52 protein-coding genes and 2 tRNA genes (2 of these 54 cut by a window edge) are annotated in these 55771 nt (G+C 69.2%); 26 read left to right on the forward strand and 28 right to left on the reverse strand.

The window, feature by feature from the left end; translation table 11 throughout:
* The 3 genes from ACX12L_RS00775 to ACX12L_RS00785 all read right to left on the reverse strand — a co-directional run.
* Window positions 1–635 carry the 5' portion of a Bug family tripartite tricarboxylate transporter substrate binding protein gene (locus ACX12L_RS00775; protein ID WP_459260851.1) on the reverse strand. It extends 367 nt beyond the left edge of the window, so only the first 635 of its 1002 coding nucleotides appear in the window; the start codon lies at window positions 633–635; the stop codon falls past the left edge of the window.
* A gap of 225 nt (window positions 636–860) precedes the next feature.
* Complete coding sequence (locus ACX12L_RS00780) at window positions 861–1838, reverse strand: NAD(P)H-dependent flavin oxidoreductase (protein ID WP_459260852.1); 978 nt, start codon at window positions 1836–1838, stop codon at window positions 861–863.
* A 14-nt stretch (window positions 1839–1852) separates the two neighbouring features.
* Window positions 1853–2824, reverse strand: a complete 972-nt coding sequence (locus ACX12L_RS00785; RefSeq protein ID WP_459260854.1) for a tripartite tricarboxylate transporter substrate binding protein — start codon at window positions 2822–2824, stop codon at window positions 1853–1855.
* A gap of 422 nt (window positions 2825–3246) precedes the next feature.
* Here ACX12L_RS00785 and ACX12L_RS00790 point away from each other — a divergent pair, with 422 nt between their 5' ends.
* Complete coding sequence (locus ACX12L_RS00790) at window positions 3247–4050, forward strand: crotonase/enoyl-CoA hydratase family protein (protein WP_459260855.1); 804 nt, start codon at window positions 3247–3249, stop codon at window positions 4048–4050.
* Window positions 4051–4068: 18 nt separating this feature from the next.
* On the opposite strand, the gene ACX12L_RS00795 is transcribed toward ACX12L_RS00790, so the two are convergent.
* From ACX12L_RS00795 to ACX12L_RS00830, 8 genes are all read right to left on the reverse strand, one after another.
* Window positions 4069–4302: a MaoC/PaaZ C-terminal domain-containing protein gene (locus tag ACX12L_RS00795; RefSeq protein WP_459260856.1), complete on the reverse strand. Its 234-nt coding sequence runs from the start codon at window positions 4300–4302 to the stop codon at window positions 4069–4071.
* A 27-nt stretch (window positions 4303–4329) separates the two neighbouring features.
* Window positions 4330–5322 carry a Bug family tripartite tricarboxylate transporter substrate binding protein gene (locus ACX12L_RS00800; protein ID WP_459260857.1) on the reverse strand — a complete coding sequence of 331 codons (993 nt, stop codon included), beginning with the start codon at window positions 5320–5322 and terminating at the stop codon, window positions 4330–4332.
* Window positions 5323–5415: 93 nt separating this feature from the next.
* Window positions 5416–6180 carry an SDR family NAD(P)-dependent oxidoreductase gene (locus tag ACX12L_RS00805; protein ID WP_459260858.1) on the reverse strand — a complete coding sequence of 255 codons (765 nt, stop codon included), beginning with the start codon at window positions 6178–6180 and terminating at the stop codon, window positions 5416–5418.
* Window positions 6181–6203: 23 nt separating this feature from the next.
* Window positions 6204–6395 (reverse strand): hypothetical protein, encoded by a 192-nt coding sequence (locus ACX12L_RS00810; RefSeq protein ID WP_459260859.1) that lies wholly within the window; start codon window positions 6393–6395, stop codon window positions 6204–6206.
* The gene (locus ACX12L_RS00815) at window positions 6395–7525 is read right to left on the reverse strand and encodes an acyl-CoA dehydrogenase family protein (protein ID WP_459260860.1); all 1131 of its coding nucleotides are present in this window, start codon (window positions 7523–7525) and stop codon (window positions 6395–6397) included. Before ACX12L_RS00815 ends, ACX12L_RS00810 begins: the two co-directional genes overlap by 1 nt.
* A 45-nt stretch (window positions 7526–7570) precedes the next feature.
* Window positions 7571–9136: an AMP-binding protein gene (locus tag ACX12L_RS00820; RefSeq protein WP_459260861.1), complete on the reverse strand. Its 1566-nt coding sequence runs from the start codon at window positions 9134–9136 to the stop codon at window positions 7571–7573.
* Window positions 9137–9160: 24 nt separating this feature from the next.
* Window positions 9161–10327 (reverse strand): acyl-CoA dehydrogenase family protein, encoded by a 1167-nt coding sequence (locus ACX12L_RS00825; protein ID WP_459260862.1) that lies wholly within the window; start codon window positions 10325–10327, stop codon window positions 9161–9163.
* Between the two features lie 31 nt (window positions 10328–10358).
* A complete protein-coding gene (locus ACX12L_RS00830) occupies window positions 10359–11192 on the reverse strand; it encodes an IclR family transcriptional regulator (RefSeq protein WP_459260863.1) in 834 nt (277 codons plus the stop codon).
* An 88-nt stretch (window positions 11193–11280) separates the two neighbouring features.
* Between ACX12L_RS00830 and ACX12L_RS00835 the strand changes: the two genes are divergently transcribed.
* The 4 genes from ACX12L_RS00835 to ACX12L_RS00850 all read left to right on the forward strand — a co-directional run bounded on the left by ACX12L_RS00835 (window position 11281) and on the right by ACX12L_RS00850 (window position 16153).
* Complete coding sequence (locus ACX12L_RS00835) at window positions 11281–12486, forward strand: acetyl-CoA C-acetyltransferase (RefSeq protein WP_459260864.1); 1206 nt, start codon at window positions 11281–11283, stop codon at window positions 12484–12486.
* 20 nt (window positions 12487–12506) lie between these two features.
* On the forward strand, window positions 12507–14651 hold the full coding sequence (locus tag ACX12L_RS00840; protein ID WP_459260865.1) for a 3-hydroxyacyl-CoA dehydrogenase NAD-binding domain-containing protein: 2145 nt from the start codon (window positions 12507–12509) through the stop codon (window positions 14649–14651).
* Between the two features lie 33 nt (window positions 14652–14684).
* Window positions 14685–15665, forward strand: a complete 981-nt coding sequence (locus ACX12L_RS00845; RefSeq protein ID WP_459260866.1) for a Bug family tripartite tricarboxylate transporter substrate binding protein — start codon at window positions 14685–14687, stop codon at window positions 15663–15665.
* 335 nt (window positions 15666–16000) lie between these two features.
* Window positions 16001–16153 (forward strand): hypothetical protein, encoded by a 153-nt coding sequence (locus ACX12L_RS00850; RefSeq protein ID WP_459260867.1) that lies wholly within the window; start codon window positions 16001–16003, stop codon window positions 16151–16153.
* Between the two features lie 78 nt (window positions 16154–16231).
* On the opposite strand, the gene ACX12L_RS00855 is transcribed toward ACX12L_RS00850, so the two are convergent.
* The 3 genes from ACX12L_RS00855 to ACX12L_RS00865 all read right to left on the reverse strand — a co-directional run bounded on the left by ACX12L_RS00855 (window position 16232) and on the right by ACX12L_RS00865 (window position 20084).
* Window positions 16232–16308, reverse strand: a tRNA-Arg gene (locus ACX12L_RS00855).
* 104 nt (window positions 16309–16412) lie between these two features.
* Window positions 16413–18257: a M14 family metallopeptidase gene (locus ACX12L_RS00860; protein ID WP_459260868.1), complete on the reverse strand. Its 1845-nt coding sequence runs from the start codon at window positions 18255–18257 to the stop codon at window positions 16413–16415.
* A 99-nt stretch (window positions 18258–18356) separates the two neighbouring features.
* Window positions 18357–20084 (reverse strand): DEAD/DEAH box helicase, encoded by a 1728-nt coding sequence (locus ACX12L_RS00865; protein ID WP_459260869.1) that lies wholly within the window; start codon window positions 20082–20084, stop codon window positions 18357–18359.
* A 255-nt stretch (window positions 20085–20339) separates the two neighbouring features.
* Here ACX12L_RS00865 and ettA point away from each other — a divergent pair, with 255 nt between their 5' ends.
* On the forward strand, window positions 20340–22001 hold the full coding sequence (gene ettA, locus ACX12L_RS00870) for an energy-dependent translational throttle protein EttA (protein ID WP_459260870.1): 1662 nt from the start codon (window positions 20340–20342) through the stop codon (window positions 21999–22001).
* Window positions 22002–22007: 6 nt separating this feature from the next.
* Here ettA and ACX12L_RS00875 read toward each other — a convergent pair whose 3' ends face one another.
* The 7 genes from ACX12L_RS00875 to ACX12L_RS00905 form a co-directional block, all read right to left on the reverse strand.
* Window positions 22008–23339 carry a TAXI family TRAP transporter solute-binding subunit gene (locus ACX12L_RS00875; protein WP_459260871.1) on the reverse strand — a complete coding sequence of 444 codons (1332 nt, stop codon included), beginning with the start codon at window positions 23337–23339 and terminating at the stop codon, window positions 22008–22010.
* Between the two features lie 3 nt (window positions 23340–23342).
* Window positions 23343–24356, reverse strand: a complete 1014-nt coding sequence (locus tag ACX12L_RS00880; protein ID WP_459260872.1) for a P1 family peptidase — start codon at window positions 24354–24356, stop codon at window positions 23343–23345.
* 38 nt (window positions 24357–24394) lie between these two features.
* A complete protein-coding gene (locus tag ACX12L_RS00885) occupies window positions 24395–24874 on the reverse strand; it encodes a DUF411 domain-containing protein (protein WP_459260873.1) in 480 nt (159 codons plus the stop codon).
* 25 nt (window positions 24875–24899) lie between these two features.
* Entirely contained in the window at window positions 24900–25385 is a 486-nt protein-coding gene (locus tag ACX12L_RS00890) for a cupredoxin domain-containing protein (protein WP_459260874.1), read from the reverse strand.
* 100 nt (window positions 25386–25485) lie between these two features.
* Window positions 25486–25839, reverse strand: a complete 354-nt coding sequence (locus ACX12L_RS00895) for a hypothetical protein (RefSeq protein ID WP_459260875.1) — start codon at window positions 25837–25839, stop codon at window positions 25486–25488.
* 17 nt (window positions 25840–25856) lie between these two features.
* Entirely contained in the window at window positions 25857–26483 is a 627-nt protein-coding gene (locus ACX12L_RS00900; RefSeq protein WP_459260876.1) for a YitT family protein, read from the reverse strand.
* A 144-nt stretch (window positions 26484–26627) separates the two neighbouring features.
* On the reverse strand, window positions 26628–28649 hold the full coding sequence (locus tag ACX12L_RS00905) for a heavy metal translocating P-type ATPase (RefSeq protein ID WP_459260877.1): 2022 nt from the start codon (window positions 28647–28649) through the stop codon (window positions 26628–26630).
* A 40-nt stretch (window positions 28650–28689) separates the two neighbouring features.
* On the opposite strand from ACX12L_RS00905, the gene ACX12L_RS00910 reads away from it, so the two are divergent.
* The 4 genes from ACX12L_RS00910 to ACX12L_RS00925 all read left to right on the forward strand — a co-directional run bounded on the left by ACX12L_RS00910 (window position 28690) and on the right by ACX12L_RS00925 (window position 31854).
* The gene (locus ACX12L_RS00910; RefSeq protein WP_459260878.1) at window positions 28690–29148 is read left to right on the forward strand and encodes a Cd(II)/Pb(II)-responsive transcriptional regulator; all 459 of its coding nucleotides are present in this window, start codon (window positions 28690–28692) and stop codon (window positions 29146–29148) included.
* A gap of 79 nt (window positions 29149–29227) precedes the next feature.
* Window positions 29228–30061 (forward strand): MlaE family ABC transporter permease, encoded by an 834-nt coding sequence (locus ACX12L_RS00915; RefSeq protein WP_459260879.1) that lies wholly within the window; start codon window positions 29228–29230, stop codon window positions 30059–30061.
* Window positions 30062–30079: 18 nt separating this feature from the next.
* A complete protein-coding gene (locus ACX12L_RS00920) occupies window positions 30080–31063 on the forward strand; it encodes an MlaD family protein (RefSeq protein WP_459260880.1) in 984 nt (327 codons plus the stop codon).
* Between the two features lie 131 nt (window positions 31064–31194).
* Complete coding sequence (locus ACX12L_RS00925) at window positions 31195–31854, forward strand: hypothetical protein (RefSeq protein WP_459260881.1); 660 nt, start codon at window positions 31195–31197, stop codon at window positions 31852–31854.
* Here the strand turns inward: ACX12L_RS00925 and ACX12L_RS00930 are convergent.
* From ACX12L_RS00930 to ACX12L_RS00945, 4 genes are read right to left on the reverse strand one after another with little or no spacing between them, the layout of a single operon-like run.
* Complete coding sequence (locus ACX12L_RS00930; protein WP_459260990.1) at window positions 31836–32669, reverse strand: isocitrate lyase/PEP mutase family protein; 834 nt, start codon at window positions 32667–32669, stop codon at window positions 31836–31838. The two genes, ACX12L_RS00925 and ACX12L_RS00930, sit on opposite strands and share 19 nt — an antisense overlap.
* A 23-nt stretch (window positions 32670–32692) precedes the next feature.
* On the reverse strand, window positions 32693–34213 hold the full coding sequence (locus tag ACX12L_RS00935; RefSeq protein ID WP_459260882.1) for an NAD(P)H-hydrate dehydratase: 1521 nt from the start codon (window positions 34211–34213) through the stop codon (window positions 32693–32695).
* A gap of 36 nt (window positions 34214–34249) precedes the next feature.
* Entirely contained in the window at window positions 34250–35500 is a 1251-nt protein-coding gene (locus tag ACX12L_RS00940) for an FAD-dependent oxidoreductase (RefSeq protein WP_459260883.1), read from the reverse strand.
* 52 nt (window positions 35501–35552) lie between these two features.
* Window positions 35553–36899, reverse strand: a complete 1347-nt coding sequence (locus ACX12L_RS00945) for an amidase (RefSeq protein ID WP_459260884.1) — start codon at window positions 36897–36899, stop codon at window positions 35553–35555.
* A 219-nt stretch (window positions 36900–37118) separates the two neighbouring features.
* Between ACX12L_RS00945 and rpsB the strand changes: the two genes are divergently transcribed.
* The 16 genes from rpsB to ACX12L_RS01025 all read left to right on the forward strand — a co-directional run bounded on the left by rpsB (window position 37119) and on the right by ACX12L_RS01025 (window position 52215).
* The gene (gene rpsB / locus ACX12L_RS00950; protein WP_459260885.1) at window positions 37119–37871 is read left to right on the forward strand and encodes a 30S ribosomal protein S2; all 753 of its coding nucleotides are present in this window, start codon (window positions 37119–37121) and stop codon (window positions 37869–37871) included.
* A 111-nt stretch (window positions 37872–37982) separates the two neighbouring features.
* Window positions 37983–38879 carry a translation elongation factor Ts gene (gene tsf / locus ACX12L_RS00955; protein ID WP_459260886.1) on the forward strand — a complete coding sequence of 299 codons (897 nt, stop codon included), beginning with the start codon at window positions 37983–37985 and terminating at the stop codon, window positions 38877–38879.
* 53 nt (window positions 38880–38932) lie between these two features.
* On the forward strand, window positions 38933–39655 hold the full coding sequence (pyrH, locus tag ACX12L_RS00960; protein ID WP_459260887.1) for a UMP kinase: 723 nt from the start codon (window positions 38933–38935) through the stop codon (window positions 39653–39655).
* Window positions 39656–39695: 40 nt separating this feature from the next.
* On the forward strand, window positions 39696–40259 hold the full coding sequence (frr, locus tag ACX12L_RS00965; protein ID WP_459260888.1) for a ribosome recycling factor: 564 nt from the start codon (window positions 39696–39698) through the stop codon (window positions 40257–40259).
* 11 nt (window positions 40260–40270) lie between these two features.
* The gene (gene uppS, locus ACX12L_RS00970) at window positions 40271–41008 is read left to right on the forward strand and encodes a polyprenyl diphosphate synthase (RefSeq protein WP_459260889.1); all 738 of its coding nucleotides are present in this window, start codon (window positions 40271–40273) and stop codon (window positions 41006–41008) included.
* Window positions 41009–41046: 38 nt separating this feature from the next.
* Window positions 41047–41895, forward strand: coding sequence for a phosphatidate cytidylyltransferase (locus tag ACX12L_RS00975; protein WP_459260890.1), 849 nt, complete (start codon window positions 41047–41049; stop codon window positions 41893–41895).
* A gap of 3 nt (window positions 41896–41898) precedes the next feature.
* Window positions 41899–43074 carry a 1-deoxy-D-xylulose-5-phosphate reductoisomerase gene (gene ispC / locus ACX12L_RS00980; protein WP_459260891.1) on the forward strand — a complete coding sequence of 392 codons (1176 nt, stop codon included), beginning with the start codon at window positions 41899–41901 and terminating at the stop codon, window positions 43072–43074.
* A 102-nt stretch (window positions 43075–43176) separates the two neighbouring features.
* A complete protein-coding gene (gene rseP, locus ACX12L_RS00985; RefSeq protein WP_459260892.1) occupies window positions 43177–44538 on the forward strand; it encodes an RIP metalloprotease RseP in 1362 nt (453 codons plus the stop codon).
* 45 nt (window positions 44539–44583) lie between these two features.
* Window positions 44584–46881 (forward strand): outer membrane protein assembly factor BamA, encoded by a 2298-nt coding sequence (gene bamA / locus ACX12L_RS00990; protein ID WP_459260893.1) that lies wholly within the window; start codon window positions 44584–44586, stop codon window positions 46879–46881.
* Window positions 46881–47405, forward strand: coding sequence for an OmpH/Skp family outer membrane protein (locus ACX12L_RS00995; protein ID WP_459260894.1), 525 nt, complete (start codon window positions 46881–46883; stop codon window positions 47403–47405). The genes bamA and ACX12L_RS00995 overlap by 1 nt, the downstream gene beginning before the upstream one ends.
* A 29-nt stretch (window positions 47406–47434) precedes the next feature.
* Complete coding sequence (lpxD, locus tag ACX12L_RS01000; RefSeq protein WP_459260895.1) at window positions 47435–48433, forward strand: UDP-3-O-(3-hydroxymyristoyl)glucosamine N-acyltransferase; 999 nt, start codon at window positions 47435–47437, stop codon at window positions 48431–48433.
* The gene (gene fabZ / locus ACX12L_RS01005) at window positions 48430–48870 is read left to right on the forward strand and encodes a 3-hydroxyacyl-ACP dehydratase FabZ (RefSeq protein ID WP_459260896.1); all 441 of its coding nucleotides are present in this window, start codon (window positions 48430–48432) and stop codon (window positions 48868–48870) included. Before lpxD ends, fabZ begins: the two co-directional genes overlap by 4 nt.
* 22 nt (window positions 48871–48892) lie before the next feature.
* Entirely contained in the window at window positions 48893–49681 is a 789-nt protein-coding gene (gene lpxA / locus ACX12L_RS01010; protein ID WP_459260897.1) for an acyl-ACP--UDP-N-acetylglucosamine O-acyltransferase, read from the forward strand.
* 11 nt (window positions 49682–49692) lie between these two features.
* Window positions 49693–50847: a lipid-A-disaccharide synthase gene (gene lpxB, locus ACX12L_RS01015; protein ID WP_459260898.1), complete on the forward strand. Its 1155-nt coding sequence runs from the start codon at window positions 49693–49695 to the stop codon at window positions 50845–50847.
* The gene (gene rnhB / locus ACX12L_RS01020; protein WP_459260899.1) at window positions 50822–51442 is read left to right on the forward strand and encodes a ribonuclease HII; all 621 of its coding nucleotides are present in this window, start codon (window positions 50822–50824) and stop codon (window positions 51440–51442) included. The genes lpxB and rnhB overlap by 26 nt, the downstream gene beginning before the upstream one ends.
* Window positions 51439–52215 (forward strand): TrmH family RNA methyltransferase, encoded by a 777-nt coding sequence (locus ACX12L_RS01025; protein WP_459260900.1) that lies wholly within the window; start codon window positions 51439–51441, stop codon window positions 52213–52215. The genes rnhB and ACX12L_RS01025 overlap by 4 nt, the downstream gene beginning before the upstream one ends.
* Before the next feature lie 63 nt (window positions 52216–52278).
* On the opposite strand, the gene ACX12L_RS01030 is transcribed toward ACX12L_RS01025, so the two are convergent.
* From ACX12L_RS01030 to pepN, 3 genes are all read right to left on the reverse strand, one after another.
* Window positions 52279–52354: transfer RNA gene (locus tag ACX12L_RS01030), tRNA-Thr, on the reverse strand.
* An 11-nt stretch (window positions 52355–52365) separates the two neighbouring features.
* A complete protein-coding gene (locus ACX12L_RS01035; protein WP_459260902.1) occupies window positions 52366–53373 on the reverse strand; it encodes a class 1 fructose-bisphosphatase in 1008 nt (335 codons plus the stop codon).
* 21 nt (window positions 53374–53394) lie between these two features.
* Window positions 53395–55771, reverse strand: partial view of an aminopeptidase N gene (pepN, locus tag ACX12L_RS01040; protein WP_459260903.1) — the 3' portion only. Its footprint extends 332 nt past the window's final position; only the last 2377 of its 2709 coding nucleotides appear in the window; its start codon lies beyond the right edge, outside the window; its stop codon occupies window positions 53395–53397.

Here is a 55771-nt window from a genome sequence, read left to right on the forward strand (position 1 = left end):
AGGGAGGGAATGTGTCCGCCTATCACTTCGGTGATGGCGGGCGCCTCCCCTTTGTAAGGCACGTGGATCAAGTCGATTCCCGCGGCGTCCTTGAACATTTCCATCAACACGTGCCCCGTGGACCCGCTGCCGAAGGAGGCATAGGCATACTTGCCGGGTGAGGACTTGGCCAGCGCAACGAACTCGGCCAGGTTCTTGGCGGGTACCGTGGGGCCGACAGCGAACACGAAACCGAGCGTGCCCACCTCGGATACCGGAGTGAAACTCTTGATGGGATCGAAGCTCGCCTTGGAGCCATACAGCGCCGGCACCAGCATCAGCGCATTCGTGCCCATGAGGATGGTGTAACCGTCGGGCTCGGACTTGGCCACTGCTTCGGCCGCGATCATCCCCGCGGCACCGGTCTTGTTCTCGACGACGACAGGCTGATGCCAGAGCTTGCTGAGCTGCTCGGCGATTTGCCGGGTCATCGCGTCGGATGAGCCGCCGGCGGCGTACGGCGTCACGATCTTGATGGTCTTGTGTGGAAACTCCTGTGCGTGGGCCGCGCCCCCCAGTACGCCGGCGATCAGCAAGGTTGCGCTTGCCGTGGCGAATTGCAGTTTGCCGAAGCGCCGGATGAAGCTAAATGTCATGACAGTCTCCTAGTTTGTAGTGGTTAAGCAAAAGTGGCGTCGCCCGACGCGTCCACGATGGCGATTGGCCCCGGATTGAGGCCTCTTTCAAACCGGCGCTCGGCTTCGGGCATGGTGTCTCTGATTCATGAATCGCAAGGCAAGCCAGTTTGTTGGCAGCTGGCGGCGGCAGCAACGCAAATTCACGGTCTTGTCCATGACATGGACAAAACGAAAACCGAGGAATCAGCGGCCTTGCGCCCACCAGCCAGCCTGGGCCAGTTGCTCGCGGCATTGCGCGACCATGCGCTCGATCAGCTCCGCGCAGCTGGGCACATCGTCGATCAGGCCGACCACCACGCCGGTGGAAATCGCACCGCCATGCACGTCCCCCGAAGCCAGCGCCTCGCGGCCGCGTGCGCCGGCCACGAGATGCCGTACCTCTTCGAACTTGCAGCCGCCCGGGCGGCGCTCCATGGCGACCACCTCCTCGGAGACGGCATTGCGAAGTACGCGCGAGGTGTTGCGCATGGTGCGGAACATCAGTCGCGTGTCGCGCTCACTGGCCTCGACCAGCGCCTGCTTGATGTTCGCGTGAATCGGCGACTCGCGCGTGGCGAGGAAGCGGGTGCCCATGTTCACCCCCTCGGCGCCCAAGGCGAGCGCTGCGGCCATGCCACGCCCATCGGCGATGCCGCCCGAGGCGATCACCGGCACCGACAGCGCACGCACCGCCAGCGGAATCAGCACCAAGCCCGGGATGTCGTCCTCGCCCGGGTGTCCCGCGCACTCGAATCCGTCGATGCTCACCATGTCCACGCCATTGCGCTGTGCCGACAACGCATGGCGAACCGCTGTGCATTTGTGGATGATGGTGATGTCCTTGTCCTTCATGCGGCCGATGAATTCGCTCGGGCTGTTGCCGGCCGTCTCCACCACCTTGACGCCGCCGTCGATGATGGCCTGCAGGTAGTCGGCATACGGCGGCGGGTTGATCGTGGGAAGGATCGTCAAGTTGACGCCGAACGGTTGTTCGGTCATGTCCCGGGTCCGCACGATTTCCCGCGCAAGGTCGTCGGGCGTCGGCTGGGTCAGTGCTGTGACGATGCCCAGGCCGCCTGCGTTTGATACTGCGGCGGCCATCTCCGCCTTGCCTACCCATTGCATGCCGCCCTGCAGGATGGGGTAGCGGATGCCGAGTTTTTCGGTGACGCGAGTTTGCATGTCCTGAACTCCTCTTACGAACCCTGGCGCAACCCCAGCTTCTCGATCAGCTTGCGCTGGTGTTCGTAGTGCTCGTGGGCGAAGCTGGTGTACTCGGCGCTGTCAAGGTAGGCACTCTCGATTTCGAACCGCTCCATCGCGGCTCGTCCTTCGGGCTCTTCGAGCGCCTTCTTGAAGGCATCGTGCAGCGTCTTCACCACCGCTGGATTCATGCCTTTGGGACCCACCACGCCGAGCGGCGCCGTCGACACCATGTCGTAGCCCGCTTCGCGCATCGTCGGCACATTCGGATAGCGTTTGACGCGGTTGGCCGTCCACATCAGCAAGGGACGCACCTTGCCGGAGGCGACATGAGGAGTGAGCGTGCCGCTTGCAATGGCAATGTCCACGTGCCCACCGAGCAGTGCCGTGACGCTGTCCATCTCGCCTTTGTAGGGAACGTTGTTGAGCTTGACGCCGGCCTTCTGCATCAGCTCTTCCATCGTGTACTGCACGGTGTTGCCCGCCGACCCGAAGCTGATCTGGCCGGGACGCTTCTTGGCATCGGCCACCAGGTCGGCCCAGGTTTTCCACGGCGAGTCGGCACGCACCCCGACAGCGAAGGCGAATCCGATCAGGTGGGCGATGTAGGTGAAATCCTTGAGCGGATCAAAAGGCATCTTTTGCAGGTGGGGGATGCGGAAAGCCGACTCGGGCAGGAGCGTCAGCGTGTGGCCGTCCGGCGGCGCCTGCACTATCTGGATGGCTCCGAGCAGCGCGCTGGCTCCCGGCTTGTTCTCGAGTACCAGCGCCTGCCCAAGCGACTTGGCGATCGAAGGCTGTATCGCGCGTACGAAGCTGTCGCTTGCGCCGCCCGGGGGATACGGCAAGATCAGCGTGACCGCCTTCGTCGGAAAGGCGGCTGCCTGCGCGCTACCGGCCCAGGCCAGTCCGGCGTAAGCCGCCGCGCCACCCATCAGGCGCCTGCGTTGAATCGATGTCTTCATGAGTATCTCCTTCTCTCTCATTTGGTTGATGAGCCCTGAGGCGGACAGTCGGTAAGGCCGCAGCTATCAAGGCCGGGGAAGCCATTCCCCTGGCGCGCGATGTGCGGCCGGTGCTCGAAGCCGTATTTGCTGGTCATTTGCGCTCCTTGGGGTTATTCGGTTCAAGTCGTCAGCGAGTCTTGGTGGAAGATCTCATATGTGAACTAAGTTCGTATATTGGTACTAACCATGTTTTTGTTAGAATATTAGAATATTTTTCGTGTATTCGAACATTCGTGGTGCGTACATGTACATGACTGGACCGTTGTCCCGGGTGGCCGGCGAGACATGCGGTTCCACCCGACCATGAGGAGGCATGACGTGAGTGACTACACAGACATCCCGAACAAGATCTGCCAACGACAAACCCAAGGAGTCCGCAAATGAGCGCCAACAGCAATCAGAGAATTACCGTGAGCATCGAGGGGGGCATCGCCGACGTCCGTCTGAACCGTCCCGACAAGATGAACGCGCTCGACCAGGCGATGGTCGATGCCCTGATCGAGAACGGCGAGCAGCTCGCGCGTATGCCTGATCTGCGTGCCGTGGTGCTGTCAGGCGAAGGCCGCGCATTCTGCGCAGGTTTGGATATGGGCCGCATGACCAGCATGCCGGCCGGCAGTGGCCACCGAGGCGCGCGTACGCATGGCATCTCCAACCGCTCGCAGTACGCCTGCATGGTGTGGCGCGAGCTGCCGGTGCCTGTGTTCGCCGCGGTGCACGGCGTTGCCTTCGGCGGCGGCCTGCAGGTGGCGCTCGGAGCCGACGTGCGCTACGTCGCGCCTACCGCCAAGCTGTCGGTGATGGAGATGAAATGGGGCCTTGTGACTGACATGGCCTGCATGGTGCTGACGCGCGGGCTGGTACGCCCCGATGTGCTGCGCGAACTGATCTACAGCGCGCGCGTGCTCAGCGGCACCGAGGCCTGCGCACTGGGCCTGGCCACTTACGTCGCGGACGACCCCCGCGCAGCGGCGCTGGAAGCTGCGCATCAGGTCGCGCAGAAGAGTCCCGATGCGATCCGCGCTGCCAAGCGGCTCATGGCAGTGGCCGAAGGCGGTGACAACGCCGCTATCCTGCAGGCCGAGGCGGATGAGCAAGACCGCCTGGTGGGCACGCCCAACCAGCGTGAGGCAGTGCTGGCCAATATGGAGAAACGCGCGCCTCGCTTCGTCCCGGCGCGCTGAAGCCGTGGGGCTCCCTGGCTAAACACTCGCGAAAGAACCGGTATCGAAGACGAGCCCGATCGTGAAGGTGCTGTTCACGATCCGTTGGCCAAACTCGGTGTGCTTGCGGCAGTACTCCTCATCGATGTGGAGCGCTGCCGGGTTGTGCGTCAGCGCCGAGTACAAGACGTTGTCCATTTCGGTGAGGGTGCGCCGGATCTCGTGCCGATGGATCCCCCCGACTTCCAGTTGCTCGTAGTACTTGCCAGCCATGCAAACGTCCTTCCGATCCTTAGGTGCCTAGTCGAGACTCAGATTCGAATTGCGGATGATCTCGCCCCAGAGACGCGTCTCGCTATTGACGAAGGCAGCGAACTGTTCCTGAGGGCGGCCGCCGGGGAGGCTCCCCATGTCAGTGATCTTGGCTACCACTTCTGGGTCGTGCATGGCCTTGATGACGGCGGCCTGCAGCTTGGCAAGGACGGCCGACGGGGTCTTTGCCGCGACGAAGAATCCGGCCCAGCCGCTCACCACGAAGTTGTCGACGCCGGCCTGCGCCATGGTCGGAACGTCGGGCAGGCTGCTCATGCGCTCGGGGCTGGTGACCGCCAGTGCACGCAATTTGCCCGAGCGGATGTGCGGCAGCGCCTGCGACATGTTGTCGAACATGAAGTTGGTCTCGCCGGCCAGCAGCGAGGTGGTCGCCGGGCTCGAGCCGCGATACGGCACGTGAATGGCCTGGGTGCCCGTGCGCATGCGCAGCATTTCACCGCTCAGGTGGGTGGTCTGGCCGATGCCCGCGGAGGGGAAGCTGAGCTGTCCCGGCCGCTCCTTGAGTTGCGCCACCAGGTCCGCCACCGTCTTGATCGAAGACTGTGCGTTGACCACCAGTACGTTCGGGAACACGATCATGTCGGTGATCGCAACGAAGTCCGTCGGGCGATAAGGCAGTTGCTTGTAGGCGCTGTAGTTGATGGCGTGCGAACCGGTGTTGCCCATGAGCAGGGTGTAGCCGTCGGCTGGCGCGCGGAGCAGGGCCTGGGCGCCAAGGATGCCGCCGCTGCCCGGGCGGTTCTCGACGATAACCGGCTGGCCCAGTAGACCGGTGAGCTTCTGCGCCACCAAGCGGGCGGGAGTGTCGATGGTGCCCCCCGGCGCGCCCGGAACGATGATGGTGATCGGTCGCTCCGGCCAGCTCGAATTCGCATGCGAAAGCGGGAACAAGCCTGCCAGCAGCAATGCAAGCGCCGCCTTGATCCATGTGCCAAACAGATTGAAATGATTGAAATGCATGATCGTCTCCTTCGCGTGGCCCCTGCCGGGGGCCAACGCATGAATTTTTTTGGGTGGTCGTCTTAACCGGTGGTCTCGACGAGGTCGCGGCCTTCAGCGCGCCGACATCCGGATGGCGCCGTCAACGCGAATGGTTTCGCCGTTGATCATGGCGTTCTCGAGCATGTGGAGGGCCGTCAAGGCGAACTCGTCGGGCCGGCCCAGGCGTGCCGGGTGCGGCACATTGGCATAGAGAGCGGCTTTCTGTTCTGGCGAAAAACGGTCCAGGATGGGGGTGTCGAACACGCCCGGTGCGATGGTGTTCACGCGAATCAGATGTCGGGCCAGGTCGCGCGCGGCGACGATCGTCATGCCCACCACGCCGGCCTTGGCCGAGGCATAGGGGATCTGGCCGATCTGGCCTTCGAAGGCCGCCACCGAGGCGGTCAGCACGCAGGCGCCGCGCTCGCCGTCGACGGGTTCGTTCCTGGCCATGCGTGCCGCCGCCAAGCGCAGCACGTTGAAGGTGCCGATCAGGTTGATGCGCACGATCGATTCGTACTTCTCCAGCGAGCCCGGCGTCCCATCTCTTTCGACCAGCCGCACGGTGCCGCCCAGGCCCGCGCAATGGACCAGCGCGCGCAGGGTACCGAGCGATTCGGCCGTGTCGAAGACGCGGCCCATCTGCTCGGGGTCGCAGACGTCTGCCTGCACGAACCTGGCCTTGCCGCTCAGCACCTCCATGGCGGCGGCGCCGCGCTCCGCCGACAGGTCGGCGATAACCACGCCGAGGCCCCGCTCGGCCAGGCGGCGGGCCGTGGCCAGCCCCAGGCCCGAAGCGCCCCCGGTCACCACGGCAGACATGTTTTCAAGCTTCATACGGATCTCCTATCCAAAAAAATTCAGTGTTGCCATCCGGTCTTGTGACCGTTCTCTTCATGCTTGCCAGCAACAGGGAGGCCCTGCTGTTCCCTTACGACCTCGCCGGCCAGGCACGCAGCGATCTCGCCCTCCGAGTCCCCCGCTTCGGTCACGGTGACCCGCGGCATCAGAGCCATCGCACCATGGGAGGAGGAGATGTCGATGAGGCGCATCACAACCCCCGGGAGATGATCTCTTTCATGATCTCCGACGTGCCGCCGTAGATGCGCTGCACACGGCTGTCGACGAAGGCACGTGCGATCGGGTACTCGCGCATGAAGCCATAGCCGCCATACAACTGCAGCAGTTCGTCGACGACCTGGCCCTGCATCTCGGTGGCGTAGAGCTTGGCCATGGCGGCCATCTCGCCGGTGAGCTTCTTCTCGAAATGCAGCGCGATGCAATGGTCGATGAAGACGCGGCAGGCCGTGGTCTTGGCCTTGATCTCGGCCAGCTTGAAGCGGGTGTTCTGATGCTCGAAGATGGGCACGCCAAAGGCCTTGCGGCTCTTGGTGTACGTGATGGTTTCTTCGAGCATGGCTTCCATCACGGCGGGGCTGCGCACCGAGACCATCAGGCGCTCCTGTGCCAGCTGGTGCATCAGGTAGCCGAAGCCCTTGCCTTCCTCTCCCAGCAGGTTGGCTACGGGTACGCGCACGCTGTCGAAGAAAAGCTCGCAGGTGTCCTGTGCCTTGAGGCCGATCTTTTCCAGCAGCGGCCCCTTGGTGAAGCCGGGCGTTCCGGCTTCGACCACGATCAGGCTGATGCCCCGCGTGCCGGCCGCGGCATCGGTCTTGCAGGCGACGATCACGAGGTCGGAGTTCGCGCCGTTGGTGATGAAGGTCTTGGCGCCGTCGATCACGTAGTGCTCGCCGTCGCGGCGCGCGGTGGTGCGCAGGGCCTTCAGGTCGCTGCCGATGCCGGGCTCGGTCATGGCAATTGCGCCGATCTTCTCGCCGCGCGCCATCGGCGGCAGCCAGGCCTGCTTCTGCGCCTCGGTGCCGTAGGCCAGCATGTAGGGAGCCACGATGTCGGAGTGCAGCGGGAAGCCGGGGCCAGAGGCGAGCACGCGCATCAATTCCTCGATCACCACGATGGAGTGGCCGAAGTCGCCGCCGCCGCCGCCGTACTCTTCGGGAATGGCCGGCAGCAGCAGGCCCTCGCGGCCGGCCTTGAGCCAGGTCTCGCGCGGCACGCTCCCGGCTTTCTCCCATTCGTGGTGGTGGGGCGCGATCTCGCGCTGAGCAAACTTGCGAACTTGGTCGCGGAACTGCTCGTGGTCTTCACGAAGTGCGGTACGCATGGTGAGGTTTCCTGGAAAAAGGGGGATGGGTAGTGGGGGCGAGGCTCAGCGCCCGGACTCAGCGGCCTTGGCGTACTGGTCCATCAGCAAGCGCTTGTAGAGCTTGCCGTTCTCCAGCCGGGGCAAGGTAGGCACGAAGTCCACGCTGCGCGGGCACTTCAGGTGCGCAATGTGCTGTCGGCAGTGGGCGATCAGCGCCTCGGCGAGCGCGGGGCCCGCTTGCGCCGGGTCTCTGAGCTCGACGACGGCCTTCACCTCTTCGCCGAACTCGGGGTGCGGCACGCCGATAACCGCCACGTCCGCCACGCCCGGGTAGGTGGCGAGCAGGTTCTCGATCTCTTGCGGATAGATGTTCACCCCGCCCGAAAGGATCAGGTCGGTACGCCGGCCCGAGATGAAGAGATAGCCGTCCTCGTTCACGTGGCCGATGTCGCCGAAGGTCGCGCAGCCCTGCGCATCGTAGGCGGCCGCGGTCTTCGCTGGATCGTTGTGATAAGCAAAGCGCGGACAGCCCGAGAACCAGATGCGGCCCTGCTGTCCGGCCGGCAGATCGTGCCCTTCGTCGTCCTTGATGTGGACCGTGCCCAGTTTCGTCCGCCCGACGGAGCCGGGCTTGCGCAGCCATTCGTGGCTGTCGATGGCAGTGATCCCGATGCCTTCCGAACCGCCGTAGTACTCGACCCAGACCGGGCCCCACCATTCGATCATGCGGCGCTTCACGTCGGGCGGGCAGGGCGCGGCTGCATGGATGGCCGAGCGCATGCTGCTCAGGTCGGCGGCCTGGCGCACTGCCTCGGGCAACGCGAGCATGCGCACCATCATGGTCGGCACCCACTGGCTGACCGTCACCCGGTACTCGGCGATCAGGCGTAGTGCCTGCTCGGCGTCGAAGCGGCTCGCGACGACCGTGCTGCCGCCCCAGTCGATGTTGCGCATCGCGCTGCGGATCGGCGCGGCGTGATACAGCGGTGCCATGGTGAGATAGATGCTGTCGTGGCCAAGGCCGAGGACCTCCCGCCACAGCACGGCGTCGTAGGAATCCTTCAAGCGGTCTGCGTAAGGGGTCAGCGGCCGCTTGATGCCCTTGGGCCTGCCGGTCGTGCCGGACGAATACAGGAAGTCGCGCCCCACCATGCGCTCGGGCAGCGCGGCGCCGGGAGCATAGTTGGCCAGCACAGGGGCGAGTGCCTCGAAGCCCTCGGCGCTGCCGTCGAGCAGGTAGCAGTCGCCGCTCCAGGTGCTGTCGCGTGGCACCAGCGGCGCCGTCTTGCGCGTCGCCACGAGGAGCCGTGCGTCGCAGTCCTGCAGGATGTAGCTCACCTCGGCGGGGTTCAGGTGCGTGCTCACCGGCGTGTAGTACAGGCCGGCGCGGCGCGCGCCCCACGCAAGCGCAAAGATGTCCGGGTGGTTCTCCATCAGCAGCGCGATGCCATCGCCCTGCTGCAGTCCCGTCTCGATCAGCCATTGCGCCATCACGTTCGCTCGCGCGTCGAGCTCGCGGTAGGCAAGGCTCGTGACGGCGTCGCCATTGACAAGGCGCACGGCGATCTTGTCAGGGCAGATGCGCCCCCAGTGGGCGAGGCGGTCGATGGCGTCGGGGTTTATCTCCATGACGTCTCCGGTCTTCTCTTGTGATCAGTAGGACTTGGGCAGCCCCAGCACCTTCTCGGCGATGAAGCAGAGAATCAGCTGCGGGCTGATGGGCGCGAGGCGCGGGATCAGGCTTTCACGCAGATAGCGCTCGACGTGGTATTCCTTGGCATAGCCATAGCCGCCATGGGTCATCACCGCCTGCAGGCAGGCCTGGTAGCCGGCCTCGGCGCCCAGGAACTTGGCGCTGTTGGCCTCGGCGCCGCAGGGCAGGCCGCGGTCGAACAGGCTGGCGGCTTTGAGCATCATCAGGTGAGCCGCCTCCAGGTGCATCCAGCGCTCGGCCAGCGGGTGCTGGATTGCCTGGTTCTTGCCGATGGGGCGGTCGAACACCACGCGCTCGTTGGCGTACTGCGTGGCGCGCCGCAGCGCCGCCTTGCCCAGTCCGATGGCCTCCGAGGCGATCAGGATGCGCTCGGGGTTCATGCCGTGCAGGATGTAGTTAAAACCCTTGCCTTCCTCGCCGATGCGGTCTTCCACCGGCACCTTCAGGCCATCGATGAACAGCTGGTTCGTGTCCACCGCCTTGCGCCCCATCTTGTCGATCACGTGCGCTTCGACGAAGCGGCGGTCGATGTCCGTGTAGAACAGGCTCAGGCCGTCGGTCGGCTTCTTCACCTGGTCGAGCGGCGTGGTGCGGGTCAGGATGAGCATCTTCTCGGCGACCTGCGCCGTGGAGATGAAAACCTTGGAGCCGCTGACCACGTAATGGTCGCCCTGGCGTACGGCCTGCGTTTTCAGGCGCGTGGTGTTCAGGCCCGCGTCCGGCTCGGTCACGGCGAAGCAGGCCTTCTCCTTGCCTGCCACCAGCGGCGGCAGCATGCGGCGCTTCTGTTCGTCATCGGCGAAGAGCACCACGGGTTCCAGGCCGAAGATGTTCATGTGCACGGCCGACGCGCCCGACATGCCCGCGCCCGATGCGCTGATGGTCTGCATCATCAGCGCGGCCTCGGTGATGCCCAGGCCCGATCCGCCATATTCCTCGGGGATGCAGATGCCCAGCCAGCCGGACTCGGCCAGGGCCTGGTGCAGTTCGAAGGGGAAGCCGCCCTCCTGATCTTTTTTGAGCCAGTACTCTTCGTCGAAACGTTCGCAGATGCGCGCGACGGCGTCGCACAGGGCTTGCTGTTCGGGAGAAAGGTCGAAGTTCATGTGAGGAGGCGGTCGGCGAGTGGTGGAGGGGTCAAAAGTTGGATGCGTTATGCGCTTGCGGCGCGCCAAGCGTGGCTTCGATGCTGCGGGCCAGCGTCACCAGGCGCGGGCCCACTTCGTTCATGAGCTGGCCGGGCTGGAGTTCGAAGCTCGGAACGGTGCAGGCGAACACATAGATCTCATCGCTGCCGCGTGCCGCGCGCAGCGGCACGGCCACAGCTTCGAGTTGGCGTTGCAGGTCACCGTAGTTCACGCAGAAGCCCCGTTCGGCCAGGTCCTTGCGGGCCTCCTGCAGACGCTCGGCAAGCCATGCGGCGTGCTCAGGGTTGGCGGCTTTCAGCCGGTTCAGGTAGTTGTCGCATTGCTCCTGCGGTAGCGCCGCCAGGTAAGCCCGGCCTGACGCCGTGCGCGACAGCGAGATATGGCTCCCCATTGCGGGCCGCACGGCGACGTAGTCCTTCGACTGCGCGAGCTCGATGAACACCAGGTCCATGCCCATGCCCAGGCCGAGCGAGACCTGCGCGCAGACCCGATCGGCCAGCGCCTGCATCGGGCCGAAGGCCAACTGCCGGATGTGGATGCGAGCCAGCATGGGTGCCGCGAGCCGGGCCAGCCCCGGCGCGGGCATGAAGCGGCCGTCGTTCTCCTTGTGGAGCAGCAGCCCGGCCTCGCACAGCGTGGTCACCAGGCGGAACAGCGTGGGCTTTGGCAGGCCGGTGATGTCCATCAATTCGCGTGCGCTTAGCGCCGGTCTCTCGCCGCTGAACGCCTGGAGGATGCCGATGCCACGCGCCAGGGCGCTGCCGCCTGCCTTTGCGGCATCAGGTTGTGCCAAATCATCAATTAATTGAGACTTAATGTTCATTTTTAAGGTCGTTCGAAGAAATTATGGTGGATTGTGTTGACTGGATCAAGTGTTTTCGAGACAATTTTTCCAATTTCAAGGAGATTGAATGACTGATGCATATATTTTCGATACGGTGCGTACGCCGAGGGGCAGGGGTAAGCCCGGCGCCGGGGCACTTTATGAGACGAAGCCCATCGATTTGATCGTGACGCTTCTTGATGCCCTGCGCCAGCGCAATCAACTCGACCCGACGCGGGTGGACGACCTGGTCATGGGCATCAGCTCGGCGCTCGGCGACCAGGGCTCCAACCTGCCCCGCATCGCGGCACTTGCGGGCGGCTGGCCGGACGTGCCGGGCATGGCTCTGCAGCGCTTCTGCGGCGCCGGCCTGGAGGCAGTGAACATCGCCGCGGAGAAGGTGCGCTCCGGCTGGAACGACCTGGTCGCCGCGGGCGGCTGCGAGTCGATGTCGCGCATCGGGCTGGGCGCCGCCGGCGGCGCCTGGATCTACGACCCGGCCACCAGCCTGAAAATCGGCTACGTGCCCCAGGGCTACAGCGCCGACATCATCGCGGCGCTCGACGGAGTCTCGCGCGAGGCGCTTGACGCCTACGCGTTGCGGTCGCAGCAGCTCGCCGCAAAAGCAAGACAGGCGGGCCATTTCGGCCACTCGATCGTGCCGGTGCGCGACGCAAACGGCCTAGTCGTGCTCGACCACGACGAATACGTCCGGCCCGACACCACCGCCGCCTCGCTGGCCTCGCTCAAGCCTGCCTTCGGTGGTCCCTCGGCAGCGGCCAACGCGGTGGTGGCGCGCCAGCGCTATCCGCAGCTTGAGCGCATCGCCGCGGTCCATACCGCGGGCAACTCGTCGGGGATCGTCGACGGCGCCTCGCTGGTGCTGGTGGGCAGCGAGAAGATTGGCAAGGAGCTCAAACTGCGCCCGCGTGCCCGCATCCTGGGCACGGGCCTCTCCACGGTCGACGCCACGCTGATGCTCACCGGCCCGGCGCCCGCCACGCAAAAGGCGCTGGCGCACGCTGGCCTCACTGTGGAGCAGATCGACCTGTTCGAGGTGAACGAGGCCTTCGCCATCGTGCCGATGCACTTCGCCCGCGAGTTGAAGGTGCCGATGGAGAAGATCAACGTCAACGGTGGCGCAATCGCCCTGGGCCACCCCATCGGCGCCACCGGCGGAATCATCCTCGGCACCCTGCTCGATGAGCTCGAGCGCCGCCAGTTGCGCTACGGCGTGGCCACCTTGTGCGTGGCCGGCGGCATGGGCATCGCCACCGTGATCGAACGTCTTTGAAAAGCAGAAAGCCCATCGCCATGCAAGAACCCATTCGCTACGAAACCGGTGCCGACGGCATCGTCACTCTCACCTTCGATGCGCCCGAGCAAAGCGTCAACACCATGAGCGACGCCATGCGCGAGTGCTTCGCGCGGTGCGTGGACCGCCTGGAGTCTGAGAAGGACGCGCTCACCGGGGTGATCCTCACCTCGGCCAAGGACACGTTCTTCGCCGGCGGCGACCTGAACCGCCTGTACAAGATGCAGGCCGCCGACGCGCAGACCCTGTTCGATGCCACCGAACGCGGCAAGCGCACGCTGCGTCGCCTGGAAACGCTGGGCAGGCCCGTCGTCGCCGCGCTCAACGGTACGGCCCTGGGGGGCGGTTTCGAGATCGCGCTGGCCTGCCACCACCGCATCGCGCTGGACAAGGCCAAGGTGCAGTTCGGCCTGCCCGAGGCCACGCTGGGCCTGATGCCCGGCGCCGGCGGCGTGGTGCGCATGACGCGCCTGCTGGGCCTGGCGGCTGCGCAGCCCTACCTGCAGGACAGCCGGCTGATGACGCCCGCCGAAGCGAAGCAGGCCGGCCTGGTGCACGCGCTGGCGGCCACGCCCGAAGAACTGCTGGCCCTGGCGCGCGCCTGGATCGCAGAGCATCCGCAGGCCACGCAACCCTGGGACGTGCCCGGCTTCGTTCCCCCTGGTGGGGGCAACGACGCTCCTAAGGTCAAGCAGTGGATCTCCACAGCCGCAGCCCATGTGCGCGCCAAGACATGTGGAAACTACCCCGCACCCGAGGCGATCGTCTGCGCCAGTGTCGAAGGCATGCAGGTCGACTTCGACACGGCCTGCCGGATCGAGACGCGCTACTTCGTCGGCCTGGTGACCGGTGCGGTGTCGAAAAACATCATCGGCACCTTCTGGTTCCGCGCCAACGAGATCAAGGGCGGCGCACAGCGTCCCGAGGGCTTCGCCAAGCGCAGCATCCAGACCCTGGCTGTGCTGGGTGCCGGCATGATGGGCAACGGCATCGCCTACGCTGCCGCCATGCGCGGCATCGAAGTCTGGATCAAGGACTCGACGCTGGAGCAGGCCCAGGGCGGTATCGACGCGGCCGACAAGCTGCTGGCCCGGCGCGAAGAAAAGGGCGAGATCGATGCGGCGCGCCGCCAGCAGATCCTGTCCCGGATGCATGCCGTTGGCAGCTACGAAGAGCTGGCGCACGTGGACATGGTGATCGAGGCGGTGCCCGAGAAGCCTGCACTCAAGGAAGAGATCACGCGCGCACTGGAGCCGCTGCTGCGCCCCGAAGCGATCTGGGCGTCCAACACGTCGACCCTACCCATCACCGGGCTGGCAAAGGCCTCCACGCGGCCGGAACGCTTCATCGGCACGCACTTCTTCTCGCCGGTGCACCGCATGCAGCTGGTCGAGGTGATCAAGGGCGCGGAGACGTCGCAGGAAACGCTGGCGCATACGCTGGACCTGGTGATGCAACTGGGCAAGACGCCAATCGTCGTCAACGACAGCCGGGGCTTCTTCACCAGCCGCGTGTTCAGCACCTTCACGCGCGAAGGCGTGGCGATGCTCGGCGAAGGCCAGGACCCGGCAACGATCGAGGCCGCTGCGATGTTTGCCGGCTTCCCGGTCGGTCCGCTGGCGGTGCTCGACGAAGTCAGTCTCTCCCTGTCGTACAACAACCGCCTCGAAACGCTTAAGGCCCACGCCGCCGAGGGGCGTCCGCTGCCGGCGCATCCCGCCGACGCGGTCATGGAGCGCATGCTCGACGAGTTCGGCCGCAAGGGCCGTGCTGGCGGCGGTGGCTTCTACGACTACCCTGCAGGCGGCGGCAAGGTGCTCTGGCCTGGGCTCGCGCAGCATTTCGTGCAACCCAACGAGCAGATCCCGCAGGAAGACAAGAAAGACCGGTTGCTGTTCTGCATGGCGATGGAGTCTGTACGCATCCTGCAGGAAGGCGTGCTCGACGCTGCCGGCGACGGCAATATCGGCTCGGCGCTCGGCATCGGGTTCCCGCGCTGGACCGGCGGCGTCTTCCAGTTCCTGAACCAGTACGGGCTGGATCGGGCCGTGCTGCGGGCCCAGACGCTTGCCTCGCAGTATGGCGAGCGCTTTGCGCCGCCGCAGCTTCTCAAGGACAAGGCCCGCAACGGCGAGCTGTTCTGAGCCACCGATCACATTCCACGTAAAGGAAGCCTCATGTCATTCGTCCAGAAATTGCTGACGGCGATCTCGATCGCCACCCTGACCGCCGCCGGCGCCCCCGCATTGGCCAGCGCCGATTTTCCAAGCAAGCCTATCAAGGTCGTCGTGCCGTATGCCGCCGGCGGCACCATCGACGCCATGGCCCGCGTGCTGAGCCCCAAGCTCCAGGCGATCCTGGGCAAGTCCGTGGTGGTGGACAACCGCCCCGGGGCAGGAACGGTCGTCGGTGCCGACGCCGTGGCGCGGGCCGAACCGGACGGCCACACGCTGTTCATGGGGTCGAACGCGGCCTTCACGATCAGTCCGCAGGTCATGGACAAGGTCCCTTATGACCCGATCCGCAGCTTCGCGGCGATCGGCACGCTGGCGTCGTTCCCGAACCTGATCCTTGTGCGGCCGGACTCGCCCTACAAGACGCTTGCCGACGTGGTGCATGCGGCGAAGACGGGGACGAACGTCAACTACGCTTCGTTCGGCATCGGCAGCACTGCACAACTGTCGGGCGAGGCGATCAAGGTCGCGTCCGGTGCCGGCAGCATCACCGAAATCCCGTACAAGAGCGGCGCTCTCTGTGTGCAAGCCGTGCTGGCGGGGGAAGTGACCTTCGGCTTTGACACGGCCATCGGCGCGGTGCAGCGCGTGAAGCAGGGGCAAGTGCGCGCCCTGGCGGTGACGTCAGCCGCGCGCATGCCCGATCTGCCCGACGTGCAGACGGTGGTGGAAGCGGGCTACCCGAACGCCGAGGTGATCGCATGGATCGGCGTGTTCGTGCCCGCGGCCACGCCTGCGCCCATTCAGGGGAAGCTCGCGGCCACCCTGCAGCGTGTGATGGCCGACGCCGACGTCAAGAAGCAGTTCGCCAATCTCGGCGTGCAGGTCAAGTTCGTGGACGGCGAAACCACGATGAGCTCGCTGCGCAGCGAATACGTGCGCTTCGGGAGGCTTATCGAGGCGGCGAACATCAGGGTGAAGTAAGCGCGCTCCAGCGAATGACCGAAGCCTTCCCACGGGCCAGGAGCCAGATCCTGGCCCCTGGCTTCGGCTTGCAGTCGCTGCACCATCCTCACGGAAATCCGAACGGTTTGCCTTGACCAGCCAGGCCAGCTTGCGCTGGCCCCGATGAGGCACCTCCACGTGTTCCTGATCACCTTGAACGCCTGCAATCCGCTGGACGGCGCCGACAACCTGATGCAGATGGTGACGCCAAGGCCGTTCGACCCCGTGGTGGCCGTGGCGACCAACAAGGACTGGACGGACGGGCCGCTTCATCGAGCGCCCGAAGCGCGGGGAAGGCGACATCACGCCTGGCCATGCGCGGGCCAAGGATCCAGGCCGGCAGCAATCCGCACAAGCGCGAACAGGTCAAGGCTATCAACGCGGAAATCGAGCAGAGCATGTACCTGCTGAACAAGGCCGTGGAGGATGCATTGGCAGAGAGGGGCAGCGAGAGATGGGTGCCGTAACAGCTGTCGGTTGCGGAATTCTTCCCCCGATTCTCCCCTGGAGCGATACCGCGCGGCGGGGTTTCATAGGAGGAATACTGGCCTGCCCGGAGGGACTCGAACCCCCGACCTATTGCTTAGAAGGCAATTGCTCTATCCGGTTGAGCTACGGGCAGCTGGTGAGGCCTGCCGCGGCCGATGCCAATGGCATGGCGCGGACGAAGGAGCCGAATCATACCTGGGTGCCGGCTGCCGATTCGCTCCTCGTGGGCGGCCTTCGTCAGTCCGTATCCTCGAACACCAGGGACGGCGGTGCCATGACGCGCGCGGTGTCGCCCAGGTTGGCGATGAGGTGGTTGGCGAAGTAGCTGTTCTGCGTGTCGGGCTCCAGCGCCGCCACGGCCAGGTTGGCCAGGGGCTGGTTCAGCGGCACGTAGTAGCTCTCGGCGGGCACATCGATGGCGCTGCGCGTGGGTGTGACCTGCACGCGGATGATGGCCTGGCCGCCGGCGACGGTGCCGCGCACGTCCTGCCGCTGTGCGGTCGTGCGGCCGGTTTCCTGGTAGGTGTCGGCCAGTATGGAACCCGGCTCGGCCACGCGCATGACCTGCAGGCCCAGCAGCTTGAGGCGTTCCACCGCCTCGCTCGCGCCGCCCGCGAGCCAGTAGCCGCAGGGGCGCGGGCGTTTCTTCAGCGTGGTCAGTTTCAGCGATGAGTTCCAGTCCACGCGCAGCGTGCGGTCGGCGCCGGTGTCGGGGTCGAGCATGACCAGTTCGTGCTGGGTCGGCGTAGGGCCGGCCTCCACCACGATGTCGCCGCGGCAGGCCTGGGCGGAGATGTCGCGCGCCTCGTAGGAGCGCACCTGCTCCAGGTCGTTGGCGCGCTCCACCGTGCTGCGCAGCGCGCTGGTGATGGCGGTGACGTGCGAGTGCACGCGGCGCTGGATGTGGGTGCGGCCAATGCCCACGCCGCGAGTCTCCAGCAGCACGCTGACGGCATTCTTCAGGCCGTTGACGTTGCGCCCCGTGTCGGGCTGGGTGCCGCCCATGGAGATGCGCAGGTCGTCGGGGCGGGTGGAGGTGGTGTAGTACCACTCCTGGGTCAGGTTCTCGGCGCCCAGCGCCTTCACCATGGGGGCGCGGTACCACTCCAGGGCCGCCTTGGTCATGAACTCGGGCAGGTTGGCCGTGGTCGCGTGCTGCAGCAGCACGTCGTAGCGCTGGATGGCGTGGAACTTCTCCAGAAAGCGCCCGGCGACCGTGTATTCGTGCGCGTCGATGATGGCCATGGGGCGGTAGTTGCGCACCAGCCTGGCCAGCGCCTGGGCCTCGGGCGTTTGCAGCAGCAGGTGGTCGCGGTTCATGTCGGCGCCGCTTGCCGTGACGCGCGTGCCGGCGTCGGCGCCGTCAGGGTTGGCGCGTGGCACGATGATCACGTTGATGCGGTCGAGCATGGGTTCGAGCAGCCCCTGCGCGAGTTCCCGGGCCACGGCCAGCAGGGCTTCGCTGCCCGCGGGCTCGTCGCCGTGCTGCTGGCCGACCAGCAGCACCGCGGGGCGGCGGCTGGCCTCCAGGGCCGCCGCATCCGTGCCCGCGGCGCGCGTGAGCACCAGGGCATGGATGGGCGTGCCGCGCTGGGACAGGCCCAGGTCCAGCATCTGCATGCGCGTGGCGCCATGCTGCGCCGCCGCCAGGTCGCGTAGCCATTGCGTGAGTTCGGCATTCGTGGTGAAGGCGCGCCGTCCCTCGGCCAGGCCCGGAGTCTCGTAGCGCACCGATGGATCGGGAAAGCGCGCCGCGACGGCCTCGCCATAGGGCAACTGGCTCTGGGCCGCTGCGGGGGACCCTGGCGTGCTCGGTGCAATGGGCGTGATCGTGACGACTTCGCCGCGCTGCGCCGTTCCCAATGGCGGGGGCACCGATCGCTTTGCCTGCGCGGCCGTGGAGGGCTGCGGCGCAGAGGACGGCCGGGCGGGCCAGGGCGGTAGCGGCGTGCTGGAACAGGCGGACAGCACGGCCGCGGCCACCAGTGCCCATCCCTGGCGAAGTGCCCGGGCGCTCGTGCTCTGGAAGGCGGCGGCAGGTTGCCATGCGGTGCTGTGGTGCGGTGCTTTGGGCGTCATCATGGTCGCTGGATGGGTCTCTGGGCTGGTGGATGTTACCCGGCGCAGCGGCCAGCAAAAAGGCCCGGCAATGCCGGGCCTCGTCGTCAGTGCGCCATGCCGTCAGCGGCCGAAGCCGCCGCCGCGCGGGCCGCGTCCACCACCGCCGCCTCCACCGCCGCCGCTGCGGAAGCCCCCGCGGCGTCCGCGGTCGGCCATGCTGTCGACGCTGGTGCGCATGGGGTCGGGCTGGCTGGTGCGGCTGCCGCCGTGGCGCGGGCCCAGGTTCACGTGTGCGAGTTGGGTGCCCAGGTGGGCGTTTTCACTGCGCGGCTGGCTGTCGTCGAAGCGGCGGTTGCCACCGTTGTTGCCGCCGTTGCCACCGGCGCGGCGCCCTTCGCCGGCGCTGCGGGACTGCTGCTGGCCGCGGCCTGCCGGCCGGCCGCCGTTGTTGCCGGCGCTGCCGCCACGGCCCGCCGCGCCGCCCTGGCCCTGGCCCTGGGCCGCGCGCTGGCCTTCACCCTGCTGGCCGCCCTGGCGGCCGCCGCGCGGCGTGCCCTGGGTTGCCTTGTTGGTGCGGATGCGCTCCATCATTTCCTGGCGCGCCGCCTTGGCGGCCGCCTGCATGACTTCGCGGCTCGGCGGCTTGCCGGCGCCGCCCCAGATGGTCTGGCGGCCCATGGCGATGGGCTCGGCCTTCTCGCCCTCGTCGGGGCCGAAGCCCTCGATGACCTGCACGGGGATCTCCTGCTTGGTGAAGCGCTCGATCTCCATCATGAAGCCTTCCTCGTCCATGCAGACCAGGCTCACGGCCTGGCCTTCCTTGCCGGCGCGGCCGGTGCGGCCGATGCGGTGCACGTAGTCCTCGGGCACGTTGGGGATCTCGTAGTTCACGACATGCGGCAGGTCGTCGATGTCGATGCCGCGCGCCGCGATGTCCGTAGCCACCAGGGCACGGATCTGGCCGCTCTTGAAACCTTCCAGGGCCTGCGTGCGGGCGCTCTGGCTCTTGTTGCCGTGCAGCGCCATGGCCTGCACGCCGTGCTTGGTCAGGTATTCGGCGACGTTGTTGGCGCCGAACTTGGTGCGCGTGAACACCAGCACCTGGCTCCAGTCGTGCTCCTGGATGATGTGCAGCAGCACCTGCTTCTTCTTGCCCCGGCCCACGGGATGGATGACCTGGCTGATGCGCTGCACCGTGGTGTTGCGCGGCGTGACCTGGATGCTTTGCGGGTCGTTCAGCAGGCCTGCGGCCAGTTCGCGGATCTCGTCGCTGAAGGTGGCCGAGAACAGCAGGCTTTGCTTGGCCTTGGGCAGCAGCGCCAGCACCTTCTTCACGTCGTGGATGAAGCCCATGTCGAGCATGCGGTCGGCTTCGTCGAGCACCAGGATCTCGACCTGGGACAGGTCCATGAAGCCCTGCTGCTGCAGGTCCAGCAGGCGCCCGGGCGTGGCCACGAGCACGTCCACGCCGCGCTTGATGCGCTCGATCTGCGGGTTCATGCCCACGCCGCCGAAGATCACGGTGGACTTGATGTCCAGGTGCTTGCCGTAGGCGCGCACGGATTCCTCGACCTGCGCCGCGAGTTCGCGCGTGGGGGTGAGCACCAGGGCGCGCACGCCGCGGCCGCCGAACCTGCTCGTGGGGGCCTGGCCCTGGGCCAGGCGGTGCAGCATGGGCAGGGTGAAGGCGGCGGTCTTGCCGGTGCCGGTCTGCGCGCCGGCGAGCAGGTCATGGCCTGCGAGGACGGCGGGAATGGCCTGGGCCTGGATGGGGGTCGGGTTCTGGTAACCCTGTTCTTGCACGGCCTGCAAAAGGGCCGGCGCCAGCTTCAGTTCTTCGAATGTCATGTGAGTTGGATGCGCCCAACCGGGGCGCTGGGTATCGGCCTGTCGCCGGCGACTTTACGGGTCGCCGAGCCAGTTCTGACGGCAGATGATTTCGAGGGTGGGAGCCCGGATTTGCTTCCTTCGTCCCCAGCTTGTCTAGGCTGATGCCCCGGGCAACTGGAGCCCGCGGCGAGCGCTATTGTCGCATGCGCCGATAATTCGTGTTTGCGCGCCGTTTTCCGGGCGCCTTCTTTTGCTCATTTTTTTGAAGAATCCATGGCCCAATACGTTTTCTCGATGAACCGTGTCACCAAGACCGTGCCTCCCAAGCGGCAGATCTTGAAAGACATCTCCCTGTCCTTCTTCCCCGGCGCGAAGATCGGCGTGCTGGGCCTGAACGGCTCGGGCAAGTCCTCGCTGCTCAAGATCATGGCGGGCGTGGACAAGGAGTTCGAGGGCGAGGCCATCCCCATGCCGGGCCTCTCGATCGGCTACCTGCCGCAGGAGCCCCAGCTCAATCCCGAGTACACGGTGCGCCAGGCGGTGGAAGAGGCCATGGCCGAGGTGAACAACGCCCGCGCCCGCCTCGAAGAGGTCTACGCCGCTTACGCCGAGGAGGATGCCGACTTCGACGCGCTGGCCAAGGAGCAGGGCGAGCTCGAAGCCATCATCGCCGCCGCCGGCACGGACAGCGAGCACCAGCTGGAGATCGCCGCCGACGCCCTGCGCCTCCCGCCCTGGGACGCTGTGATCGGCAAGCTGTCGGGCGGCGAGAAGCGCCGCGTGGCGCTGTGCAAGCTGCTCCTGTCCAAGCCCGATATGCTGCTGCTGGACGAGCCCACCAACCACCTGGATGCCGAATCCGTCGAATGGCTGGAGCAGTTCCTGCACCGCTTCCCCGGCACCGTGGTGGCCATCACCCACGACCGCTACTTCCTCGACAACGCCGCCGAGTGGATCCTGGAGCTGGACCGCGGCCACGGCATTCCCTACAAGGGCAACTACTCCGAGTGGCTGCTGCAGAAGCAGAACCGCCTGGAGGCCGAGCAGAAGGGCGAGGAGGCCCGCGCCAAGGCCCTGAAGAAGGAGCTGGAGTGGGTGCGCCAGAACGCCAAGGGCCGCCAGGCCAAGAGCAAGGCGCGCATCGCACGCTTCGAGGAACTGTCCGACTACGAATACCAGCGCCGCAACGAGACGCAGGAGATCTTCATCCCCGTGGCCGACCGCCTGGGCACGCAGGTCATCGAGTTCCACGGCGTCACCAAGAGCTTCGGCGACCGCGTGCTGATCGACAACCTGTCCATGAACGTCCCCGCTGGCGCCATCGTCGGCATCATCGGCCCCAACGGCGCGGGCAAGTCCACGCTGTTCAAGCTCATCGCGGGCAAGGAGCAGCCCGACAGCGGCCAGGTCATCGTCGGCCAGACCGTGAAGATGGCCTTCGTGGACCAGTCGCGCGACGCGCTGGCCAACGACAAGACGGTGTGGGAGGACGTTTCGAGCGGGCTGGACATCATCAACGTGGGCAAGTTCCAGATGGCCAGCCGCGCTTACTGCGGGCGCTTCAACTTCAACGGCCAGGACCAGCAGAAGAAGGTCGGCAACCTCTCGGGCGGCGAGCGCGGGCGCCTGCACCTGGCCAAGACGCTGATCCAGGGCGGTAACGTGCTGCTGCTGGACGAACCGTCGAACGACCTGGACGTGGAAACCCTGCGCGCGCTGGAAGACGCGCTGCTCGAATACGCGGGCACGGTGCTCGTCATCAGCCACGACCGCTGGTTCCTCGACCGCATCGCCACGCACATCCTGGCCGCCGAGGGCGACAGCCAGTGGGTGTTCTTCGACGGCAACTACCAGGAGTACGAGGCCGACAAGAAGAAGCGCCTGGGCGAGGAGGGCGCCGCCCCGAAGCGCATGCGCTACAAGGCGCTGAAGTAACGGCCTTCAGGCGCTGGGCACGCGTCTGCGCACCAACTGGATGTGGTTGCGCAGCGCGTACAGCTCGTCCGCGTAGGACAGCGGCACGCTCACTTTTTCCACCCGGCGCTCCAGGCGCGTGAGGCGCTCGCGCAGCTCCTCGGGCGTGGCGCGGCCGGCCTCCATGTCGTCCTCGATCTCGCGCAGGTGCCCGTACCAGCGGAACACGCGCGAGCGCACGCGCAGCTGGTACAGCGGCGGCACCACGCGCGACAGCGGCAGCATCACGGCCAGCAGGATGCCCAGCACCAGCCACATGCGCTCGATCAGGTTGGCGATCCAGAACGGCAGGTAGCGCTGCATGAGCGGCGTGGGCTCGTTGATGGCGCGCTCGCCCTCCTTGGCGATCGGCAGCTCGGCGTGGCGCGTGCTCGGGAACTCGCGCGCGCGGTTGAACCAGCCCGCGCCGCCGTGGATGGTCTGCGCGTTTTGCGCAAACAGCTGCAGCAGGGCGGGGTGGGTGGCGTCACGCGCCAGCAGCGAGGTGGTGGAGGCCGCCAGCCGTACGTCGCGCGGCGGCACGTTGGCCGCCAGATCGACCACGCCGCGCGGCAGCGTGACGGGCGTGAGGAAGGGGAAGCGCCGGGCATAGGCCTCGTTCTGCGCAAAGCCCATCAGCTGTATGCCGGGCGTCTGCAGCAGCATCTGCACCAGGGGCGATTCGGGCGCCGATACGAACACCAGCGCGTCCAGCCGGCCGTCCAGCAGCTCCACCGTGGCTGGGGTCGGATTCAGCCGCGTGAGCGTCAATGCGTCGGCGGGCACGCGGTTGGCTTCCAGCAGCCGCTCCATCAGCGTGGGCACGCCGCTGCCGGGCGAGCCCACGTTCACGCGCAGGCCGCGCAGCTGGTGCAGGCCGTCGAGCCGCGCCGTGCCGTGCACGCGCCGCGCCATGTCGCTGCGGTAGAAGAGCCAGATCGGCTCCACGAACAGGCTGCCCAGCGAAACCAGTTCGTCGCCGTCCTCGGGATGCAGTTCGCCCGTGCCACCCTGCACGAAGGCCAGGTCGGCGCGCCCCTCGCGCAGCAGCTGCAGGTTGGACGAGGAACCGTCGCTCTCCAGCAGGATGACTTCGAAGCCGTTGGCCGCCAGGGCCTCCTGGTAGCGCTTGCCGAAGGCCTCGTAGGCGCTTTGCGCGGGGCCGGTGGCCAGCGTCACTTGGTGCGGCGGCGTGGGCTTGAGCCACTGGAAGGCCAGCACCACCAGGCCCACGCCCAGCACGGCCAGCGGCCCGGCCGACAGCAGCAGGTCGCGCAGCGACAGCAGCAGCGTGCGCAGGCGGCGCGGCATCTGTCCCATGGCCTACTCCTTCGCGGCCAGGTCGGCGTGGCAGGGCAGCACCAGGCCGTCGGGCGTGGCCAGCGTGCGCGCGGCCAGCACGGCGCGCACGGTGGCGCGGGCCACGGCCTCGGCGGCCATGGTGGCCAGCACCAGCATGCCGGGGTGGCGCGCGTGCACGCCGGTGGCCAGGGCGAACAGCGTGTCGCCGTCGCTCATGGTGTGCACGGGGTTGATGGCGCGCGCCAGGCCGTCGTGCCCGGCCACGGCCAGGCGCTGGGCCTGCACCTTGGTGAGCTGTGCGTCGGTGGCGATCACGCCGATGGTGGTGTTGCCGCCCGCCAGCAGCTGGTGCGGCGGCTCGCCGCGCAGCAGGGCGCGCCGCGCGTCGCGCAGGGCGCTGCCATCTGCGGTGCGCGCGCCGGCCAGGGGCAGGCCGGTGTCGGGGTCCACCACGTCGCCCACGGCGTTGCAGGCGATGAGCGCGCCCACCGTCACGCCGTCCACGGTGACCGAGGCCGTGCCCACGCCGCCCTTCATGGCGTGCTGCATGCCGAAGGTCTTGCCGACCACGGCGCCGCTGCCTGCGCCCACGTTGCCCTCGGCGGGCGGGCGGCCGCTGGCGGCGGCGCAGGCGGCGTAGCCTGCCGCGGCGTCGGGGCGGATCTTCATGTCGCCCACGTGCAGGTCGAACAGCACGGCTGCGGGCACCAGGGGCAGGCGGCCCACGCCCACGTCCAGGCCTATGCCTTGCTCCTCCAGCCAGCGCACGGCGCCGCTGGCCGCGTCCAGGCCCCAGGCGCTGCCGCCCGCGAGCATGACGGCATGCACCTGCTGCACCAGGTTGCCGGGCGCGAGCAGGTCGGTCTCGCGCGTGCCGGGCGCCGCGCCGCGCACGTCCACGCCCGCCACGGCGCCGCCCGGGGCGATGACCACGGTGCAGCCCGTGGGGCGGCGGGTGTCGCTGTGGTGGCCGACCATGATGCCGGCCACGTCGGTGATGGCGCCGCCGGCGCCGTGCGGGGAGAGGGCTTGCATGGGCGCCGATTATGGAGCCCCGGCCCGGCCCCGCCGCATCAGCGGTAGCTGGTGAACACGCGCGTGGACACGTCGCTGTTCATGAGGTTCCTGCTCACCAGCAGCACGTCGTAGGGGTCCTTGCGGCCGTTGTATGCGGGGCCGTCCATGCCGGGGCTGCCCACGGGCATGCCGGGCACGGCCAGGCCCAGGGCCTTGGGCTTTTCCTTGAGCAGCTTGCGCACGTCGGCGGCGGGCACGTGGCCCTCCAGCAGGTAGCCGCCCACGAGGGCCGTGTGGCACGAGCCCAGGCGCTGGGGCAGGCCCAGCCTGGCGCGCACGGCGGCGTTGCCGCTCTCGTGCGTGGTGACGGCGAAGCCGTTGGCCTGCATGTGGTCTATCCAGTCCTGGCAGCAGCCGCAGCTGGGGTCTTTCCAGACCTCGACGGCCGTGGCGTTGCTGGCGATGGCGGGCAGGGCGGTGCAGGCTGCGGCGGCGGCGATGGCCGTCAGCCATCGGCGGCGGTGGGTGTCGTGCATGGTGCGATCTCCAGAGAAAAGGGGGTCAAGGCGTGACGGTGAAGGTGCCGCGCATGCCGGCCTCGAAGTGGCCGGCGACCAGGCAGGCGAAGTCGAAGCTGCCGGCGCGGTTGAAGCGCCAGACGAGGTCCTGCGCGCCGCCCGGCGCCACGTGGGCCATGTGCGCCTCGGCATGCGCCATGCCGGGGTGCTCGCGCATCATGGCGGCATGCCCGGCCAGGCTGGCCTGCGTGCCCAGCACCACCTCGTGCAGCACTTGGCCCTTGTTCTCCACGCGCAGGCGCACGGTCTCGCCCTGTTTCACGCTGAAGTGCGCGGGGGTGAAGCGCATGTCGTCCGTCATGCGCAGCGTGATGGTGCGGCTGGCCTTGGCGGCTTGGCCGGCGATGCCCCAGGCCTGCTGCTGCGGCGCGGGGGCGGCGTGGCTGCCATGGCTGGCGTTTTCATGGGAAAAAACGTGGCTTGTGCTTGCCAGTAAAGCGCAAGCAGCTATGAATTTGATGGTTTTCATGCGGAATTCTTGAATGGGTCGAGGCGCATGGCCGCGGCGCCATGGCGCGCGCCGGCCGGGGGCGTGCGTCCTGCGGCGGACGCACCTTGGGTGTCAAGGCTCAGGCGATGGGCGGCTTGATGGCCTGCGCGGCCGGGGCGCTGGCAAAGCGCGCGTCGCGCTGCGGGAGCGGGGCGCCGCCCAGTGGGGCCGGGGCTGCGGGCATCCACGCCGGGATGCCGAGCGCCGAGTGGCAGGCGCCGCAGGCCGTGCAGTCGGCCTGGTGCTGGGCATGCTCGCCGCCCGCGGGGCTGCAGCAGTCCTGCCCGCCGTGCGCGCCATGGCTGGCGGCGTGGGCCACGTCCGCCGCCATGTGCGGCGCGGGCTGCGGCGCTACGCCCATGGCCATGGCGTCGCCCAGCAGGACCCGCAGGACCAGCAGGATGGCCAGGAGGATGGAGGTGCAGCGGCGCATGGAGCCGATGATAGCGGTCAGGCTCCGATGTAGCGCCCGGGCCGGTGGTTCATGGCCAGCACCAGGTTCAGCGCCACGGCGCCGATCACCGACCACAGCACGCGCATCGGCTCCACCGTGGCCAGGGCCGCCAGCAGGATGCAGCAGTCCACGGCCATCTGCACCTTGCCGGCGCGCCAGCCGAAGCGGTCCTGCAGGTACAGCGCCAGTATCCCCAGGCCGCCCAGGCTGCAGCGGTGGCGGAACAGCACCAGGAAGCCTATGCCCATGATGAGCCCGCCCGTGACGGCGGCGTACAGCGGCTGCGGCTGGGTGATCTGCAGCAGCCGCGACTGCAGCTCGGTCAGGGCCGACAGCAGCAGCACCGCCACGAAGGTCTTGAGCGTGAACGCCAGCCCCAGCTTGCGCAGCGCCAGCCAGTAGAAGGGCAGGTTGAGCACGAAGAACAGCTTGCCCAGGCCGATGCCCGTGGCGTAGTGCAGCACGAAGGCCAGGCCGGTGATGCCGCCCGTGAGCAGGCCCGCGCTGGCGACGAAGGCCACGCCCACCGAGACCAGGGTCACGCCCGTGGCGATGGCCACGGCGTCTTCGGTGCGCGTGTGGGAAAGCATGGCGGCGGGGACCGGGAGTGCGGGGGCGGACATGGGGCGAGAGGCTGCTGCGGCGGGGCGCGATTGGACCATGGCCGGGGCCCGCACGCCTTGCGCTGCGTCAATGCGCCACATTCCCGTACTCTCGAAAAGAGAGTGGCCAGCGCTTGCCGGGTGGGCGCTGCAGGCAGTTCTGACCTATTTTTCTGCCGCCGGCCAGCGGCGCAGGCGCAGCCCGTTGGCCACCACCAGCAGGCTCACGCCCATGTCGGCCGCCACCGCCATCCACATGCTTGCCTGGCCCAGCAGTGCGAGCACGCAGAACGCGGCCTTGATGCCCAGCGCCAGCGTGATGTTCTGCCACAGCACGCGGTGGGCGCGGCGCGCCAGGAGCACGGTGTCGGGGATGCGGCGCAGGTCGTCGTTCATCAACACCACGCCGGCCGTCTCCATGGCCATGCCCGTGCTGTGCGCGCCGCCCATGGCGAAGCCCAGGTCGGCCTGGGCCAGGGCCGGGGCGTCGTTGATGCCGTCCCCGGCCATGGCCGTGGGGCCGTGGCTGCGCTGCAGCGCGGCCAGCGCGTCGAGCTTGTCCTGCGGCAGCAGGCCGCCGCGCGCATCCTCGATGCCGGCCTCGGCCGCGATGGCCTGGGCGGTGGCGGGGTTGTCGCCGCTGAGGACCACCGGGTGCACGCCCAGCGCGCGCAGCTGCTCCATGGCCGGGCGCGCCTGGGCGCGCAGCGGGTCGGCCACGGCGAACAGGGCGCGCACGCCCTGGCCGTCGGCCAGCAGGGTCACGCTGCGGCCCTGCCGCTCGTGCTGCGCCAGGGTGTCCTCCAGCGCGGCATCCACCAGGCCCTGCTCGCGCATCAGGCGCAGGTTGCCCAGCAGCCAGCGCCGGCCGCCGATCTCGGCCTGCACGCCGAGCCCGGGCAGGGCCTGCAGCTGCTGCACGCCGTTGGCCCCGGCCGTGGGCAGGCCGGCGGCGATGGCGCGCGACACGGGGTGCTCGGAGCGGCTGGCCAGCTGCCAGGCCGCGGACGCGGCGGCGCCTGCATCGGCGCCGTCCAGCGCCTGCCAGTGCACCAGCGTGGGGCTGCCCGTGGTCAGCGTGCCGGTCTTGTCCAGCGCCAGGGCGCGCAGGCCGCGCGCCGACTCCAGCACGCCGCCGCCCTTGATGAGGATGCCGCGGCGCGCCGCCGCCGTGAGCGCGCTGACCACCGTGACCGGCGTGGAGATGACGAGCGCGCAGGGGCAGGCGATGACCAGCAGCGCCAGCGCCTGGTAGACGGCCTGGGTCCAGCTCCAGCCCATGAGCGGCGGGGCCAGCAGCGCCAGCAGCACGGCCAGCGCGAACACGATGGGCGTGTACACGGCGGCGAAGCGGTCCACGAAGCGCTGGATGGGCGCCTTGCCGGCCTGCGCCTGCTCCACGGCGCGCACGATGCGCGCGAGCAGCGTGCCGGCGGGCTCGGCGGTCACCCGCATCAGCAGTTCGCCGTGCTGGTTCACGCTGCCGGCGTAGAGCGGGTCGCCCGCAGCCTTGTCGGCCAGCTGGCTTTCGCCGGTGATGGGGGCCTGGTTCACGGCGCTGCTGCCGTGCGTGACCGTGCCGTCCAGCGGCACGTGGGCGCCGGGCGCGATGCGCACGGTGGCGCCCAGCGGCACCTGGGCCACGGGCAGGCGCTGCGCGCTCCCGTCGGCCTGGACCACGTCGGCCGTCGGGGGCGCGAGCTGCAGCAGGCCGCGGATGGCGTGGCGCGCGCGGTCCATGGCGCCGTCCTCGATGCGCTCGGCCGCCACGTACAGGGCCATGACCATGGCCGCCTCGGGCCATTGGCCGATGAGGAAGGCGCCGGTCACGGCCACGGCCATGAGCGCGTGGATGCCCAGGCGCAGCCGCGCCAGGTCCTTCAGCCCGCTCCTGTACACGCCCAGGCCGGCCAGCGCGACGGCCGCCACGGCCAGCGCCATGCCCGCCATGTCCTGCTGCAGCCAGTGCGCGCCTTCCGCGCCGGCGGCCAGGGCCAGGGCCGCGGCGATGCGCGGCCAGCCGGGCAGCGCGCCGTGGTCGTGCCCGTCGCCGGCCTGTGCGCCGTGGCCGCAGGCACAGCCGCTGCAGCCGGTAGGCGCATCCAGGGACGGCAGGGCCGCCGCGTCCGGGCCGGGGGAATGGGGGTGCGCGTGGGCGTGGGTATGGGAGGTGTGGCTGTGACTCATGCCATGATTGAAAACCCTGAAGCCACTTGAAGGTCAAGCCATGCTCAAGAAAAGCCCCCGCCACCGCATCGGCGATGCCGCCAGGCTCTCGGGCGTGCCGCCGGCCAACATCCGCTATTACGAAAGGGAAGGCCTGCTGCCGGCGCAGGCGCGCGCCGACAACCGCTACCGCCTCTACAGCGACGAGGAGGTGCACCGCCTGCGCTTCGTGCGGCTGTGCCGGGCCATGGACATGTCGCTCGACGAGGTGCGCACGCTGCTGGCCCTGGACGTGGCGGCGCCCACGGCCGACCATGCCGCCTGCGCCACACTGGACGAGCACCTGGACCACGTGCGCACGCGCCTGGCCGAGCTGCGCACGCTGGAGCAGGAGCTGCTGGCGCTGCGCGAACGCTGCGACGGCACGGGCGGGCACTGCCACGTGATCGAGGCGCTGCACGAGCGCGCCGACGCCGAGCCCGTGCCGGCGCCCGCGCCGCTGGCCAGGCGCCACGTGTGACCCGCTTCACTATGCAAGTGATAGCTGCCTGCGCTTGTCCATAGGGCGCTGCAGCCCAATTTGTTACTTGAAATACGGCATGTTCCCCTATGATGGCCCCATGACCACCGGCCCGCACCCCGCCCACCTGCCCCGGCGCGCCTGGGCGCTGGCCGTGCGCTGGGCCCTGGCCTGGTGGCGCATCATCGACCTGGGCGCGGTGGTGCTGGTACTGCTGCTGTCGCCGTCGAGCTACCGGCCCGCCGCGCGCGAGCGCCTGGCGCGCCAGATGCTGGCGGACACGGCACCCATCCTGCTGGGCTTCACGGCGCTGGCGGCGCTCCTGAGCCTGGTCATCACCCACATCGTGGTCGTCACCGCCCTCAGCTACGGCCTGACGCGCTATGCGCTGGAGATGGTGGTCCGCGTGCTGGTGCTGGAGCTGATCCCGCTGACCGCCGCGCTGTTCGTGGCCATGCGCACCACCATTCCCAGCGGCGTGCAGCTGGCGCGGCTGCGCCAGGCGGGCCGGCTGCAGGCGCTGCGCGAGCGTGGCGCCGACCCGGTGCGCATGGAGCTGCTGCCGCGCGTGCTCGCGGGCGTGCATGCCAGCGTCACGCTGGCGGCGCTGTCGTGCGTGGTGGCGCTGGTCATGGCCTACCTGGGCGTGTATGGGTTCAACACCGCGGGCCTGCCCGCGTACACGCGCATGTTCGGCCAGGTGTTCACGCCCTCGATCACGCTGGTGTTCGCGCTCAAGACCCTGCTGTTCAGCCTGGCGGTGGCGCTGATCCCCATGGCCTCGGGCCTGTACCCGCCGCACTCCGGCACCGCACGGGATCGGCAGGACCAGACCGGGCAGGGCGGCCTGGCGCGCATGTTCGCCGTGCTGCTGCTGATCGAGGCGGTATCGCTGATGGGCAACTACTACTGAAATCCCGACCGGACCCACATGAACGAACCCCTGCCACCCCCCGCGCCCGAGGAGCTGCTGCGCCCCGTGGCCCATCTGCGCCTGAAGGCGGCGGCGCTGCTGCTGCTCACGCTCGCGCTGATCGTGGGCTCGGTGCTCTACCTGCTGTATGCGCGCGGCGCGTTCGAGCCCACCCAGCCCCTGGTGCTGACCACCGACGACTCCGAGGGCGTCTCGGTCGGCATGGACATGACCTTCTCGGGCTTTCCCATCGGCCGCGTGCGGCGCATCGAACTGGCGGGCGACGGCAACGTGCGCATCCTGGTCGACGTGGCCCAGCGCGACGCGCACTGGCTGCGCGAGTCCAGCGTGTTCACGCTGGTGCGCGGCCTGGTCGGCGGCACGGCCATCAAGGCCTACAGCGGCGTGCTGACCGACCCGCCGCTCGCTGCCGGGGCCGAGCGCCCGGTGCTGCGCGGCGACGCCACCGCCGAGATCCCGCAGCTCATGGCCACGGCGCGCCAGCTGCTCGACAACCTGCAGCAGCTCACCGCGCAGGAATCGGCGCTGGGCGCCACGCTGGCCCAGGTGCGCCAGCTGAGCGAGCGCATGAACGCGCCGGGCGGGGCGCTGGGCGTGCTGATGGGCAACGAGGCCGACGCGCGCAAGGTGCTGCAGACGCTGGAGCGCACCAACCAGCTGCTCGCGCGCATCGACGCCATGGCGGCCCGGGCCGACCAGCAGGTCTTCGGCGCGGCGGGCGCGCCCGGCCTGGTGCCCGAGCTGCGCGCCGCCGTGGTGCAGATGAACGGCCTGCTGCAGGACGCGCGCCAGAGCCTGCTGCGCGTGGACGCCGTGCTGGCCGAGGCCCAGGCCGTGGGCGCCAACGCGCGCGAGGCCACGACCGACCTGGGCGCGCTGCGCGCCCAGGTGGAGGGCAGCCTGCGCAAGGTGGACGGCCTGGTCAACGAGATCAACCGCAAATGGCCCTTCGCGCGCGAGACGGAGCTGCAACTGCCATGAAACAACACCCCCCTGAGTCGCTTCGCGCCTTCCCCCCGCTCTCGGCTTCGCCGGGCAGGGGGACGCAGCCAGCGCGGCGGGGCGGCCCTTGCGCGTCTGTCCTCGCCTCGGGCGCGCCAGTTTCATGCGCTGTGTTTCTGGCCGTCCTGCTGGCGGCTTTGTTGACCGCCTGCGGCAGCCGGCCGCCCGCGCCCGACTGGCAGATGAACGCCCACGGCGCGGCCGAGCGTGCCACCGCGGCCTATCTCGCGGGCGAAGACCGCGTGGCGCAGCAGGAATGGGCCCGCGCCCGCGCCGAGGTGGCGCGCACGGGCCGCCCCCAACTGCTGGCGCGCGTGGAGCTCATGCGCTGCGCGGCCCAGGCGGCCAGCCTGGAGGGCGGTGCGTGCCCGGCCTTCGAGCCGCTGCGCCCCGACGCCGCGCCGCCCGAGCTGGCCTACGCCGACTACCTGGCCGGCCGCGCCACGCCGGCCCAGGCCGCGCTGCTGCCCCCGGCGCAGCGCGCCGCGGCCGCGAGCGTGGATGCCATCGCCGCCATTTCCGACCCGCTCGCGCGCCTGGTGGCGGCCGGCGCCGCCATGCAGTCGGGCCGCGCCACGCCGCAGCTGCTGGTGCTGGCCAGCGACACGGCCGCGGCCCAAGGCTGGCGCCGCCCGCTGCTGGCCTGGCTGCTGCTGCGCGCGCAGCGGGCGCAGGCCGCGGGCGACGCGGCGCTGGCCGATGCACTCCGGCGCCGCATCGCCGTCATCGAAAGCGGTGGCGCGCCCGCCGTTCAGGCGCCGAAGAACTGATTGAGCTCCTTGCCCGGCAGCGCGCCGGCAAAGCCGTCGAAGCGTCCCTGGGTGGCCAGCAGGCGCGCGGCGCGGTCGAAGCCGCCCCAGGCCGCGCGCGCCAGCGCGCCGCCCACGCTCACGCGGCGCACGCCCAGCGCAGCCAGGTCCTGCATCGTCAGCGCGCCGGCCGCGCCCACGAGCACGTTCACCGGTCTGGGCGCCACCGCCGCCACCACGGCCGCGATCTGCTCGCGCGTGGCGATGCCGGGCGCGTACAGGCAGTCGGCGCCGGCCTCGGCATAGGCGCGCAGGCGGGCAATGGCGTCGTCGAGGTCGGGGCGGCCCACGAAGAAGTTTTCGGCGCGGCCGACCAGCATCACGTCCTCGCCCGATGCGTCGATGGCCGCGCGCGCCGCGCGCATGCGCGCCACCGCCTCATCCAGGGGCAGCAGCGGCGCGGCCGGGTCGCCCGTGGAGTCCTCGATCGACAGCCCCGCCACGCCGGTGGCGATGGCCTGCCGCACGTTGTGCGCCACGCCCTCGGCGTCCTGGGCGAAGCCATGTTCGAAGTCCGCGTTCACGGGCAGGTCGGTGGCCGCCACCATCTCGCGCAGGTGCGCCAGCACCTGCGCGAGCGTCATCTTCCCGTCGGGCAGGCCGCGCGACCAGGCCAGGCCTGAGCTGGTCGTGGCCAGCGCCGCGAAGCCCAGGCCCGCCAGCCAGCGGGCCGAGCCCGCGTCCCAAGGGTTGGGAATGGCGAAGCAGCCCGCCGCGTGTCGTTGGCGGAAGGCGGCGCGGCGGGCGCGGATCTGGGCGGTGCCGGGGTGCTGCATGGCGTGGTCTCCTGCGATCGTCTTCATGCCAGGGCCTGCGCCAGCGCCGATGCCGTCAGCGCGCGCCCCCGGGGCCATTGGTCCGCCGCAGCGCCGTGCAGCCAGCAGGCGTGGCTGGCGGCGTCGAATGCGGCCGCGGCATCGGCCTGGGCCGCGGCGGCCAGGCGGGCACCCACGAGGCCGGCCAGCACGTCGCCCGTGCCGCCCGTGGCCAGCAGCGCGTTGCCCGTGGGGTTGATGCGCGGCGGCTGGCCCGGCGTGGCGACCACGCTGCCCGAGCCCTTGAGCAGCGCGGTGCAGCCGAACCGGCCGGCCAGCGCGCGGGCGGCGGCCAGGCGGTCTGCCTGCACGGCGGCCGTGTCGCAGGCCAGCAGGCGCGCGGCCTCCAGCGGGTGGGGCGTGAGCACGGTGGCGCTCTCCGGGCGCAGTGCGCGCTCGCGCAGCAGCAGCTGCAGCTGCGGGTCGGCGGCGATGGCGTTGAGCGCGTCGGCGTCCAGCACCAGGCGCCGCGCCTCGCGCAGCACCTGGGGCAGCACGGCGGCCACGGCCGCGCCGCCGCCGCAGCCGCAGACCACGGTGCCGTTTTGCAGCGCCAGCGCGTCGAAGCGGCGCAGCATGAGCTCGGGCCACTGGGGCAGGGCGGTGGCGGCGCCGCCGTCCAGCAGGGCCACCATCACGCGCCCGGCGCCGCCGTGCAGGGCCGCGCCGGCGGCCAGCAGGGCCGCGCCCGTCATGCCCATGCCGCGCGCGGCCAGGCCCTCGCCGCCGACGATGGCCACGTCGCCGTAGCTGCCCTTGTGGCTGGCATGGGCGCGCGTCGCGGCCGGCGGCGGCCCCGCGAGCCAGGCGCCGGGCGCCTCGGCGGGCGCGGCCACGCCCAGGTCGTCGAACCAGACGCTGCCCGCCGCGTCGCGCCCATGGCCGGTGAACAGGCCGCTCTTGAGCGTGAGCAGGGCCAGCGTGTGGCGCGCGGCGGCGGGGGCGCCGGCCGCCGCGGGGGCGAGCCCGGGCGCGAACTGGCCCGTGTCCGCGATCAGGCCCGAGGGCAGGTCCACGCACAGCGTGGGCGCGAGGCTGGCGTGCATTTGCGCCAGCCACGCGGTCAGGCGCGGGTCGGGCGCCTGGGGGCGTGCCTGCGCCGTGAGGCCTATGCCGAGCAGCGCGTCCACGCACAGGTCCTGCGGGCCGAGCGGCGGCGGCGCGTCGGCAAAGCGCACGCCCGCCTCGCGCGCGCGCTGCCAGGATCGGCGCGCATCGGCCGGCAGAGCGTCGGGCGTGCCCAGCCAGGTGACGACCACGGGATGGCCGCCGCGCTGCAGCAGCATGGCGGCCTCCAGCCCGTCGCCGCCGTTGTTGCCGCCGCCGCAGGCGATCCAGATGGTGCGCGCGTGCGGCGCCAGGGCCAGGGCCAGCCGGGCGGTGGCGCGGCCCGCGCGCTGCATCAGCGTGTGCGGCGGCAGGGCCGCGGCGGCCGCGGCCTCAATGCGGCGCGTTGCCGCAGTGTCGAACAGGGCGTGGGGATGGACGGTCGAAATGCGCTGCATGGGCGCATTGTGGCGCCGCGTGCAGTTGATCCAGATCTAAAAGCGCTGGATGCCGAAGGGCTGCAGGTCGATGTCGGGTGCGCGCCCCGCGATCAGGTCGGCCAGGGCGCGCGCGCTGCCGCAGGCCTGGGCCCAGCCGCAGGCGCCGTGGCCGGCGTTGATCCACAGGCCGCTGCGGCCGCTGGCGCCGATCACGGGCGCGCCGTCGGGCAGCGTGGGGCGGGCGCCGCGCCAGACCCGCACCTGGGGCGACGAGGTGAGCGCGCCGCCCGGAAACCAGCCCGACAGCGCCAGGTACATGGTCTGCAGCGTGGGCGCGTGGTGCGCGCCGCCGGCGTGGCCCAGTTCCGCGCCGCCGGACACGCGCACGCGCTGGCCCTGGCGGGCGATGCTGATGCGGTGCAGCGGGTCGATCACCACGCCCTGCGGCGCATGGGTGTCCTCGCGCAGCGGCGCGCTGATGGTGTAGCCGTGCACGGCCGCCATGGGCAGGCGCAGGCCCACCAGGGGGCGCAGCAGGGCGGTGCTGGCCAGGCCCGTGCACAGCACCACGGCGTCGGCGCGCCGGGGCGCGTCCTCGCCAGCGACCTGCAGGCCCGAGGGGCCGCTGCCCAGCGCCTGCACGCGCGCGCCGAAGACGAACCGCGCCCCCAGGTCCTGGGCCGCTTGGCGCAGGATCTGGGCGAACAGGCGGCAGTTGCCGGCCTCGCCGTCGGGCGCGTGCAGGGCACCGGCCAGCGGCGCGTCGGCGGACAGGCCGGGCTCGATGAGGCGGGCGGTGTCGGCATCCACGTCGCGCACGGCCCAGCCGGCGTCGCGCAGCGCCTGCAGCGCGGGCTGCACGCGTTCCACGTCCTCGGGCCTGCGCAGCAGCACCAGGGTGCCGCGGCTCGATTCGATGTCCACCTCCAGCTGCTGGACCAGCGCGCGCGTGCGCGCCAGGCTGTAGCGGCCCAGGCTCTCCAGCGCCGCGAGCAGCGCCGGCGCCTCGGGCCGGCGGCCGGCCTGGGACCAGCGCCAGCGCCAGGCCAGGCCCGCGGCGCCGCTGCCGCGCGCCAGGCGCGGCGCGGCCGGATCGCCCCAGGCCCGGCGCCGCGGCCCGCCGCCGATGCCGGGCGCCGCCCAGGGCACGAGCAGCGCGGGGGCGAGCAGGCCGGCGCTGCCGAAGCTGGCCTCCTCCGCGGCGGCGCCGCGCTGCTCGAATACGGTGACTTCATGGCCGTCGGCGGCCAGTTCATAGGCGGTGGCCGCGCCGACGATGCCGGCGCCCACGATCGCTATCTGCATGGAGTTTTTAAATGAAATTGGCCTCTTGCGATTATGTGGCAAGCGCTGGAAGCTATTGTTTTTGTAGTTCCCGTTCGATCAGCAGGCCGATGTTCAGCACCGCGTCGTCGTGCAGCGCGGCATGCCATGCCATCAGGCCCACGGGCAGCTCGCCGGCCTGGTGGCAGGGCAGCGACAGCGCGCAGCCGTCGAGCATGTTGACCACGCTGGTGTTGCGCAGCAGCAGGCCGTTGACGCGGAAGAACTCCGCGTCGCGCTCGCCGCCCGGCGCGACCGATTCGATGGTGGGCGCCACGATGGGCACGGTGGGCGAGAGCAGGGCGTCATAGCCGGCCATGGCCGTCTCCATGCGTGCGATCCAGGCGCGGCGCGCGTGCAGCAGGTCGATGTAGTCGGCGGCGGACATGGCGGCGCCGCGCTCGATGCGGCTCCTCACGCGCGGGTCGTAGGCGTCGGCATGCCGCTGCAGCAGCGCGCGGTGCCAGGCGTAGCTCTCGGCGGCGGAGAAGCCGCCGGTGGCGTTGATCCGGGCCAGCTCTGCGGTCTCGGGCAGGGCGATCTCGTCGATGCGCGCGCCCGCGCGGCGCAGGGCGGCGAGCGTGCGCTCGAAGGCCGTGGCGACGGCGCCGTCCATGCCGTCCAGGAACAGCATGCGGGGCACGGCCAGGCGCCAGGCGGACAGCGGCGCCGGACTGCGCGTGACGCGCCGCGCGGCCAGGATCTCGTGGGCCACGACGGCGTCGCGCACCGAGCGCGTGAGCGCGCAGGCCGTGTCCAGCGTGGTCGACAGCGGCACGGCGCCGTCGGTGGGCACGAGGCGCGCGGTGTTCTTGAAGCCCACGACGCCGCCCAGAGCCGCCGGTATGCGGATGGAGCCGCCCGTGTCCGAGCCCAGGGCGATGAAGGCCGCGCCCGTGGCCACCGACACCCCGGCGCCCGAGGACGAGCCACCCGGCACGCGCGCCGGCCCTGGCAGGGCGCCGTGGCGCCCGTCATGCGCGGCGGGCGTGCCGAAGTGCGGGTTCACGCCCACGCCGGAGAAGGCGAACTCCACCATGTGCGTGTGCCCCACGATGGCCGCGCCGGCGCGGCGCAGGCGCGCCACGGCCGTGCAGTCGGCCGGCGCGGGCGGCGCATCGGCCAGCACGGTGGAGCCGGCGGCCGTGACCATGCCCCGGATGTCGAACAGGTCCTTGACCGAGACGGCCAGGCCCGCCAGCGGCCGCCGCGCCACGCCCGGCGTGGCGGCCGCGGCGCGGGCCTCCTCGTGGCAGGTCTGGCGGAACACGTGGGCGCAGGCGGGGCTCCCGGCGGCGGCGATGCTGCGTTCGAGTTCCTGAGGTGCGCTGGAGTGCCCTGCAGCCACCTGGCTGCGGGTGGAGACGAGGTCGGCCAACATGGGGGATATGCTAGAATCCTTGGGTTTTGCTGAGAGCTGCCCGCCCTGCGGGGCATCGCAGATCATGCGGCGCCACCATTGGGGGGCAAGGCATGCGGCAGAACAAATCGCAAACCGGCCCTTTCAAGGTGTTGCGGCCTGCAAGAAACAACGCATTGCCGTTGTTGCACGCTGCAATTATTGGGGCCGGATTTTAGACCCAACCTTCGGAGAAACCTCATGTCCGTCACCATGCGCGAAATGCTGGAAGCCGGTGTCCACTTCGGCCACCAGACCCGCTTCTGGAACCCCAAGATGGCCCCCTTCATCTTCGGCCATCGCAACAAGATCCACATCATCAACCTGGAAAAGTCGCTGCCGATGTTCCAGGATGCGCAGAAGTTCACCAAGCAGCTGGCCTCCAACCGCGGCACCATCCTGATGGTGGGCACCAAGCGCCAGGCCCGCGAGCTGGTGGCCGAGCAGGCCCAGCGCGCCGGCGTGCCCTACGTGGACCAGCGCTGGCTGGGCGGCATGCTGACGAACTTCAAGACCGTCAAGACCTCGATCAAGCGCCTCAAGGACATGAAGGCCCAGCAGGAAGCCGGCCTGGAGTCCATGAGCAAGAAGGAGCAGCTCATGTTCTCGCGCGAGCTGGAGAAGCTCGAGAAGGACATCGGCGGCATCCAGGACATGAATGCGCTGCCCGACGCCATCTTCGTGATCGACGTGGGCTACCACAAGATCGCCGTGGCCGAAGCCAAGAAGCTGGGCATCCCGCTGATCGGCGTGGTGGACTCCAACCACTCGCCCGAGGGCATCGACTACGTGATCCCCGGTAACGACGACTCGGCCAAGGCCGTGGCGCTGTACGCCCGCGGCATCGCCGACGCGATCCTCGAAGGCCGCGCCAACGCCGTGAACGACGTGGTCAAGGCCGCCGCCGGCGAAGGCTCCGACGAATTCGTGGAAGTGGACGAGCACGCCGCCTGAGTCAACGGGCCGCGCGATGCGTCGCAAAAAAAGCGGGGCCCTGGTGAGCCCCCTTTTTTTTAGCTTCCTATCTCTGTAACGAACTGAACTGAAACACTGGAGAAATTACCGATGGCTGCTATTACCGCAAGCATGGTCGCCGAACTGCGCGGCAAGACCGACGCCCCCATGATGGAGTGCAAGAAGGCCCTGACCGAGGCCGGCGGCGACATGGCCAAGGCCGAAGAGCTGCTGCGCGTGAAGCTGGGCACCAAGGCCGGCAAGGCCGCCTCGCGCGTGACGGCCGAGGGCGTGGTCGCCGCGAGCATCGGCGGCGACGTGGGCGCGCTGATCGAAGTCAACAGCGAGACCGACTTCGTTTCCAAGAACGACAGCTTCATCGCCATGGCGGGCGCCGCCGCCAAGCTGGTGGCCGAGCGCAACCCCGCCGACATCGAGGCCCTGGGCGCCCTGGCCTACGAGCAGGACGGCTTCGGCCCCACGCTGGAAGACGTGCGCAAGGGCCTGATCGGCAAGATCGGCGAGAACATGTCCTTCCGCCGCTTCAAGCGCTTCAGCGGCGCCAACCTGGCCCACTACCTGCACGGCTCGCGCATCGGCGTGGTCGTCGAGTACGAAGGCGACGCGACGGCTGCCAAGGACGTGGCCATGCACGTGGCCGCCATGAAGCCCGTGGCGCTCACGAGCGCAGACGTGCCCGCCGAGCTGATCGAGCGCGAGCGCTCCGTGGCCACCGCCAAGGCGGCCGAATCGGGCAAGCCCGCCGACATCGTCGCCAAGATGGTGGAAGGCTCGGTGCAGAAGTACCTCAAGGAAGTGTCGCTGGCCGACCAGGTCTTCGTGAAGGCCGCCGACGGCAAGCAGACCGTGGCCCAGATGCTCAAGGCCGCCAACACCACCGTGAAGGGCTTCACCCTCTACGTGGTGGGCGAGGGCATCGAGAAGAAGGCCGACGACTTCGCCGCCGAAGTGGCCGCCCAGGTGGCCGCCGCCAAGTCGGGCGCCTGACCGCCCGCGCACCCGCCTCATCTCTTTCACCCAGCCTTATGGAGAATCGCCCCATGTCCCACGCCGCACCAGCCCACAAGCGCATCCTGCTCAAGTTGTCTGGCGAGGCGTTGATGGGTGAGGACGCGTTCGGCATCAACCGCGCCACCATCGTGCGCATGGTCCAGGAGGTGGTCGAGGTCACCCGCCTGGGCGTGCAGGTGGCCGTGGTGATCGGGGGGGGCAACATCTTTCGCGGCGTGGCCGGCGGCGCCGAGGGCATGGACCGCGCCACGGCCGACTACATGGGCATGCTGGCCACGGTGATGAACGCCCTGGCCCTGGCCGACGCCATGAACAAGCAGGGCGTGACGGCGCGCGTGATGTCGGCCATCGACATCCAGCAGGTGGTCGAGCCCTATGTGCGCCCCAAGGCGCTGCAGTACCTGGAAGAGGGCAAGGTGGTGGTGTTTGCCGCCGGCACGGGCAACCCGTTCTTCACCACCGACACGGCGGCCGCGCTGCGCGGCGCCGAGATCGGCGCCGAGCTGGTGCTGAAAGCCACCAAGGTGGATGGCGTGTACACCGCCGATCCCATGAAGGACCCGACGGCCACGCGCTACGCGCGGCTCACGTTCGACGAGGCCATGGTGCGCAACCTGGGCATCATGGATGCGACGGCGTTCGCGCTGTGCCGCGACCAGAAGCTGCCGATCCGCGTGTTCTCCATCCTCAAGCCGGGCGCCCTCAAGCGCGTGGTGATGGGCGAGGACGAGGGCACCTTGGTGTACGCTTGAACGTTTCGCCGCGCACTCACCGCACGCTGAAGGATTTGCCATGACCACGACTGCCGAGATCAAGAAAAACCTGGACGCCAAGATGGACCAGTCCATCACCGCGCTCAAGAACAACCTGTCCAAGGTCCGCACGGGCCGCGCCAACCCGGCGCTGCTCGACTCCATCCATGTCGAGTACTACGGTTCCATGGTGCCGCTGTCGCAGGTGGCCAACGTGTCCCTGCTCGATGCCCGCACCATCAGCGTGCAGCCCTGGGAAAAGAACATGGGCGCGAAGGTCGAGAAGGCCATCCGCGAGAGCGACCTGGGCCTGAACCCGGCCTCGCTGGGCGACCTGATCCGCGTGCCCATGCCGCCCATGAGCGAGGAGCGCCGCAAGGAGATGACCAAGCTCGCGCGCAACGAGGGCGAGAACGCCAAGGTGGCCGTGCGCAACCTGCGCCGCGACGCCAACGAGGCCGTGAAGAAGCTGGTCAAGGACAAGCTGGCCTCCGAGGACGAGCAAAAGCGCGCCGAAGCCGACATCCAGAAGGCCACCGACAAGCACATCGCGGAGATCGACGCCTTGGTCGCGGCCAAGGAGCAGGACATCCTGGCGATCTGATCCGGGCCTCGATGTCGACCACTGCACAGACCGCCGTTCCCCACCACATTGCCATCGTCATGGATGGCAACGGCCGCTGGGCCACGCGGCGCTTCCTGCCGCGCCTGGCAGGCCACCGCCAGGGCGTGGAGTCGCTGCGGCGCTGCGTGCGCGCCTGCGTGACGCGCGGCGTCGGCGTGCTCACCGTGTTCGCGTTCTCTTCCGAGAACTGGAACCGCCCCGCGGACGAGGTCTCGGGCCTCATGGACCTGCTGGCCAAGGCGCTGGCGCGCGAGGTGCCTCAGCTCTCGCGCGACGGCGTGCGCCTGCACTTCGTGGGCGAGAAATCCGGCCTGTCCGACAAGGTGCGCGACGGCCTGCGCCAGGCCGAGGCGGCCACGGCGGCCAACGGCCGCCTGGTGCTCAACGTGTGCTTCAACTACGGCGGCCGCTGGGACATCGCCCAGGCCGCGGCGCAGCTCGCCGCGCGCGGCGAACCCATCACCGAGGCCAGCCTGCACGCGGCGATGGGCATGGCCCACGTGCCCGACCCCGACCTGCTGATCCGCACCGGCGGCGAGAAGCGCATCAGCAACTTCCTGCTGTGGCAGGCCGCCTATACCGAGCTGTATTTCAGCGACCGCCTGTGGCCCGACTTCGACGAGGCCGCGCTCGACGAGGCGATCGCCGACTATGCCGCGCGCGAGCGCCGCTTCGGCCGCACCTCCGAGCAGCTGCAGGCGGCGGCGCCCGGCTCGCTGCGCGCCTGACCGGCAGCGCAGCCTCCACCATCGCGAAAGGGGCTTCGATGCTCAAGCAACGTGTCATCACCGCCCTGGTCCTGCTGGCCGTCCTGCTGCCGGCGCTGTTCTACCCGTCGCCCGTTCCGTTCGCCGCCGTGGCGCTCGTGTTCATGGGGGCCGGCGCATGGGAATGGGGGCGGCTCAACGGCCTGGGCGGCGCGGCCAGCGTGGGCCTGGGCGCCGTCTGCGTGGCGATGTGCGGCGCGGCCTGGGCCGCCGGCTGGCTCCATCGGCCGCTGCCGTGGCTTTGGGCCGTCGGCGGCGCCGCGTGGGTGCTGGGCGGCGCGCTGCTGCTGCGCGGCGGCGTGGCGGGCTGGCCGCACGTGCCGCGGCTGCTCCGCATCGTGGGCGGCGTGCTGGCGCTCTGGCTCGCATGGCTGGCCGTGGCGCAGGCGCGCGTGGCGGGCATCAACTTCCTGCTGTCCGTGCTGACCCTGGTCTGGGCGGCGGACATCTGCGCCTACTTCGCCGGCCGCGCCTTCGGCCTGCGCTTCACCAAGGGTAAGCTGGCGCCTGGCATCAGCCCGGGCAAGAGCTGGGAGGGTGTGTGGGGCGGCATGGCGGGCGTGCTGGTGCTGGCCATCGCCTGGGTGGCGGGCGACGCGCATTGGCAGGCCGAGGTGCCCAGCCTCTACACCCGCCTGGCGCGCCAGGGCTGGTGGCTGCTGCTGATCGGCGCGGCTTTCATGGCGGCCATGAGCGTGGTGGGTGACCTGGTGGAGTCGCTCATCAAGCGCAGCGCCGGGGTCAAGGACAGCTCCGGCCTGCTGCCCGGCCATGGCGGCGTGCTCGACCGCATCGACGCGCTGCTGCCCACGCTGCCGCTGGCCATGATGCTCACTCACTACGCCTGACGCATGAAACAACGACTCACCATCCTCGGCTCCACGGGGTCCATTGGCACCAGCACCCTGGACGTGGTGGCGCGCCACCCCGACCGCTACGAGGTCTTCGCCCTGAGCGCGGCCACGCAGGTGGACCCGATGCTCGCGCAGTGCGCGCGCTTCCGGCCGCGCTATGCGGTGATGGCCAGCACCGAGCACGCCCGCCAGCTCGACGAGAAGATCAAGGCAAACGGCCTTGCAACACAGGTGCTGCAAGCGCCGGAAGCTCTTGAAACGATAGCTTCGCACGATCAGGTGGATGCCGTCATGGCCGCCATCGTGGGCGCGGCGGGCCTGGCGCCCTGCCTGGCCGCGGCGCGCGCGGGCAAGCGCCTGCTGCTGGCCAACAAGGAGGCGCTGGTGGTGGGCGGCGCGGTGTTCATGAAGGCCGTGCGGGACGGCGGCGCGACGCTGCTGCCCATCGACAGCGAGCACTCCGCCATCTTCCAGAGCCTGCCCGAGGACCCGGCCACCTGGGCGCGGCGCGTGGAGCACGTGCTGCTCACCGCATCGGGCGGGCCGTTTCGCACGCGCGACCCGGCCACCCTGCGCGACGTGACGCCGGACGAGGCCTGCGCCCATCCCAACTTCTCCATGGGCCGCAAGATTTCCATCGACTCGGCCACCGTGATGAACAAGGCGCTGGAGGTGATCGAGGCGCGCTGGCTGTTCGACCTGGCGCCCGAGCACATCAAGGTGGTGATCCACCCGCAGCAGATCATCCATTCCATGGTGCAGTTCAGGGACGCATCCGTCATCGCCCAGCTGGGCACGCCCGACATGCGCGTGCCCATCGCCTGCGGCCTGGCCTGGCCCGAGCGCGTGGAGAGCGGCGCCGCCGCGCTCGACTTCACCCAACTGGCCGCGCTGACCTTCGAGGAAGCCGACGCGGCACGCTTTCCCGGCCTGCACCTGTCCTGGCAGGCGCTCGCCGCCGCGCCCGGCACCACGGCCGTGCTGAACGCGGCCAACGAGGTCGCCGTGGAGGCCTTCCTGCAGCGGCGCATACGCTTCGACCAGATCCATGCGCTCAATCTTGCAACTCTGGAGGCGGTGCTGCCCTCCAACCCGGACACGCTGCAGGCCCTGCTGGCGCTGGACGCGCAGACGCGCGCCGTGGCGCAGGAACTGGTGCAGCGCTTCGGTTAAGTGAGCTGCCGACGCTTGCCATAGAAGGATTCCACGCTATTTTTATAGTGAAAACATTGTGCATCAAGCGCAGGCAGCTATGAATTTTGAGGAGGCATCCGTATGCTGCTGACCATTGCCGCCTTTGTCGTTGCGCTCGGCGTGCTGATCGCCGTGCACGAATACGGCCACTACCGCGTGGCCGTGGCCTGCGGCGTGAAGGTGCTGCGCTTTTCCATAGGCTTTGGCAGGCCGCTGCTGCGCTGGCAGCCCAAGGGCTCGGCCACGGAATTCGTCATCGGCGCCTTTCCGCTGGGCGGCTACGTGCGCATGCTGGACGAGCGCGAGGCGCCCGTGGCGCCCGAGGAGCGCCACCTGGCCTTCAACGCCCGGCCGCTGCGCGCGCGCGCCGCCATCGTCGCCGCCGGGCCGCTGGCCAACCTGCTGCTGGCCGTACTGCTGTATGCAACCGTCAACTGGAGCGGCGTGGACGAGCCCAAGGCCATGCTCTCCAGCCCCGTGGCCGGCTCCATTGCGCAGCGGGCCGGACTGCAGGGCGGCGAGCTGGTCGTGAGCGCCGCCATCGGCGAGGGCGAGTCCGAGCCCGTGCGCTCGTTCGAGGAGCTGCGCTGGGTGCTCACGCGCGGCGCGCTCGATGCCGAGAACGTGCGCCTGCTGGTGCAGCCCGTGCGCGGCGCGCAGCGCGAGGTCGTGCTGCCCCTGGAAGGGATGCCGGTGCGCGAGGCCGATGCGCAGCTGTTTCGCTCCATCGGCATCGTCGGCCCGTGGACGCGCCCCGTGCTCGGCGAGGTCATGGCGGGCGGCGCGGCCGAGCGCGCGGGCCTGCGCCCTGGCGACCTGGTGCTGCGCCTGGGCGGCTCCGACGTGGTGGACGGTGCCCAGCTGCGCGATCTCATACGCGCCTCCGTGCGGGACGGCAAGCCGCTCGCCCAGACCTGGCGCGTGGACCGCGAGGGGCGCCTGATCGACGTGACCGTGACGCCGCAACTGGTGCCCGACGCCACGGGCCTCGTGGGCCGCATCGGCGCCTACGTGGGCAACCCGCCCGAGATGGTGAACGTGCGCTACGGCCCCGTGGAAGGCCTGTGGAAGGGCGTGGAGCGCACCTGGGAGGTCTCGGTGCTCACGCTGCGCATGATGGGGCGCATGGTGATCGGCGAGGCGTCCATCAAGAACCTGAGCGGGCCGCTGACCATCGCCGACTACGCGGGCCGCTCGGCCAGCATGGGCCTGACGCAATACCTGGGTTTCATGGCCCTCATCAGCGTCAGCCTGGGAGTGCTGAACCTGCTGCCGCTGCCGGTCCTCGATGGGGGGCACCTGATGTATTATCTTTGGGAAGGGCTGACGGGACGCAGCGTATCCGAAGCCTGGATGGACCGGTTGCAGCGCACAGGCGTCGTGGTGCTCTTCCTCATGATGTCCATCGCCCTGTTCAACGATCTCACCCGGCTATTTGGCTAACCTTTTGGCCGTCATTGCGTAGCAATGCCGGCTCCAGCTTCACCCATGAGAAAACACATCAATCGCCTGGGCGTGCGCACGGCATCGGCCGTTGCGGCCATGGTTCTTGCCGCCAATGCAGCGTGGGCCCTGGCGCCATTCAAGGTGCAGGACATTCGTGTGGAGGGCCTGCAGCGCGTGGAGCCCGGAACCATCTTCGCGTCGCTGCCGCTGCGCGTGGGCGACGAGTACAACGACGAGAAGGGCGCCGCCGCCATCCGCGCGCTGTTCGCCCTGGGCCTGTTCAAGGACGTGCGCCTGGAGGCATCGGGCAGCGTCCTGGTGGTCGTGGTGGAGGAGCGCCCCACCATCGCCGACGTCGAGTTCGCCGGCACCAAGGAATTCGACAAGGACACGCTCAAGAAGGCCATGCGCGACGTGGGCCTGACCGAGGGGCGCCCCTTCGACAAGGCCCTGGCCGACCGTGCCGAGCAGGAGCTCAAGCGCCAGTACATCAACCGCAGCCTGTACGGCGCCGAGGTGGTGACCACCGTCACGCCGATCGAGCGCAACCGCGTCAACCTCACCTTCACCGTGACCGAGGGCGAGCCCGCCAAGATCAAGGACATCCGCATCGTCGGCAACAAGGCCTTCGGCGAATCCACGCTCAAGGGCCTGTTCGACCAGGACACGGGCGGCTGGATGAGCTGGTACACCAAGTCCAACCGCTATTCGCGCGCCAAGCTCAACGCCGACCTGGAGACGCTGCGCTCGTACTACCTGGCGCGCGGCTACCTGGAGTTCCGCATCGACTCCACCCAGGTGGCGATCTCGCCGGACAAGCAGGACATCTCCATCACCATCAACGTGACCGAGGGGCAGAGCTATGTGGTTTCCGGCGTGAAGCTGGAGGGCAACTATCTCGGCCGCGACGACGAGTTCAAGTCGCTCGTCACCATCCGCCCCGGCGAGCCCTACAACGCCGACAGGGTGGCCGAGACCACCAAGGCCTTCACCGACCATTTCGGCAACTTCGGCTTCGCCTTCGCGCGCGTGGAGGCCGTGCCCGAGATCGACCGCGAGAACAACCGCGTGGCCCTGGTGCTGCGCGCCGAGCCCTCGCGCCGCGCCTACGTGCGCCGCATCCAGGTGAGCGGCAACAACCGCACGCGCGACGAAGTCATCCGCCGCGAGTTCCGCCAGTACGAGGCCTCGTGGTACGACGGCGACAAGATCAAGCTCTCGCGCGACCGCGTGGACCGCCTGGGCTTCTTCACCGAGGTGAACGTGGAGACGCAGGAGGTGCCGGGCGCGCCCGACCAGGTGGACCTGGTCATCAACGTCGCCGAGAAGCCCACGGGCTCGCTGCAGCTGGGCGCGGGCTTCTCCAGCGCCGAGAAGATCGCGCTGTCGTTCGCGATCAAGCAGGAAAACGTCTTCGGCTCCGGCAACTACCTGGGCGTGGACGTGAACACCAGCAAGTACCGCCGCACGCTGGTGTTCTCCACCACCGATCCCTATTTCACGCAGGACGGCATCTCCAGGACGCTGGACGTGTACTACCGCACGGCCAAGCCCTACGAGAACCAGGGCGGCAACTACGAGCTGGTCACGGCGGGCACGAGCATACGTTTCGGCGTGCCGTTCAGCGAGACCGACACCGTGTTCTTCGGCGGCGGGCTGGAGCAGACCCACATCAAGACCGGCACCAACATCCCGGCCGCGTACCTGGTGTACGCGGAAAAGTTCGGCGACACCAGCTGGTCCCTGCCGCTCACCGTCGGCTGGTCGCGCGACGACCGCGACAGCGCGCTGGCGCCCAACTCCGGCCGCTACCAGCGCCTGAACACCGAGTGGTCCGTGGCTGGCGATGCGCGCTACGTGCGGGGCAATTACCAGATCCAGCAATACATACCGCTGAACAAGCAGTACACCCTGGCCTTCAATGGCGAGCTGGGCGTGGGCAAGGGCATGAACGGCCAGCCTTTCCCCGTGTTCAAGAACTTCTACTCGGGCGGCCTGGGCTCCGTGCGCGGCTTCGACCAGGGCACGCTGGGTCCGCGCGACGTGACGGGCGCCTCGCTCGGCGGCCCCAAGAAGATCACGCTCAATGCCGAGTTCATCGCGCCGGTCCCCGGTGCCGGCAACGACCGCACGCTGCGCTGGTTCGCGTTCGTGGACGCGGGCAACGTGTATGGCGAAGACGAAAAATGGGAGCTGAGCGACCTGCGCGCCTCGGCGGGCCTGGGGCTGAGCTGGATTTCCCCGCTGGGCCCGCTGCGCATCGCCTATGCGCAGCCGGTGCGCAAATTCGCCGGCGATAGAATCCAGAAACTGCAATTCCAGATCGGAACGTCCTTCTAATGAAATCCCTTTCCCGCCATATTCCCCTGGTCCTTCTGCTGGGCTCCCTGGCCGCCGCCGTGCCTGCCCAGGCCCAGGAGTTCAAGGCCGGCTTCGTCAATACCGACCGCATCTTCCGCGAGGCCAACACCGCCAAGGCGGCGCAGGCCAAGCTGGAGCAGGAGTTCTCCAAGCGCGAGAAGGAACTCGTGGACATGGGCAATGCCCTCAAGAGCGCCACCGAGAAGTTCGAGCGCGAGGCCCCCACGATGGCCGAGAGCCAGCGCGTCGCGCGCCAGCGCCAGCTGGTGGACCAGGACCGCGACTTCCAGCGCAAGCGCCGCGAGTTCCAGGAAGACCTGGGCGCGCGCAAGAACGAGGAACTGGGCCAGGTGCTCGAGCGCGCCAACAAGGTCGTCAAGCAATTGGCCGAGACCGAGAAGTACGACGTGATCCTGCAGGAAGCCGTCTACATCAACCCCAAGCACGACATCACCGACAAGGTGATCAAGGCCATGAACGCTGCCGGCAACTCCGGCAAGTGAAGCCTCGGGCACACAAGGGCAGGTAGCGCGTGAGCTTGCGACTCGGGCAGATCGTCGATGCACTCGGGGGCAGCCTCGAAGGGGCAGACGGGAGCACCGAGATCGAGCGCATCGCGCCGCTGGAGTCGGCCGGCCCCGGCGATCTGGCCTTCCTGAGCAATCCGCGCTACCGGTCCCAGCTGGCCGCCTCCCGGGCGGCCTGCGTCATTGTGGCGCCCGGCATGCGCGAGGCCGCGCTGGAGCGCGGCGCATGCATCGTCGCGGACCAGCCCTACATCTACTTCGCGCGCGTCACGCAGCTGTGGGTGCGCGCGCAGGGGCTGGGCGCCCGGGCGGGCGTCCATCCGAGCGCCGTCGTCGATGCGCAGGCGCAGGTGCACCCCACGGCAACCATCGGCCCGCTGTGCGTGGTCGAGCGCGGCGCGGTGATCGGTGCGCACACGGTGCTCAAGTCGCGCGTCACGGTCGGCGAGCGCTGCACCGTGGGTGCGCGCTGCATCCTGCACCCGGGCGTGGTGATCGGGGCGGACGGCTTCGGCTTCGCGCACGAGCGGGGCGAGTGGGTCAAGATCGAGCAGCTGGGTGCCGTGCGCATCGGCGACGACGTGGAGATCGGCGCCAACACCTGCATAGACCGCGGCGCCCTGGACGACACGGTGATCGAGGACGGCGTCAAGCTCGACAACCTCATCCAGATCGCCCACAACGTGCACATAGGCCGGCACACGGCCATGGCCGGCTGCGCGGCGGTCGCGGGCAGCACGCGCATCGGCGCGCATTGCACGATCGCGGGCGCCGCGTCCATCGTCGGGCACCTGGAGTTGGCGGACAATGTGCACATTTCCACCAACACGGTGGTCACGCACTCGATTGCACGGCCCGGGCAGTACACGGGGGTGTTTCCCATGGACGACAATGCGAAGTGGGAAAAAAACGCGGCCACGCTGCGGCAGCTGTACCGGCTGCGCGAACGCATCAAGGCCCTTGAACAAGCACGAAAAGACGACCAGAGCGCTATACAACAATGATGGACATTCACCAAATCCTCAGGCTCCTGCCCCACCGCTATCCGTTTCTGCTGGTGGACCGGGTGGTCGAGCTCGACCGCGGTAAGCGCATCCAGGCGATCAAGAACGTCACCATCAACGAGCCATTCTTCACGGGGCACTTCCCCGCGCGCCCGGTCATGCCCGGCGTGCTGATGCTGGAGGCCCTGGCCCAGGCCGCCGGCCTGCTGTCGTTCGACATGATGGGCGAGGCGCCCGGCGACGACAAGGTGTTCTATTTCGTCGGCATCGACGGCGCTCGCTTCAAGCGCCCCGTGGAGCCGGGCGACCAGCTCATCCTCGACGTATCGCTCGACCGCATCAAGGGCGGCATCTACAAGTTCAAGGGCGTGGCCCGCGTGGGCGACAGCATGGCCTGCGAGGCCGAGATCATGTGCACCATGCGCACGGTGGCTTGAGGCTGGGCACGGGGGCGGCTCTGTGACCAGCATCCATTCCACGGCCATCGTCGATCCGGCAGCGCAGCTCGACTCCAGCGTCAGCGTCGGACCCTATGCCGTCATAGGCCCGCAGGTGCGCATCGGCGCGCGCACCACGGTGGGCGCGCATTGCGTGATCGAGGGCCGCACCACCATCGGCGCGGACAACCGCATCTTCCAGTTCGCCTCCCTGGGCGCCGATCCGCAGGACAAGAAATACAAGGGCGAGGACACCGAACTGGTCATTGGCGACCGCAACACGGTGCGCGAGTTCTGTACCTTCAACCGCGGCGTTCCGGGCGCGGGCGGCAAGACCAGCATCGGTGACGAGAACTGGATCATGGCCTACACCCATATTGCACATGACTGCCATGTGGGCAGCAACACGACCATGGCCAACAACACCACGCTGGCGGGCCATGTGTCGATAGGCGACTGGGCTACGGTGGGCGGGCTCACCGGCATCCACCAGTTCGTGAAGGTAGGGGCGCACGCCATGATCGGCTTTGCCAGCGCAGTGTCGCAGGACGTACCGCCCTTCACGATGGTGGACGGCAACCCGCTGGCCGTGCGCGGCCTGAACCTGGAGGGCCTGCGCCGCCGCGGCTTCTCGGCGCAGCGCGTGGCCGCCCTCAAGCAGGCCTATCGCCTGCTGTACCGCCAGGGCCTGACGCTGGAGGCCGCGCTCTCGGCCATGGGCGAGCTGCCGCATTCGCACCCCGAGGCCGAGGGCGACATCGCGTTGCTGCGCGGCTTCATCGCCGCATCGCAGCGCGGCATTGCACGCTGACGGGGCCGGGCATGGCGCATCCACCGCGCGTCGCGATGGTGGCCGGCGAGACGTCCGGCGACCTGCTGGCCGGCCTGCTGCTCGACGGGCTGCGCGCCCGGTGGCCCGGCGTGGCCAGCATGGGCATCGGCGGGCCGCGCATGCAGGAGCGCGGCTTCGACGCCTGGTGGCCCAGCGAGCGCTTGGCCGTGCATGGCTACAGCATCGAACTCGTGCGGCGCCTGTGGGGCATCCTGCAGATCCGCAAGGCGCTGCGCGCCAGGCTGCTGGCGGACAGGCCGGACGTGTTCATCGGCGTGGACGCGCCCGATTTCAACCTGGGCCTGGAGCGCGACCTGCGCGCCGCCGGCGTCAAGACCGTGCACTTCGTCTGCCCGTCGATCTGGGCTTGGCGCGCCCACCGCGTCGAGAAGATCCGCGCCGCCGCCGACCATGTGCTGTGCATCTTCCCGTTCGAGCCCGAACTGCTCGCGCGCCACGGCATCGCCGCCACCTACGTGGGCCATCCGCTGGCCAGCGTCATCCCCATGGCACCCGACCGGCCGGCCGCGCGCGCGCAGCTGGGGCTGGCGGCCGGCGACGAGGTGCTCGCCATCCTGCCCGGCAGCCGGTCGGCCGAGGTGGCCTACATCGCCAGACCGTTCTTTCAGGCTGCAGCGCTCATCAGGAAAGCGCGGCCAGCTATCAAAATGGTAGTTCCGGCGGTACCCGCGCTGCGTGGGCGCATCGCGCAGATCGCGCGCGAATGCGGCGTGCTGGAGAGCCTCACCATCGTCACCGGCCAGTCGCACCAGGTGCTGGCCGCGTGCGACTGCACGCTGATCGCCAGCGGCACGGCCACGCTGGAGGCGGCGCTGTACAAGCGCCCCATGGTCATCGCCTACCACATGCACCCGGTCAGCTGGCGCCTGATGCGGCGCAAGCAGCTGCAGCCCTGGGTGGGCCTGCCCAACATCCTGTGCCGCGACTTCGCCGTGCCCGAGCTGCTGCAGGACGCCGCCACGCCCCAGGCGCTGGCCGCGGCCGTGCAGCAATGGCTGGATGCGCCCGCCCGGGACCCCGGGCGCATCGCGCGCCTGGAGCAGCGCTTCACGGCCCTGCACGAAGAACTGCAGCGCGACACTCCGCGCCTCGCCGCCCATGCCATCGCGCAAATCCTTGCCTGAACAGGCCTCTTTCGACTGGCATCCGGGCGGCCTCGTGGCCGGCGTGGACGAGGCCGGCCGCGGCCCGCTGGCCGGCCCCGTGGTCGCGGCCGCGGTGATCCTCGACGACCAGCAGCCCATCGCCGGCCTGGCCGACTCCAAGACCCTCACGGCCGCACGGCGCGAGCGGCTCTTCGACGAGATACGCGCCAAGGCCCTGTGCTGCAGCATCGCCGAGGCCAGCGTGGAAGAGATCGACCGGCTCAACATCCTGCAGGCCACGCTGCTGGCCATGCGCCGCGCCGTGCAGGGCCTGCGCCTCAAGCCCACGCTGGCGCTGGTGGACGGCAACCGGCTGCCGCGGCTGGACATCCCGGCCGAGGCCATCGTCAAGGGCGACGCGCGGGTGGCGGCCATCTCGGCGGCCTCCATCCTGGCCAAGGTCACGCGCGACCGCTGGTGCGCCGAGCTGCACGCGCAGTACCCGCAATACGGCTTCGCGGGCCACAAGGGCTACGGCACGGCCGAGCACCTGGCCGCCTTGCAGGCGCATGGCGCCTGCCCGCAGCACCGCCGCTCGTTCGCCCCCGTGGCGCGCACCCTGGCCCTCCCATGACCGCCATGCAGCCCGTCACCATCCATTCGCGCGACAACGCGCTGCTCAAGGATCTGCGCCGCCTGTCGCAGGACAGCACGGCCTACCGCAAGCAGGGCCGCGTGTGGCTGGAGGGCGACCACCTGTGCAGCGCCGCCCTGGCGCGCGGCCAGCGCCCGGCCATCGCGGTGTTTTCAGAGTCTTTTTGGCCGCTAGCGCCCACGGAGTATGCGCAAGCAGCTACCAAAAACGTAGTGATCGCCGACGCCTTGTGGCAGGACATCAGCGGCCTGGAATCGCCCGCGCGCATGGGCTTCGTGCTGCCGCTGCCGGCGCAGCAGGCGCTCGACGCGCAATCGCCCACGGTGGTGCTCGACCGCCTGCAGGACGCGGGCAACGTGGGCTCCATCCTGCGCAGCGCATCGGCCTTCGGCTTCGCGCAGATCGCGGCGCTCAAGGGCACGGCGGCGCTCTGGTCGCCCAAGGTGCTGCGCGCCGGCATGGGCGCGCATTTCGCCCTGCGCCTGGTCGAGGGCCTGGACGCGCAGGACATCGACCGCCTGCGCGTGCCGCTGCTGGCCACCAGCTCGCACCAGGGCGACTGGCTGCACCGCGCCCAGCTCCCTTGGCCCTGCGGCTGGATCATGGGCCACGAGGGGCAGGGCGTGTCGCCCGACCTGCAGCGGCGTGCAAGCCGGCACATCCGCATCACGCAGCCGGGCGGCGAGGAGTCCCTCAACGTCGGCGCGGCCGCTGCCATCTGCCTGCACGCGAGCGCCGCGGCGCGGGGCTGAACCCGGGGCGCTTTGAGCGCATGTGAAAAAACCCCTGATTCGCAAGAGTCAGGGGTTTTCATTTGGTGCCGGAGACATGAATCGAACACGCGACCTTCTCATTACGAATGAGCTGCTCTACCGACTGAGCTACACCGGCGAAGCCTTGGATTATATACCGTTATGGTAGCCCGTCACGCGTTCGACCTCGTTTTTAGAGCCCAGGATCACGCTCACGCGTTCGTGCAGCTGGGTGGGCTGGATGTCCAGGATGCGCTGCTTGCCGTTCGTCGCGGCGCCGCCGGCCTGTTCGACCAGCCAGCCCATGGGGTTGGCCTCGTACATCAGGCGCAGCTTGCCGGGCTTGTTGGGCTCGCGCTTGTCCCAGGGGTACATGAAGATGCCGCCGCGGCTCAGGATGCGGTGCACGTCGGCCACCATGCTGGCGACCCAGCGCATGTTGAAGTCCTTGCCGCGCGGGCCTTCCGCGCCTTGCAGGCATTCGTCGATGTAGCGGCGCACGGGTTCGTCCCAGTGGCGCATGTTGCTCATGTTGATGGCGAACTCCCTGGTGTCCTCGGGGATGCGCACGTTCTCGCGGATCAGCACGAAGGAGCCCTGCTCGCGGTCCAGCGTGAACATGGCCACGCCGTCGCCCACGGTGAGCACCAGCGTGGTCTGCGGACCGTAGATGCAGTAGCCGGCCGCCACCTGGCAGCGGCCGGGCTGCAGGAAGTCATCGTCGTGCACGCCGGGGTGGCCTTCGGGCTTGCGCACCACGCTGAAAATGGTGCCTATGCTCACGTTCACGTCGATGTTGCTGGAGCCGTCGAGCGGGTCGAACATCAGCAGGTATTCGCCCTGCGGGTAGCGGTTGGGCACGACGTAGATGCCCTCCATCTCCTCGCTGGCCATGGCCGCCAGGTGGCCGCCCCATTCGTTGGCCTCGATCAGGGTTTCGTTGGCGATGATGTCGAGCTTTTTCTGCACCTCGCCCTGCACGTTCTGGGTGCCGGCAGTCCCCATCACTTCGCCCAGTTCGCCCTTGTTCACGGCCTGGGAGATGCGCTTGCAGGCGCGCGCCACCACTTCCAGCAGCAGGCGCAGCTGGGGCGGGATGCGGCCGTCGACGCGCTGTTGCTCGACGAGGTAGCGGGTCAGGCTGATGCGTTCTGTCATGGGTAGGTCCTTTTCCTTCAATCAATCGGCAAGGGCGCGCGTGACGACTTCGCGCACATCGTTGGAGAGGTCGGGCTTGGCGGCCACGCGGGCGATGGCCTCGTGCGCGGCCGTGCGATAGGGCTCGGCCAGCTTGCTCCAGCGGTCCAGCGCGCGCGCCAGGCGGGCGGCGACCTGCGGGTTCAGGGCGTCGAGTTCGAGGACGCGGTCGGCCCAGAACACGTAGCCCGCCGCGTCGCTGCGGTGGAAGGCGCCGGGGTTGGCGCTGCAGTAGCTGAAGATGACGCTGCGCGCGCGGTTGGGGTTCTTGATGTGGAAGTCGGGGTGCTTCATCAAGGCCTTCACGGCGGGCAGCACGTTGCCGCCGCGGTCGGTGCCACCGGCCTGCAGGGCGAACCATTTGTCGAGCACCAGCGCGTCGTCCCTGAACAGGGCGTGGAAGCGCGCCAGGGCGGGCGCGGCCAGCTCGTGGCCGCTGTTGACCAGGGCCGACAGCGCGTTGAAGCGGTCGGTCATGTTGCCCGCATCCTTGAAGCGCTGGTAGGTCTTGCCGGGCCATACGGCGTCGCCGCTCTGGCGCGCGGCCAGGCACAGCATGGAGAGGGCCAGGCCGGCGAGCGCGCGGCGGCCGCTGCTCACGGCGTCGGGGCGGTAGGCGTCGCCGGCGTGGTGCTCTTCCCAGGCCCACGCCCAGTCGGCCTGCAACTGCACGGCCAGTTGCTGGCGCAGCGCCTCGCGCACGGCGTGCACGCGCTGCGGGTCCACGACCTGCAGCTGCTCGGCGATGTAGTTCTCCGACGGCAGCGTGAGCACCAGTTCCTTGAACGCGGCATCGAGCTGCGGGTGGCGCAGCACGTCGCGCATGGCCTGTACCAGCGCAGCGGGCAGGAGGTTCTGCTGGATCTGGCCGGCTGCATCCGTGGTGAGTGCGCCGTCGGCTATGGCATGGACGGCGATGCGCAGCATCAGGCGCTGGCCGGCCTCCCAGCGGTTGAAGGCGTCGCCGTCGTGCGCCAGCAGGGTGAGCAGTTCGGCGTCGCCGTACTCGCAGTCCAGGATCACCGGCGCGCTGAAAGCCCGCAGCAGCGAGGGCACGGGCGGGCTGTCCACATCCACGAAGGTGAGCGTGAGGCTGGGCTCGGTCAGCACCACGGTGCGCTCGGTGCCGCCTGCCGCGGCTTCGCCCTCGAGTTGCAGGGGCATGGCGCGGCCGTCGGCGCCCAGCAGGCCCAGGGCCACGGGGATGACGAAGGGGTGCTTGTCCGGCTGGCCCGGCGTGGCGGCGCAGCTTTGCGACAGCGTGAGCGTGTAGCGGCGCGCGCCGGCGTCGTGCTGGCCCACGGCCTTGACGTGCGGCGTGCCGGCCTGGGAGTACCAGCGCTTGAACTGCTCCAGGTGCAGGGCCAGGGGGCTTGCGGGGTTGGCGTCGGCCATGGCCTGCACGAAGTCGTCGCAGGTCACGGCATGGCCGTCGTGGCGCTCGAAGTACAGCTTCATGCCGCGCGCGAAGCCTTCGCGGCCCACCAGGTTGTGCTGCATGCGCACGACCTCGGCGCCCTTTTCATAGATGGTGACGGTGTAGAAGTTGTTGATCTCGACGTAGCTGTCGGGGCGCACGGGGTGGGCCATGGGGCCCGCGTCCTCGGGGAACTGCACGGTGCGCAGCACGCGCACGTCCTCGATGCGCTTGACCGCGCGCGCCGACGGGCTGCCCGCCATGTCCTGGCTGAACTCCTGGTCGCGGAACACCGTCAGGCCCTCTTTCAGCGAGAGCTGGAACCAGTCGCGGCAGGTGACGCGGTTGCCCGTCCAGTTGTGGAAGTACTCGTGGCCCACCACGCTTTCGATGTTGGAGAAATCAGCGTCGGTGGCCGTGGCCTCGCTCGCCAGCACGTACTTGGTATTGAAGATGTTCAGGCCCTTGTTCTCCATGGCGCCCATGTTGAAGTCGCTGGTGGCGACGATCATGAAGCGCTCCAGGTCGAGCGAGAGGCCGAAGCGCGCCTCGTCCCAGGCAATCGATGCCATGAGCGAGTTCATGGCGTGCTCGGTCTTGCCCAGGTCGCCCAGGCGCACCCAGACCTGCAGCAGGTGGGGCTTGCCGGCGCGGCTGAGGATCTGCTGCTCGCGCGCGACGAGCTTGCCCGCCACCAGGGCGAACAGGTAGCTGGGCTTTCTGTGCGGATCGGCCCAGCGCGCGAAATGGCGGCCGCCGTCGAGCTCGCCGCTCTCCACCAGGTTGCCGTTGGACAGCAGCACCGGGTACTGGGCCTTGTCGGCGCGCAGCAGCACCTGGTAGCTGGCCATCACGTCGGGCCGGTCGAGGAAGTAGGTGATGCGCCTGAAGCCCTCGGCCTCGCACTGCGTGAAGAAGGTGTCGCCGCTCACGTACAGGCCC

The sequence above is a fragment of the Alicycliphilus sp. T452 genome (assembly GCF_054512775.1).

Bases quoted from the DNA above. Each gene is read 5' to 3' on its own strand.
- ACX12L_RS01035 (WP_459260902.1), bottom strand. From the start codon at position 53,373: ATGACAGAACGCATCAGCCTGACCCGCTACCTCGTCGAGCAACAGCGC.
- frr (WP_459260888.1), top strand. From the start codon at position 39,696: ATGACCACGACTGCCGAGATCAAGAAAAACCTGGACGCCAAGATGGAC.
- ACX12L_RS00890 (WP_459260874.1), bottom strand. From the start codon at position 25,385: ATGAAAACCATCAAATTCATAGCTGCTTGCGCTTTACTGGCAAGCACA.
- ACX12L_RS00795 (WP_459260856.1), bottom strand. From the start codon at position 4,302: ATGGCTGGCAAGTACTACGAGCAACTGGAAGTCGGGGGGATCCATCGG.
- ACX12L_RS00850 (WP_459260867.1), top strand. From the start codon at position 16,001: ATGCGCGGGCCAAGGATCCAGGCCGGCAGCAATCCGCACAAGCGCGAA.
- ACX12L_RS00915 (WP_459260879.1), top strand. From the start codon at position 29,228: ATGTTCCCCTATGATGGCCCCATGACCACCGGCCCGCACCCCGCCCAC.
- rseP (WP_459260892.1), top strand. From the start codon at position 43,177: ATGCTGCTGACCATTGCCGCCTTTGTCGTTGCGCTCGGCGTGCTGATC.
- ACX12L_RS00790 (WP_459260855.1), top strand. From the start codon at position 3,247: ATGAGCGCCAACAGCAATCAGAGAATTACCGTGAGCATCGAGGGGGGC.
- ACX12L_RS00780 (WP_459260852.1), bottom strand. From the start codon at position 1,838: ATGCAAACTCGCGTCACCGAAAAACTCGGCATCCGCTACCCCATCCTG.
- ACX12L_RS00875 (WP_459260871.1), bottom strand. From the start codon at position 23,339: ATGGGACAGATGCCGCGCCGCCTGCGCACGCTGCTGCTGTCGCTGCGC.
- ACX12L_RS00800 (WP_459260857.1), bottom strand. From the start codon at position 5,322: ATGCATTTCAATCATTTCAATCTGTTTGGCACATGGATCAAGGCGGCG.
- ACX12L_RS00845 (WP_459260866.1), top strand. From the start codon at position 14,685: ATGTCATTCGTCCAGAAATTGCTGACGGCGATCTCGATCGCCACCCTG.
- ACX12L_RS00835 (WP_459260864.1), top strand. From the start codon at position 11,281: ATGACTGATGCATATATTTTCGATACGGTGCGTACGCCGAGGGGCAGG.
- rpsB (WP_459260885.1), top strand. From the start codon at position 37,119: ATGTCCGTCACCATGCGCGAAATGCTGGAAGCCGGTGTCCACTTCGGC.
- ACX12L_RS00940 (WP_459260883.1), bottom strand. From the start codon at position 35,500: ATGCAGATAGCGATCGTGGGCGCCGGCATCGTCGGCGCGGCCACCGCC.
- ACX12L_RS00945 (WP_459260884.1), bottom strand. From the start codon at position 36,899: ATGTTGGCCGACCTCGTCTCCACCCGCAGCCAGGTGGCTGCAGGGCAC.
- ACX12L_RS00820 (WP_459260861.1), bottom strand. From the start codon at position 9,136: ATGGAGATAAACCCCGACGCCATCGACCGCCTCGCCCACTGGGGGCGC.
- rnhB (WP_459260899.1), top strand. From the start codon at position 50,822: ATGCCATCGCGCAAATCCTTGCCTGAACAGGCCTCTTTCGACTGGCAT.
- ACX12L_RS01025 (WP_459260900.1), top strand. From the start codon at position 51,439: ATGACCGCCATGCAGCCCGTCACCATCCATTCGCGCGACAACGCGCTG.
- ACX12L_RS00815 (WP_459260860.1), bottom strand. From the start codon at position 7,525: ATGCGTACCGCACTTCGTGAAGACCACGAGCAGTTCCGCGACCAAGTT.
- ACX12L_RS00900 (WP_459260876.1), bottom strand. From the start codon at position 26,483: ATGTCCGCCCCCGCACTCCCGGTCCCCGCCGCCATGCTTTCCCACACG.
- ACX12L_RS00910 (WP_459260878.1), top strand. From the start codon at position 28,690: ATGCTCAAGAAAAGCCCCCGCCACCGCATCGGCGATGCCGCCAGGCTC.
- ACX12L_RS00920 (WP_459260880.1), top strand. From the start codon at position 30,080: ATGAACGAACCCCTGCCACCCCCCGCGCCCGAGGAGCTGCTGCGCCCC.
- ACX12L_RS00880 (WP_459260872.1), bottom strand. From the start codon at position 24,356: ATGCAAGCCCTCTCCCCGCACGGCGCCGGCGGCGCCATCACCGACGTG.
- ispC (WP_459260891.1), top strand. From the start codon at position 41,899: ATGAAACAACGACTCACCATCCTCGGCTCCACGGGGTCCATTGGCACC.
- ACX12L_RS00860 (WP_459260868.1), bottom strand. From the start codon at position 18,257: ATGATGACGCCCAAAGCACCGCACCACAGCACCGCATGGCAACCTGCC.
- bamA (WP_459260893.1), top strand. From the start codon at position 44,584: ATGAGAAAACACATCAATCGCCTGGGCGTGCGCACGGCATCGGCCGTT.
- ACX12L_RS00935 (WP_459260882.1), bottom strand. From the start codon at position 34,213: ATGCAGCGCATTTCGACCGTCCATCCCCACGCCCTGTTCGACACTGCG.
- lpxB (WP_459260898.1), top strand. From the start codon at position 49,693: ATGGCGCATCCACCGCGCGTCGCGATGGTGGCCGGCGAGACGTCCGGC.
- ACX12L_RS00830 (WP_459260863.1), bottom strand. From the start codon at position 11,192: ATGAACATTAAGTCTCAATTAATTGATGATTTGGCACAACCTGATGCC.
- ACX12L_RS00810 (WP_459260859.1), bottom strand. From the start codon at position 6,395: ATGCGCCTCATCGACATCTCCTCCTCCCATGGTGCGATGGCTCTGATG.
- fabZ (WP_459260896.1), top strand. From the start codon at position 48,430: ATGATGGACATTCACCAAATCCTCAGGCTCCTGCCCCACCGCTATCCG.
- ACX12L_RS00865 (WP_459260869.1), bottom strand. From the start codon at position 20,084: ATGACATTCGAAGAACTGAAGCTGGCGCCGGCCCTTTTGCAGGCCGTG.
- ACX12L_RS00975 (WP_459260890.1), top strand. From the start codon at position 41,047: ATGCTCAAGCAACGTGTCATCACCGCCCTGGTCCTGCTGGCCGTCCTG.
- ACX12L_RS00905 (WP_459260877.1), bottom strand. From the start codon at position 28,649: ATGAGTCACAGCCACACCTCCCATACCCACGCCCACGCGCACCCCCAT.
- ettA (WP_459260870.1), top strand. From the start codon at position 20,340: ATGGCCCAATACGTTTTCTCGATGAACCGTGTCACCAAGACCGTGCCT.
- ACX12L_RS00885 (WP_459260873.1), bottom strand. From the start codon at position 24,874: ATGCACGACACCCACCGCCGCCGATGGCTGACGGCCATCGCCGCCGCC.
- ACX12L_RS00785 (WP_459260854.1), bottom strand. From the start codon at position 2,824: ATGAAGACATCGATTCAACGCAGGCGCCTGATGGGTGGCGCGGCGGCT.
- ACX12L_RS00840 (WP_459260865.1), top strand. From the start codon at position 12,507: ATGCAAGAACCCATTCGCTACGAAACCGGTGCCGACGGCATCGTCACT.
- ACX12L_RS00805 (WP_459260858.1), bottom strand. From the start codon at position 6,180: ATGAAGCTTGAAAACATGTCTGCCGTGGTGACCGGGGGCGCTTCGGGC.
- ACX12L_RS00895 (WP_459260875.1), bottom strand. From the start codon at position 25,839: ATGCGCCGCTGCACCTCCATCCTCCTGGCCATCCTGCTGGTCCTGCGG.
- pyrH (WP_459260887.1), top strand. From the start codon at position 38,933: ATGTCCCACGCCGCACCAGCCCACAAGCGCATCCTGCTCAAGTTGTCT.
- ACX12L_RS00825 (WP_459260862.1), bottom strand. From the start codon at position 10,327: ATGAACTTCGACCTTTCTCCCGAACAGCAAGCCCTGTGCGACGCCGTC.
- ACX12L_RS00930 (WP_459260990.1), bottom strand. From the start codon at position 32,669: ATGCAGCACCCCGGCACCGCCCAGATCCGCGCCCGCCGCGCCGCCTTC.
- tsf (WP_459260886.1), top strand. From the start codon at position 37,983: ATGGCTGCTATTACCGCAAGCATGGTCGCCGAACTGCGCGGCAAGACC.
- uppS (WP_459260889.1), top strand. From the start codon at position 40,271: ATGTCGACCACTGCACAGACCGCCGTTCCCCACCACATTGCCATCGTC.
- ACX12L_RS00995 (WP_459260894.1), top strand. From the start codon at position 46,881: ATGAAATCCCTTTCCCGCCATATTCCCCTGGTCCTTCTGCTGGGCTCC.